At 41.5% G+C, this 57,671-nt stretch carries 53 protein-coding genes (2 of these 53 running past the window's edge); 20 read left to right on the top strand and 33 right to left on the bottom strand.

The genetic code is table 11. The features are described 5' to 3' along the window. The coding region annotated (locus BLQ05_RS09905; protein WP_074460128.1) for a reprolysin-like metallopeptidase crosses the window boundary (this coding region is incomplete at its 3' end): on the bottom strand, positions 1–1,358 show 1,358 of its 2,517 nt. Its footprint begins 1,159 nt before the window's first position. Positions 1,359–1,697: 339 nt separating this feature from the next. On the opposite strand from BLQ05_RS09905, the gene BLQ05_RS09900 reads away from it, so the two are divergent. From BLQ05_RS09900 to BLQ05_RS09875, 6 genes are all read left to right on the top strand, one after another. Beyond that, positions 1,698–2,933 carry a dicarboxylate/amino acid:cation symporter gene (locus tag BLQ05_RS09900; RefSeq protein WP_074460127.1) on the top strand — a complete coding sequence of 412 codons (1,236 nt, stop codon included), beginning with the start codon at positions 1,698–1,700 and terminating at the stop codon, positions 2,931–2,933. Between the two features lie 19 nt (positions 2,934–2,952). Continuing rightward, a complete protein-coding gene (locus BLQ05_RS09895) occupies positions 2,953–3,639 on the top strand; it encodes a DedA family protein (protein ID WP_074460126.1) in 687 nt (228 codons plus the stop codon). 5 nt (positions 3,640–3,644) lie between these two features. Next, the gene (locus BLQ05_RS09890) at positions 3,645–4,757 is read left to right on the top strand and encodes an NAD(P)/FAD-dependent oxidoreductase (RefSeq protein ID WP_074460125.1); all 1,113 of its coding nucleotides are present in this window, start codon (positions 3,645–3,647) and stop codon (positions 4,755–4,757) included. Beyond that, positions 4,758–5,513: a monofunctional biosynthetic peptidoglycan transglycosylase gene (mtgA, locus tag BLQ05_RS09885; RefSeq protein WP_074460124.1), complete on the top strand. Its 756-nt coding sequence runs from the start codon at positions 4,758–4,760 to the stop codon at positions 5,511–5,513. 1 nt (position 5,514) lies between these two features. After that, positions 5,515–6,330 carry an SDR family NAD(P)-dependent oxidoreductase gene (locus BLQ05_RS09880; protein WP_074460123.1) on the top strand — a complete coding sequence of 272 codons (816 nt, stop codon included), beginning with the start codon at positions 5,515–5,517 and terminating at the stop codon, positions 6,328–6,330. 75 nt (positions 6,331–6,405) lie between these two features. Further along, positions 6,406–7,206, top strand: coding sequence for a TIGR00266 family protein (locus tag BLQ05_RS09875; protein ID WP_074460122.1), 801 nt, complete (start codon positions 6,406–6,408; stop codon positions 7,204–7,206). Positions 7,207–7,273: 67 nt separating this feature from the next. Here BLQ05_RS09875 and BLQ05_RS09870 read toward each other — a convergent pair whose 3' ends face one another. The 6 genes from BLQ05_RS09870 to BLQ05_RS09840 all read right to left on the bottom strand — a co-directional run bounded on the left by BLQ05_RS09870 (position 7,274) and on the right by BLQ05_RS09840 (position 16,906). Beyond that, entirely contained in the window at positions 7,274–9,358 is a 2,085-nt protein-coding gene (locus BLQ05_RS09870) for a prolyl oligopeptidase family serine peptidase (protein WP_238321139.1), read from the bottom strand. Positions 9,359–9,489: 131 nt separating this feature from the next. Continuing rightward, positions 9,490–11,694, bottom strand: coding sequence for a TonB-dependent receptor (locus BLQ05_RS09865; RefSeq protein ID WP_023576149.1), 2,205 nt, complete (start codon positions 11,692–11,694; stop codon positions 9,490–9,492). A 491-nt stretch (positions 11,695–12,185) separates the two neighbouring features. After that, positions 12,186–13,175, bottom strand: coding sequence for an aspartate-semialdehyde dehydrogenase (locus BLQ05_RS09855; RefSeq protein WP_023576147.1), 990 nt, complete (start codon positions 13,173–13,175; stop codon positions 12,186–12,188). A gap of 157 nt (positions 13,176–13,332) precedes the next feature. Next, on the bottom strand, positions 13,333–13,758 hold the full coding sequence (mscL, locus tag BLQ05_RS09850) for a large conductance mechanosensitive channel protein MscL (protein WP_023576146.1): 426 nt from the start codon (positions 13,756–13,758) through the stop codon (positions 13,333–13,335). Positions 13,759–13,840: 82 nt separating this feature from the next. Then, entirely contained in the window at positions 13,841–16,276 is a 2,436-nt protein-coding gene (locus BLQ05_RS09845; RefSeq protein WP_023576145.1) for a bifunctional UDP-N-acetylmuramoyl-tripeptide:D-alanyl-D-alanine ligase/alanine racemase, read from the bottom strand. A 3-nt stretch (positions 16,277–16,279) separates the two neighbouring features. Further along, positions 16,280–16,906 carry a thymidine kinase gene (locus BLQ05_RS09840; RefSeq protein WP_023576144.1) on the bottom strand — a complete coding sequence of 209 codons (627 nt, stop codon included), beginning with the start codon at positions 16,904–16,906 and terminating at the stop codon, positions 16,280–16,282. A gap of 100 nt (positions 16,907–17,006) precedes the next feature. Between BLQ05_RS09840 and BLQ05_RS09835 the strand changes: the two genes are divergently transcribed. The 5 genes from BLQ05_RS09835 to BLQ05_RS09815 are packed head-to-tail and all read left to right on the top strand — an operon-like array spanning position 17,007 to position 21,218. Beyond that, entirely contained in the window at positions 17,007–18,014 is a 1,008-nt protein-coding gene (locus BLQ05_RS09835; RefSeq protein ID WP_023576143.1) for a hypothetical protein, read from the top strand. Further along, complete coding sequence (gene rsmI / locus BLQ05_RS09830; RefSeq protein WP_023576142.1) at positions 18,015–18,692, top strand: 16S rRNA (cytidine(1402)-2'-O)-methyltransferase; 678 nt, start codon at positions 18,015–18,017, stop codon at positions 18,690–18,692. It abuts the gene before it with no gap. Positions 18,693–18,724: 32 nt separating this feature from the next. Continuing rightward, on the top strand, positions 18,725–19,150 hold the full coding sequence (locus tag BLQ05_RS09825; protein ID WP_023576141.1) for an OsmC family protein: 426 nt from the start codon (positions 18,725–18,727) through the stop codon (positions 19,148–19,150). Positions 19,151–19,206: 56 nt separating this feature from the next. Then, on the top strand, positions 19,207–20,895 hold the full coding sequence (recJ, locus tag BLQ05_RS09820) for a single-stranded-DNA-specific exonuclease RecJ (protein WP_023576140.1): 1,689 nt from the start codon (positions 19,207–19,209) through the stop codon (positions 20,893–20,895). 53 nt (positions 20,896–20,948) lie between these two features. Beyond that, on the top strand, positions 20,949–21,218 hold the full coding sequence (locus BLQ05_RS09815; protein WP_023576139.1) for a hypothetical protein: 270 nt from the start codon (positions 20,949–20,951) through the stop codon (positions 21,216–21,218). Positions 21,219–21,298: 80 nt separating this feature from the next. On the opposite strand, the gene BLQ05_RS09810 is transcribed toward BLQ05_RS09815, so the two are convergent. From BLQ05_RS09810 to aspS, 18 genes are all read right to left on the bottom strand, one after another. Then, positions 21,299–21,736, bottom strand: coding sequence for a LexA family protein (locus BLQ05_RS09810; RefSeq protein WP_035654294.1), 438 nt, complete (start codon positions 21,734–21,736; stop codon positions 21,299–21,301). Beyond that, complete coding sequence (locus tag BLQ05_RS09805; protein ID WP_035654293.1) at positions 21,727–22,995, bottom strand: Y-family DNA polymerase; 1,269 nt, start codon at positions 22,993–22,995, stop codon at positions 21,727–21,729. The genes BLQ05_RS09810 and BLQ05_RS09805 overlap by 10 nt, the downstream gene beginning before the upstream one ends. A 76-nt stretch (positions 22,996–23,071) precedes the next feature. Continuing rightward, a complete protein-coding gene (locus tag BLQ05_RS09800) occupies positions 23,072–24,439 on the bottom strand; it encodes an NADH-quinone oxidoreductase subunit N (RefSeq protein WP_023576136.1) in 1,368 nt (455 codons plus the stop codon). A gap of 104 nt (positions 24,440–24,543) precedes the next feature. Next, on the bottom strand, positions 24,544–25,980 hold the full coding sequence (locus BLQ05_RS09795; RefSeq protein ID WP_023576135.1) for a complex I subunit 4 family protein: 1,437 nt from the start codon (positions 25,978–25,980) through the stop codon (positions 24,544–24,546). A gap of 12 nt (positions 25,981–25,992) precedes the next feature. Continuing rightward, positions 25,993–27,879, bottom strand: a complete 1,887-nt coding sequence (gene nuoL / locus BLQ05_RS09790) for an NADH-quinone oxidoreductase subunit L (protein ID WP_023576134.1) — start codon at positions 27,877–27,879, stop codon at positions 25,993–25,995. Between the two features lie 6 nt (positions 27,880–27,885). Next, the gene (nuoK, locus tag BLQ05_RS09785; protein WP_023569448.1) at positions 27,886–28,206 is read right to left on the bottom strand and encodes an NADH-quinone oxidoreductase subunit NuoK; all 321 of its coding nucleotides are present in this window, start codon (positions 28,204–28,206) and stop codon (positions 27,886–27,888) included. 4 nt (positions 28,207–28,210) lie between these two features. Then, positions 28,211–28,720, bottom strand: coding sequence for an NADH-quinone oxidoreductase subunit J family protein (locus BLQ05_RS09780; protein ID WP_023576133.1), 510 nt, complete (start codon positions 28,718–28,720; stop codon positions 28,211–28,213). A 2-nt stretch (positions 28,721–28,722) separates the two neighbouring features. Beyond that, the gene (locus BLQ05_RS09775; protein WP_035654292.1) at positions 28,723–29,265 is read right to left on the bottom strand and encodes a NuoI/complex I 23 kDa subunit family protein; all 543 of its coding nucleotides are present in this window, start codon (positions 29,263–29,265) and stop codon (positions 28,723–28,725) included. A gap of 3 nt (positions 29,266–29,268) precedes the next feature. Further along, positions 29,269–30,309, bottom strand: a complete 1,041-nt coding sequence (gene nuoH / locus BLQ05_RS09770; RefSeq protein ID WP_023576131.1) for an NADH-quinone oxidoreductase subunit NuoH — start codon at positions 30,307–30,309, stop codon at positions 29,269–29,271. Positions 30,310–30,312: 3 nt separating this feature from the next. After that, the gene (locus tag BLQ05_RS09765; protein WP_023576130.1) at positions 30,313–31,341 is read right to left on the bottom strand and encodes an NADH-quinone oxidoreductase subunit G; all 1,029 of its coding nucleotides are present in this window, start codon (positions 31,339–31,341) and stop codon (positions 30,313–30,315) included. A 47-nt stretch (positions 31,342–31,388) separates the two neighbouring features. Then, the gene (gene nuoF / locus BLQ05_RS09760) at positions 31,389–32,741 is read right to left on the bottom strand and encodes an NADH-quinone oxidoreductase subunit NuoF (RefSeq protein ID WP_023576129.1); all 1,353 of its coding nucleotides are present in this window, start codon (positions 32,739–32,741) and stop codon (positions 31,389–31,391) included. A 4-nt stretch (positions 32,742–32,745) separates the two neighbouring features. Further along, a complete protein-coding gene (locus BLQ05_RS09755; protein WP_023576128.1) occupies positions 32,746–33,276 on the bottom strand; it encodes an NADH-quinone oxidoreductase subunit NuoE family protein in 531 nt (176 codons plus the stop codon). Positions 33,277–33,281: 5 nt separating this feature from the next. Beyond that, complete coding sequence (locus BLQ05_RS09750) at positions 33,282–34,517, bottom strand: NADH-quinone oxidoreductase subunit D (protein ID WP_023576127.1); 1,236 nt, start codon at positions 34,515–34,517, stop codon at positions 33,282–33,284. A gap of 29 nt (positions 34,518–34,546) precedes the next feature. Further along, a complete protein-coding gene (locus BLQ05_RS09745; RefSeq protein ID WP_023576126.1) occupies positions 34,547–35,068 on the bottom strand; it encodes an NADH-quinone oxidoreductase subunit C in 522 nt (173 codons plus the stop codon). A 1-nt stretch (position 35,069) separates the two neighbouring features. Continuing rightward, positions 35,070–35,621: an NADH-quinone oxidoreductase subunit B gene (locus tag BLQ05_RS09740; RefSeq protein ID WP_023569439.1), complete on the bottom strand. Its 552-nt coding sequence runs from the start codon at positions 35,619–35,621 to the stop codon at positions 35,070–35,072. A gap of 12 nt (positions 35,622–35,633) precedes the next feature. Continuing rightward, entirely contained in the window at positions 35,634–35,999 is a 366-nt protein-coding gene (locus BLQ05_RS09735) for an NADH-quinone oxidoreductase subunit A (RefSeq protein ID WP_023576125.1), read from the bottom strand. A gap of 231 nt (positions 36,000–36,230) precedes the next feature. Further along, positions 36,231–36,431, bottom strand: coding sequence for a cold-shock protein (locus BLQ05_RS09730; protein ID WP_023576124.1), 201 nt, complete (start codon positions 36,429–36,431; stop codon positions 36,231–36,233). Positions 36,432–36,603: 172 nt separating this feature from the next. Continuing rightward, a complete protein-coding gene (gene aspS, locus BLQ05_RS09725) occupies positions 36,604–38,355 on the bottom strand; it encodes an aspartate--tRNA ligase (RefSeq protein WP_035654290.1) in 1,752 nt (583 codons plus the stop codon). A 211-nt stretch (positions 38,356–38,566) separates the two neighbouring features. On the opposite strand from aspS, the gene BLQ05_RS09720 reads away from it, so the two are divergent. The 3 genes from BLQ05_RS09720 (at position 38,567) to BLQ05_RS09710 (ending at position 40,392) form a co-directional block, all read left to right on the top strand. Then, entirely contained in the window at positions 38,567–38,914 is a 348-nt protein-coding gene (locus tag BLQ05_RS09720; RefSeq protein WP_023576122.1) for a toxin-antitoxin system YwqK family antitoxin, read from the top strand. A 202-nt stretch (positions 38,915–39,116) separates the two neighbouring features. Further along, a complete protein-coding gene (locus tag BLQ05_RS09715) occupies positions 39,117–39,752 on the top strand; it encodes a phosphoribosyltransferase (protein ID WP_023576121.1) in 636 nt (211 codons plus the stop codon). 13 nt (positions 39,753–39,765) lie between these two features. Next, positions 39,766–40,392, top strand: a complete 627-nt coding sequence (locus BLQ05_RS09710; RefSeq protein ID WP_023576120.1) for a dienelactone hydrolase family protein — start codon at positions 39,766–39,768, stop codon at positions 40,390–40,392. Between the two features lie 55 nt (positions 40,393–40,447). Here the strand turns inward: BLQ05_RS09710 and BLQ05_RS09705 are convergent, their stop codons facing one another. From BLQ05_RS09705 to BLQ05_RS09690, 4 genes are read right to left on the bottom strand one after another with little or no spacing between them, the layout of a single operon-like run. Then, complete coding sequence (locus BLQ05_RS09705; RefSeq protein WP_035654289.1) at positions 40,448–43,621, bottom strand: efflux RND transporter permease subunit; 3,174 nt, start codon at positions 43,619–43,621, stop codon at positions 40,448–40,450. Positions 43,622–43,652: 31 nt separating this feature from the next. Continuing rightward, positions 43,653–44,720, bottom strand: coding sequence for an efflux RND transporter periplasmic adaptor subunit (locus BLQ05_RS09700; protein WP_023576118.1), 1,068 nt, complete (start codon positions 44,718–44,720; stop codon positions 43,653–43,655). Positions 44,721–44,727: 7 nt separating this feature from the next. Continuing rightward, positions 44,728–46,062, bottom strand: coding sequence for a TolC family protein (locus BLQ05_RS09695; RefSeq protein WP_023576117.1), 1,335 nt, complete (start codon positions 46,060–46,062; stop codon positions 44,728–44,730). 5 nt (positions 46,063–46,067) lie between these two features. Continuing rightward, complete coding sequence (locus BLQ05_RS09690; RefSeq protein WP_316929290.1) at positions 46,068–46,676, bottom strand: TetR/AcrR family transcriptional regulator; 609 nt, start codon at positions 46,674–46,676, stop codon at positions 46,068–46,070. 135 nt (positions 46,677–46,811) lie between these two features. Here BLQ05_RS09690 and BLQ05_RS09685 point away from each other — a divergent pair, with 135 nt between their 5' ends. Beyond that, complete coding sequence (locus BLQ05_RS09685) at positions 46,812–47,786, top strand: polyprenyl synthetase family protein (protein ID WP_023576115.1); 975 nt, start codon at positions 46,812–46,814, stop codon at positions 47,784–47,786. Positions 47,787–47,897: 111 nt separating this feature from the next. Next, positions 47,898–48,248 (top strand): hypothetical protein, encoded by a 351-nt coding sequence (locus BLQ05_RS09680; RefSeq protein WP_023576114.1) that lies wholly within the window; start codon positions 47,898–47,900, stop codon positions 48,246–48,248. Here the strand turns inward: BLQ05_RS09680 and BLQ05_RS09675 are convergent. Beyond that, a complete protein-coding gene (locus tag BLQ05_RS09675) occupies positions 48,232–48,822 on the bottom strand; it encodes a hypothetical protein (RefSeq protein ID WP_238321138.1) in 591 nt (196 codons plus the stop codon). The two genes, BLQ05_RS09680 and BLQ05_RS09675, sit on opposite strands and share 17 nt — an antisense overlap. Before the next feature lie 72 nt (positions 48,823–48,894). Between BLQ05_RS09675 and BLQ05_RS09670 the strand changes: the two genes are divergently transcribed. Both BLQ05_RS09670 and odhB read left to right on the top strand, forming a co-directional pair. Continuing rightward, the gene (locus BLQ05_RS09670; RefSeq protein WP_023576112.1) at positions 48,895–51,666 is read left to right on the top strand and encodes a 2-oxoglutarate dehydrogenase E1 component; all 2,772 of its coding nucleotides are present in this window, start codon (positions 48,895–48,897) and stop codon (positions 51,664–51,666) included. 54 nt (positions 51,667–51,720) lie between these two features. Beyond that, positions 51,721–52,938, top strand: coding sequence for a 2-oxoglutarate dehydrogenase complex dihydrolipoyllysine-residue succinyltransferase (odhB, locus tag BLQ05_RS09665; protein WP_023576111.1), 1,218 nt, complete (start codon positions 51,721–51,723; stop codon positions 52,936–52,938). Between the two features lie 182 nt (positions 52,939–53,120). On the opposite strand, the gene BLQ05_RS09660 is transcribed toward odhB, so the two are convergent. Both BLQ05_RS09660 and BLQ05_RS09655 read right to left on the bottom strand, forming a co-directional pair. Further along, positions 53,121–53,897 carry a hypothetical protein gene (locus BLQ05_RS09660; protein ID WP_023576110.1) on the bottom strand — a complete coding sequence of 259 codons (777 nt, stop codon included), beginning with the start codon at positions 53,895–53,897 and terminating at the stop codon, positions 53,121–53,123. 43 nt (positions 53,898–53,940) lie between these two features. Further along, positions 53,941–54,783, bottom strand: coding sequence for a tetratricopeptide repeat protein (locus BLQ05_RS09655; protein WP_162147778.1), 843 nt, complete (start codon positions 54,781–54,783; stop codon positions 53,941–53,943). A 398-nt stretch (positions 54,784–55,181) separates the two neighbouring features. Between BLQ05_RS09655 and BLQ05_RS09650 the strand changes: the two genes are divergently transcribed. Continuing rightward, positions 55,182–55,712 carry a helix-turn-helix domain-containing protein gene (locus BLQ05_RS09650; protein WP_023576107.1) on the top strand — a complete coding sequence of 177 codons (531 nt, stop codon included), beginning with the start codon at positions 55,182–55,184 and terminating at the stop codon, positions 55,710–55,712. A 17-nt stretch (positions 55,713–55,729) separates the two neighbouring features. Here BLQ05_RS09650 and BLQ05_RS09645 read toward each other — a convergent pair whose 3' ends face one another. Then, entirely contained in the window at positions 55,730–56,575 is an 846-nt protein-coding gene (locus BLQ05_RS09645) for a hypothetical protein (RefSeq protein ID WP_023576106.1), read from the bottom strand. A 144-nt stretch (positions 56,576–56,719) separates the two neighbouring features. On the opposite strand from BLQ05_RS09645, the gene BLQ05_RS09640 reads away from it, so the two are divergent. Beyond that, positions 56,720–57,671, top strand: the 5' portion of a protein-coding gene (locus tag BLQ05_RS09640; protein WP_023576105.1) for a C1 family peptidase. 20 nt of this gene lie beyond the right edge of the window; only the first 952 of its 972 coding nucleotides appear in the window; it begins with the start codon at positions 56,720–56,722; the stop codon falls past the right edge of the window.

Below are 57,671 nucleotides of genomic sequence, written 5' to 3'. Positions count from 1 at the left end.
TACGTAAGTGCATCCCCGTTAGCGTCTGTTCCTGTTCCTGTTAACATAAACGGAGTGCTTTTCGGGATAGTATAGTCTAAACCGGCACTGGCTGTCGGAACGGAATTTCCGGTTGCCGTATTGGTTTGACACGTTTTGTTTTTGATGTTATTGGTGACCTGTTGGATGCTGGCCGCGTGGAAATAAGCCTCCGAATGCGCCTGAACATCCTGATTGGTAATTCCGGCATAACTCATAATGGTTGAACCACTTCCAGGCTCCACATTAACACCTGTACCTTCATTAGTGTGTGAAAAAGTATGGTTAGCGCCAAATTGGTGTCCTAATTCGTGTGCCACATAATCAATGTCGAAGTTATCCCCTGAAGGAATTCCGTCTCCCGGGGAAGTATAACCACTTCCTTTTTGACCGTTTACACAAACGCATCCGATACACCCTGCATTACCCCCGCCTCCGGAAGCCCCGAATAGGTGACCCACATCATAATTGGATTCTCCGATAACCGAGGTTAAAGTCGATTGCAATTGCGAATTCCAGTTGGACATGGAGGCTGCTGCAGAGTAAGGATCTGTTGATGCGTTGGTGTAAATTACAGCGTCATTATTGGCAATTAAGTTCATGCGAACACCGAAATCTTTTTCAAAAACCCCGTTTACTCGCGTCATGGTGTTGTTAATCGCAGCTAAAGCCAACGCTTTTGTACCGCCAAAATAAGCCGTATATTCTCCGGTTACCGACATCGCCAAACGGAATGTTCTCAAGGTACTGTCGTCTGCATTTGGTCTTAAATTAGCTCCTGAAGCAACAGCGCTTTCGTGTGTAGCATCAAGTACGGTACATTCGAAATGCGAAAGCGATTGGATTTTATCCGCCTTTCTGTAAACGCTGTACGTTTTTAAATCCTGTGAATACGGTTCAATGAATACGGCCGACTGGTCCGCATTAAGTTGCATGGTTTGTAATCCCAGCGGCGAAATGCTGAAGTAGATGGTTGCCGTTGGGTTGTCAATTCCCTGTCCGACATACGATTTGATATCCGGGTAACGTTCTGCCAATCCCGGCTCCATGTTGGAAGCTTCAAAAATTCGGAAGCGTTCCAGTTGGCCTTCTGCGCCCGGAAACGAAACGATAATGTTTGATTTTAAGGAATTAACGCCTCTTTTAGGAGAATGCACTACTGCATTTTTTAATCCGTTGAGATCTAAATCAAACAGATTTTTAGTAGGCAGAATAGCTCCTCTTTGGGTAGTAACAACGTTACTTTTTTTTGAAGAAGCCTTCCAGAACGAGTCTCCGCTTTGCGCGAAAGTGCTACTCGTAAATGCCAATAAAGCAATTGAAAGTAATCTGTACTTCATGGTTTTTTGGTTGTTAATTGATTTTTGGTTGTTAGTTTTTCAGCGCAAATATATTTAACATTTTTATCAAATAAGCAAAAAATTATAACACAAAATGAATTTATGTTAACCATAAGTAAAACATATTACAGATATGGCATTTATTTATTGAACTAAATGAGTGTTTAAAGATTTTTTGTTGTGAAATATGTATTGGGGTATTGTTTTTTTTAACAAAATTTGCACATTTCGTAATTCTTTGTTTTCGAAAGATTTAGAACGCTTTCCGGTTTTTATTAAATAAAGAAAAGGCAGTTTCAAAAAATATGACTATTTTCACGGACTAAAATTAATTTTGAAGTGAAAAACAATAACAATAAACTCTTTATAGCGATTATTGTCGCCTTGCTGCTTGGTGTAATCTTAGGAGGAGTCATACATTATCAGTTTCCGGATGTAAAAGAAGCGTTTGCAAAAAACATAAAATTATTAGGGACTATTTTTATCCGAATGGTTCAGATGATTATTGCTCCTTTGGTTTTCACCACTTTAGTGGTGGGGATTGCCAAAATGGGTGATATGAAAATGGTGGGCCGGGTAGGAGCAAAAGCCATGGCTTGGTTTATCACCGCTTCTTTGATTTCCTTGCTTTTAGGAATGGTATTGGTAAATACACTCGCTCCCGGAAAAGGCACAAACATCAAAATGGAGGATACGTCCTCAGCTTCCGAATTGTTGGAAAAAACCCAATCGTTTTCATTGGAGGAATTCGTAAAACACGTGGTTCCGAAAAGTATTTTTGAAGCCTTCGCCACCAACGAGATTCTGCAAATTGTAATTTTCTCCATTCTTTTCGGTATTGCCCTGTCCACGTTAGGAAAAGAGGGAAAGCCGGTTATCAAATTGTTTGACAGGATTTCTCACGTTGTCCTAAAAATGGTTACCTATATAATGTGGTTGGCTCCTTTAGGCGTTTTCGGAGCAGTAGCCGCTGCAGTTGCTAACTACGGTTTTGAAATTTTCAGTCTGTATGCCAATTATCTTCTTGCATTTGCCATCGGAATTGTCATTCTTTGGATTTTATTACTTTTTGTAGGCTACCTTATTTTAGGGAATCGTCTTTGGACCTTATTGCGAAGAATCAAAAGTCCATTACTGATTGCCTTCTCCACAACCAGCAGCGAAGCGGTTTTCCCAAAAATGGTGGAAGAGTTGGAGCGCTTCGGATGTCAGCCCAGAATCGTATCGTTCACCCTGCCGTTGGGTTATTCGTTTAACCTTGATGGAAGCATGATGTACATGACGTTTGCCAGTATTTTCATTGCTCAGGTATACGGAATCGACATGCCGTTGGACAAACAATTAACCATGCTATTGGTGCTGATGCTAACAAGTAAAGGGGTTGCCGGTGTGCCAAGGGCTTCTTTAATCGTAGTAGTGGCCACCTGTGCGATGTTCGGTATCCCGCCGGAAGGTATTGCGCTGATCTTACCTATCGATCATTTTTGTGATATGGCAAGAAGTATGACAAACGTACTTGGAAATGCTTTGGCAACCAGTGCGGTAGACAAATGGGAAACCCAAAAACAGAATTAATTTTTAAAAACATCCTCAAATGAAGGAAGAATTTCACTGGACGCAGTTATTAAACCCAGAATTTTACATTAATCTTGAAATTGCCGGTCACCATATCGGAATCTATATCGTATTGTTTATCGTCTTTGCTGAAACGGGGCTGTTTGCCGGTTTCTTTTTACCGGGCGACAGCTTGTTATTCCTTTCCGGAATTTACAGCGAGGCGCTTATGAAAGAGTTGGTAGTGATTGAAAATGAGTTTGCCAATGTAACACTATTGGCGACTTTGGTTGCCGTTTCCGGAATCATCGGAAATATTGTAGGCTATTGGTTTGGCGCCAAAAGCGGTCACTATTTGTATTCCAAAGAGGACAATTTCTGGTTCAAGAAAAAATATTTAATACAGTCGCGTTTGTTTTTTGAAAAACACGGCGGAAGAGCCATTATTTTCGCAAGATTCTTACCAATCTTAAGAACGTTTGCACCCATTGTAGCCGGAATTGTTCAGATGGAAAAGAAAAAATTCATGTTTTACAATATCGTGAGTTCATTCTTATGGTCGTACGTACTGATTTTCGCGGGTCATTATTTGTATACTTATCTGAAAAACAATTATGGAATCAATCTGAAAGAGTATATAGAATTGATTATAATCGGAATCATAGTGCTATCGACAGCACCATTAGTGATCAATTCAATCAAAAATAAAATGAAAGCCAGAAAATAAACGTCATGAATGTTAGCTTTTGGGAACTGAAAAATTGGTTTACCAACGTTGATCATACCGTTGTTGGTAGCGGAATTGTGGGGCTTCATACCGCATTGCGCCTTCGTGAACGTTTCCCTGAAAGTAAAATTCTGGTGTTGGAAAAAGGGATTTTACCCGAAGGAGCCAGTACAAAAAATGCCGGTTTTGCCTGTTTTGGAAGTCTTTCGGAAATTATTGAAGACCTCAGGAATTACAACGAAGAGGAAGTACTCCAACTTATTCAAAAGCGTTGGAGCGGCTTGCAGTTATTGCGCAAACGGCTGGGCGATGCCACCATCGATTTTAAGCCTTATGGAGGGTATGAACTCTTTCTGAAAGAGGACGAAAGTACCTATGCCGAGTGTTTGCAGAAATTGCCTTTTGTAAACGAAATTCTCAAACCGCTTTTCCGAACTGATGTTTTTGCGAAAGAAGTCGACCGATTCGATTTTAAAGGCATTCACGAATACCTGATATTCAATCCCTTTGAAGGACAGATCGATACCGGTAACATGATGCAGGCTTTGCTGAAGGAAGCGGTGGCAAATAATATCCTGATTTTAAACCAACAAACCGTAACCGATTTCCACGATACCGGTAACGGGGTTCAGCTTCATACCAACGATTTTACATTTACCTCCAGAAAAGTGCTCTTTGCGACCAACGGTTTCGCCGGTACAATTACGGATGGTGCAGTTCGTCCGGCACGCGCACAGGTTTTGATTACCGAACCGATTCCGAATCTCGATATTAAAGGCACGTTTCACATTGATGGCGGCTATTATTATTTCCGAAATATCGGTGACCGGATTTTGTTCGGTGGCGGAAGAAATCTCGATTTTGAAGGCGAAACCACGTCCGAATTCGGCCTGACCGAAAAAATCCAGAACCGCTTGGAACAATTGCTTTCCGAAGTGATTTTACCAAATCGCGAATATAAGATTGAACATCGTTGGAGCGGTATTATGGGCTTAGGCTCTCATAAAAAACCAATTGTGGAACAGTTGTCCCAAAATGTGTATTGCGGCGTTCGTCTCGGCGGAATGGGCGTAGCCATAGGCAGTTTGGTCGGACAGGAATTAGCAGATTTAGTATAAATGGCAGTAAAAAAAACCGTAAAAAAGCAACCGGCTAAAAAAAGCAATACGCCAAAACGCAGTTTAAGAAGAAGGATAGTTGTCTTTTTTCTCAAATTGTTTTTATGGCTTTTCGGGTTGTCAATCCTATCCGTAATTGTTTTTAAATTCGTTCCGGTACCGTTTACACCCCTTATGATGACACGTGCTTTGGAACAAAGAGAAGCGGGTAAAGAAATGACGTGCAGTCACGATTGGGTGCCGTTGGAAGACATTTCCATGAACCTTCAAAAAGCGGTTGTTGCCAGTGAAGACGGTAACTTTTTAAGACATAACGGCTTCGATTTTAAAGCCTTAGCCAACGCCTACGAGAGCAATCAGAAAGGGAAAAAATTAAAGGGCGGTAGTACGATTTCCCAACAAACGGCCAAAAATGTTTTCCTATGGCAGGGCAGAAGTTACCTGCGTAAAGGATTGGAAGCCTATTTCACGGTGCTTATCGAATTGATTTGGGGCAAAGAACGCATTATGGAAGTGTACCTGAACAGTATCGAAATGGGCAACGGAGTTTACGGAGCACAGGCTGCCGCCGAACATTGGTACCGAAAAGACGCTAAGGATTTAACGAAATATGAGGCCGCCGGAATTGCGGCGATTTTGCCGAATCCAAGAAAATACAAAGCGTCCAATTCGTCGTCTTATATTAACAGAAGAAAAGATAAAATTGTGCGCATCATGCGTCACGTTGGTAAAATTGACTACAACAAATCGGAATGACATGAAAACGGTATTGATTACAGGCGCTTCAAGCGGTATCGGTAAAGAAACTGCGAAATATTTTTCCCAAAACGGCTGGCATGTCATTGCAACCATGACCTGTTTCGATCATGGCAAAGAGGTGGTGGCACTTCCCAATGTAAGCAGTTATTTGTTGGACGTAACCTCCACCGAAAGCATTGAAAACGCGAAGGCGAAAATTCTGAAAAACCATAAAACTGTAGATGCGGTCATCAACAATGCCGGAATCGGTTACCGAAGTTTTGTGGAACTTTCCGAAGATGAAAAAATCCAACATATCGTTGATGTCAACTGGTTGGGTGTCGTGAAAATCTGCCGCGCTTTTATTCCGGTTTTTAGAGCACAGCAACACGGACAGTTCATCAATATCTCTTCCATTGCCGGATTGGTGAATTTGCCTTTGGGCAGCTTTTACCATTCGACAAAAAAAGCGGTGGAAAGTTTCTCGGAATGCATGTCGTATGAGTTATTGGAATTCAACATCAGTGTAAGTACGGTTCAGTTCGGAAACGCACCAACGGCTTTCCAGAGTCACGTGGTCAAATCCGAACCTTCAGCCATTCCTTCCTACGACCGAATGATGAAAAAAATCACGGACATTCTTCATAAAAAAACCAAAAAGAATACCAATCTTACCCCTGAAATTACCAAAACCTTATTTGAGATTGCCAACAATCCGTGTAAAAATTTTACCCGTTACACCATAGGTTTCGATGCCAATGCGATGCGATTGCTTCGTTCCAAATTAGGTTACAGATTATTCAATCACGTCATCCGAAAATCGGTTTTGGGGTAATATTTTCGCTTTTTCCCTTTGTAACATCTTGTTGTTTGCTGCGTCTAATGGGTATAATCAAAAAACCAAACAATCATGCAGGCACACGAAATCGATTACCATATTTATGGTGAGGAAATGCAATATGTAGAAATAGAACTGGATCCGCAGGAAGTGGTCATTGCCGAAGCCGGCAGTTTCATGATGATGGACAACGGCATCAAGATGGAAACCATTTTTGGTGATGGTTCCGGACAGCAACAAGGCCTTTTCGGGAAATTACTGACAGCCGGAAAACGTGTTTTGACCGGTGAAAGTTTATTCATGACAGCGTATATGAATCAGGACGCAGGAAAACGTAAAGTTTCCTTTGCTTCCCCTTATCCGGGAAAAATTGTTCCGATTGACTTAACCAAATACCAAGGAAAATTCATCTGTCAGAAAGATTCGTTCTTATGTGCGGCCAAAGGGGTTTCCGTAGGCATCGAGTTCTCCCGTAAATTGGGCCGTGGCTTATTCGGTGGGGAAGGATTCATTATGCAGAAAATCGAAGGTGACGGTATGGCATTTGTACACTCAGGCGGAACTTTGGCGCGTAAAGAATTGCAACCCGGAGAAGTGTTGAAAGTGGATACGGGTTGTATCGTAGGATTCACCAAAGATGTCGATTACGATATCGAATTCATCGGTGGTATCAAAAATTCTGTTTTTGGAGGGGAAGGGTTGTTTTATGCGACCTTACGCGGACCCGGAATCGTGTACATCCAATCATTACCTTTCAGCCGTTTGGCCGACAGAATAATCGCATCTGCACCGAAAGCAGGCGGAAGCGGTAGAGACGAAGGCAGTTTGTTGGGCGGTTTGGGAAGAATGATTGACGGGGATAATCGTTTTTAAGGAATCCTAAATAAATAAAAAAAGCGTTCGCCTAGGCGAACGCTTTTTTTGTTAGAAGTAAATCAGATTATTTTTTAACCTCTGGCAATTTTGTAATCCCCATATTGAATAAGGTAAACGCCTGCATGTCCACATTTTCCTGAATCGTAGCCGCTACCGATTTTCCTGCTCCGTGACCCGCATTAATATCAATACGAATCAAAGTCGGATTGTTTCCGAATTGTTTGTCCTGCAATTCGGCAGCAAATTTAAAGCTGTGTGCCGGCACTACGCGGTCATCGTGATCACCCGTAGTAACCATAGTTGCCGGATACTGCGTTCCTTTCTTAACATTGTGCACCGGAGAATACCCTTTGATGTAGTTAAACATTGCCTCCGATTCTTCCGAAGTGCCGTAATCGTAAGCCCAACCAGCTCCTGCAGTAAATGTGTGGTAACGCAACATGTCCAAAACACCCACCGCCGGTAAAGCCACTTTCATTAAATCGGGACGTTGGGTCATCGTGGCGCCAACCAGTAATCCGCCATTGGAGCCGCCTTTTACCGCTAAATAATCGGAAGAGGTGTATTTCTCTTTGATTAAGTATTCCGCAGCAGCGATGAAATCGTCAAACACATTTTGTTTCTGCATTTTTGTTCCGGCATCATGCCATTTTTTACCGTATTCGCCACCACCACGTAAATTCGGAACCGCGTAAATTCCTCCGTTTTCCATCCAAATCGCATTGGCAATGCTGAAAGCTGGAGTTAAACTCACATTAAACCCTCCGTAACCGTATAACATCGTTGGATTTTTACCATCCAGTTTCAATCCTTTTTTGTGGGTAATGATCATCGGGATTTTGGTCCCGTCTTTCGAAGTATAGAAAACCTGTTTGGAAACATAATTCTCCCCGTTGAAATCCACTTTCGGTTTTTCGTAAACGGCAGAACTTCCCGCTTTCGGTTCAAACGAATAAATGGTTCCCGGGGTGATGTAATTGGTAAACGAATAATACAGTGTTTTTTCGTCTTTTTTTCCACCAAAACCACCTGCAGTGCCAACACCCGGCAACGTGATTTCGCGAACCAGTTTCCCGCTGTAATCGTATTGTTTCACAACGGAAACCGCATCTTTCATGTAATTAGCGAAGAAATAGCCGCTTCCGGTGGAAGGCGATAACACGTTTTCAGTCTCGGGAATAAACGGTTGCCAGTTTTCCGGTTTCGGATTCGAAAAGTCGGTCGTTACTATTTTTTTATTCGGTGCATTGAAATCCGTTACAATGAATAGTTTTTTACCTTCGTTTTCAATGATGTAACTCGATGTATTGAAGTGGTCCAAAATGGTGACAATCGGACTGTTTTCTTTAGTCAGGTCCTTAATGTACAACTCGTTTCCGTAAGTCGAATTCGCCGCCGTAATCACCAGATAATTGTCGTCTTCGGTAACGCTTCCGCCCACGTACCTTCTTTTTTGGTCCACGCCGAAAATAACCTTGTCGTCTTTCTGCGCGGTGCCTAATTTATGGTAATACAACTTATGCTGATCGGTTTTTGCCGATAATTCGCTTCCTTTCGGTTTGTCGTAGCTCGAATAATAGAAACCCTCATTGCCTTTCCAGGAAACGCCGCTGAATTTCACATCGACAATAGTGTCTTCAATCACTTTTTTGGTAACCGCATCCATGATAATCACTTTGCGCCAGTCGCTGCCGCCTTCGGAAATGGCATAGGCTACTTTGGAACCGTCTTTGGAGAAATCCAGTCCACCCAATGAAGTGGTTCCGTCTTTGGAAAACGTATTCGGGTCCAAAAAGATTTCCTCTTTTCCCGAAGCATCTTTTCGGTACAAAACCGACTGGTTCTGCAAGCCGTTGTTTTTATAATAATAGGTATAGTTTCCTTCTTTGAAAGGCGCTGAAATTTTCTCGTAGTTCCACAGTTTTTCCATACGGGCTTTTATGGCATCACGAAACGGAATCTGTTTCAGATAGCCATAAGTGACTTCGTTTTGCGCTTTAACCCAGGCGCCGGTTTCAGCAGAACGGTCGTCTTCGAGCAATCGGTAAGGATCGTTGATTTTAGTACCGAAATAGGTGTCGGTATGTTCGATTTTTTTGGTCTCGGGATATTTGATTTTCCCTACGTTTTTTGGCGCTTGTGCATTCATGGTTAAACTACAGATTACGGCAGTTGTGATTACAATATTTCTCATGCGTTGTTTTTTGATTTCTCAAATATAAGTATTCTGCAACTTCAAATGTGTTAAAAAAAAGCTATCGGTTAGGATAGCTTTTTGTGTTAAAAATTGAAATTCAGACCCAAAATGATGTTTCTTCCGATGTTTGGAATGCCATCGGTTTTTAATCGGGACAAATGCGGAACATAGGTTTTGTTCAACAGGTTGTTGGCATTAAGTGAAAGATCGAACTTGGCTTTTCCAACGTTGATGTTTCCGCCAAAACCTAAATTCAACAGTGTGTAATCGTTCGATGTTGTTTCAAACGCACTGTTGTTGTTCTGCTTCAGAATATAATCCAGATTCACCAAGGCATATCCTTTTTGGAACCATTGCTGAATATTGAATTCCGTGCGAATCGTGTTTGAAAATTTGTTTGCCGGTATCAGCGGTAAATACTCGCCAGTGTCTTTTTTACCGGTCACGTTTTCAAAACTGCTCACAAAATGCAGCCAATCCAAAGGATGTGGATGATAGTGAATGCCGATTTCTCCACCGTAAAGTGCGGCATTGTCCTGAACGTAATCATACACGTTGTTACCGTCTATTTCTGCACCATTAGGGGAGATGAAAATATAATTGTTTACGTGATTGTAAAATCCGTTGACGAAAAATTCGAAATGGGCATTGCCATATTCCAGATTCAGATCGGTTTGAATATTCTGCTCGTTTTTTAAATCGGCGTTCCCGATTTCATACCGGTTGCTGCCTTCGTGGACCCCATTGGAAGTCAGCTCGGCCAAATTTGGCGCACGAAACCCCGAAGCGATATTCAAACGAAGTGTCAGCTTATCACGCAATTTGGTTTTATATCCCAACGATGTATTAAAGCTTTCGAAAGTTCTGTCGATGGCTTTAAAGTAGCCTTCCTCACCCACGATTCCGTGGGTTTCGGTATTTATTTTTCGGGCATCATAACGGATTCCGGCCTGAAAAGTATGCGATTTCCATTCGTAATTGGAAGTCAGCAAAACACCAATATCATTAGTGGAAGCGTCGGGAATCAGCAGTTCTTCGCCATTGTTTTTATTGGTCTGATGTAATCCCTGAACTCCCAATATGGTCTCCAGATTTCCGGATTTTGGAAGATAGTATTTTATGTTATAACTCGCTGTTTTCAGTTTCATGTGCAGCGCGACTTCATCAACGGCTTCCAGTTCTTTTCGGTTGTTGAAAGTGTATCCCAAATCGGCTTCCAGTTTTGAATTTCGGAAGAAAAATTTCTGGTGCAGACTCAGCATGTGATTGTCGATGTCCTGTTTCGGATACAAAGGCGTTCGGAAATTGGTGTTCTCAAGATCTTCTTCGGGTAAACCGATATTCAGATTGTTGTAATTGTATCGGAATTCCGAATTGTAATAGGTGTCCGAATAGCCAATGCCAATTTTATAATCTTTTTCGATAAAACGGGTGTTGATGACTTTTTCGCCGGACGGAATTTCATAATCCGCGTGTGTCGAATAACTGCCCCGCGTCAGGAATTTCCAATGGTCTGACGAAGTTTTAAGACCTAACGACGTGTTGCTTCCCTGCGTGTTGGAGAACAGTTTCTGGTTGAAGTTTCCTGAAAACGTATTGGCTTTGGCAAATTTTTCGGGATTAAAATACAACACACCACCCAAGGCATCGGAACCGTAAAGCAACGAGGCCGGGCCTTTAATTACTTCCACACTTTCCACACCAGCGTCGCTCATACCCAAGCCATGTTCTTCACCAAACTGTTGGTTTTCCATACGAATGCCTTGCGAATACACCAAAACGCGGTTACCGCTCAGTCCGCGAATTACCGGTTTACCGATGGAGGTTCCGGTAGAAATTTGTGACACGCCGGGAATGGTAGCTAAGCCTTCCGCTAAAGTAGCCGCGCCTTTTTGTTGTAAATCCTTAACCGATTGGTGTTCCACTTTCATTACGTTTTGCGATTGCAGTTTGTTGAAAACCGTGGAAATTATCACCTCGTCCATGTGGGTGGACGTTTCTTCCAAAAGGGTATTCAGTCGCGTTTCTTTTTGATTGAGTGTAATGATTAGGGTTTTATTGGCATAACCAATAGACGAAAAAGTGATGCTGAAATTTCCGTTGGGTAAATTGTTGAAAGTGTATGTTCCGTTCGTATCGGTAATGGTTTCCTTGTGCAGTTCCGGAATAGAAACCGTTACACTTTCTATAGGTTTGTTGTGATGGTCTGAAACCGTACCAATGAGGGTGTTTTGCCCGAAAGCAACTATCGAAAACCCTATGAATAGGGTCGTTAAAAATAATTTCATGTGATTATGATTGAATTATTGTATAAGAATTTGTGCCGAATAGTTCGGCAGTAGTACATTATCCAATAAAACTAGGAGGACCCCGGAGCGGGATGAAATGGCCCGAAAAGACAAGAGGTTTTTCGGTAATTGAAAAAGGCAGTTTTTCCGTTATTGTAGTTTTGAAAAAACCGAAGGAAAAAAACTGTACGGGAATGTAATTGCTAAACGAAAAGTCACAGGTAAAACAATCGTCAAATTCATGATGACTGTGGGAGAATTCAGTTTTGGATGAATTGTATTTGTGGTCGCAATGTTTTTCGGTGAACTGCTCTGCCAAATGCTCATAGGAATGCGCTGATTGAAACAATATGGCGAACAATATTGTAATCAGTAACGAAAGGCTGAGATGTTGCAGTTTCTTATTCATCCGATGCAAAGATAGTAAACCCAAAAGAAAATCCGTTTCACTTTTACATCAAACGGATTTCTTAAGTTATTTTTTATTGGAATTATACCAATTTGTTCTCCACAAGATATTCGGCAATCTGTACCGCATTGGTAGCGGCGCCTTTTCTTAAATTGTCGGCCACAATCCACATGTTTAGGGTGTTGGGCTGACTTTCATCACGGCGAATTCTTCCTACGAAAACATCGTCTTTGCCTTGCGCGTAAATCGGCATTGGGTAGGTTTTGGTGTCCAAGTTATCCTGAACCGTAACTCCCGGAGTATGGTGTAAAATGGAACGTACTTCGTTCACGTCGAAATCGTTTTCGAACTGCACGTTTACCGCTTCACTGTGTCCGCCCACAACCGGAATTCGGATGGCTGTTGCCGTAACCGCGATGGTTTTATCTTCAAGAATTTTTTGCGTTTCACGAACCAGTTTCATTTCTTCTTTGGTGTATCCGTTTTCTTCGAACGAATCGCATTGCGGAATCGCGTTACGGTGAATCGGGTAAGGATACGCCATTTCGCCTTTAATTCCGGCATATTCGTTTTCCAATTGCTGTACGGCTTTCACTCCCGTTCCGGTGATGGATTGGTAGGTGGAAACCACGATGCGTTTGATGTCGTATTTTTTATGTAGCGGTGCCAACGCCATCACCATCTGAATAGTCGAACAGTTTGGGTTGGCAATGATTTTGTCGTCTTTGGTTAAAACCGAGGCATTGATTTCCGGAACCACTAATTTTTTAGTCGGATCCATTCGCCAGGCTGAAGAATTATCGATAACTGTCGTACCCGCTGCTGCAAATTTAGGAGCCCATTCTTTGGAAGTGTCACCACCCGCAGAAAATACAGCGATATCGGCTTTCATGTCGACGGCAGTTTGCATGCCTACCACCTTATATTTGTTTCCTTTGAATTCAATTTCTTTTCCAACAGATCTTTCGGAGGCTACGGGAATTAATTCCGTAATGGGGAAATTTCTTTCCGCTAAAACCTGAAGCATTACTTCGCCCACCATTCCGGTGGCTCCAACAACGGCTACTTTCATTTTAATGTGTGTGTTTTTTAGATTTATTTAGTACCACAAAAGTAAATAATAAAGCTGTTAAAAAATGATAAAAAAAAGGATCTCAAGAATTATTTATAAAACAGAAAAACCATTCGCCGCAACGAATGGTTTAAGTTAGAATATGTTGTGTAGCGGATTATTTTTTCAGTAAATCGCGAATTTCACCTAACAATTCCTCTTGTGTCGGACCTGAAGGCGCCGGTTCCGGTTCCGGTTTTTTCATTTTATTCATCGCTTTGATAATCATGAACATAACAAAAGCAACGATAATGAAATCAATCAAAGCGGTAAGGAAAGCGCCCCACTCGATTGCCACTTCAGCAACTGCCGGTGTTACAACGGTGCCTGCGGCATCTTTAACTTCGGCAATACCGTCTTTAACGATTAACTTTTTGTCGTTAAGGTCGATACCTCCCATGATTAATCCGATGATTGGCGCAAACATTTTTTCAACGAAAGCGGTAACTACTTTACCAAATGCTCCCCCCATTACAAATGCAATTGCCATGTCAACCAGGTTGCCTTTCATGGCGAACTCCTTAAATTCTGAAATAAATCCCATAGAATATGATTTTAGTTAAACTCGTTTAACACTAAATTAGTAAAATTTAGGTTACAATTTAACATTGTAATAAAAAAAATGCTTATTCCTTGTAGAAAACACGTTTTACCCTATGGGAAATACTGGTCAGAATCTCATAGGCGATGGTGCCTACCACTTCCGCCAGTTCGGTAACGCGGGGTGATTTTCCGAAAACGATTACGGTATCCCCTTCACGGCAATCAATGTTTGTGACGTCAATCATGAGCATGTCCATGCAAATGTTGCCCACAATGCGCGCTTTCTGGTGGTTCACCACGACATAGCCTTTCTCATTGCCCCAACTTCTCGGAATACCGTCTGCATAGCCTATCGGAATAGTGGCGGTTTGGGTGGGAATAGTGGCTCTAAATTTTCGACTGTAGCCCACGCTTTCTCCCACGGCTACGTCTTTTATCTGAAGAATAATGGTTTTGAGCGTCCCGACATTTTCTAAATGTTTCGTTTCTTCCGGATCGTTGCCAACGCCGTACAACCCAATGCCCAAGCGCACCATGTCAAACTGATGCTCCGCAAAACTATAAATGCCGGAAGTGTTTAAAATATGTCGGATAGGAGCAATGCTTAATTCTTTCAATAGTACTGACGACATCGAATCAAATTTTTGAATCTGTTCCAATGTAAAATCACGGAATTCCGGAACGTCACTCGACGATAAATGCGAGAAAATGCTTTTTACCGCAACAAAGTTGTTGTTTTTCAGTAAGCCGACAAGTTCGTTCAGGTCTTTTTCTTCGAAACCCAAACGGTGCATGCCGGTGTCGAGTTTCAGGTGAATCGGATAATCGGATAAATTTTTCTGTTGTGCCAAAACAATGAATTTCTTCAGTACGGCAGCCGAATAAATTTCCGGTTCCAGATTATATGTCACCATGGCAGAAAACGCCGTGTTTTCCGGATTCATTACAATAATCGGCATTGTGATTCCGGCGTTACGGAGTGCAATACCTTCATCGGCGAAAGCTACACCCAGATAATCCACTTTATGATGCGCCAACAATTTTGCAATTTCGAAACTGCCACTTCCGTAACCGAAGGCTTTGACCATAACCATCATTTTGGTGGTGGGTTTTAGTTTCGATTTGTAAAAATTCAGGTTGTGACTGATGGCGTTCAGATTGATTTCCAAAACTGTTTCATGGGTTTTCTCTTCCAAAACCACCACGATTTCCTCAAACTGAAAACTACGCGCCCCTTTAATCAGAATCGTTTCGTTGGAAAAATGATCGCTGTTGAATTGGAATAAAAATTCCTGGGTAGTGGCAAAGGCTTTGAAATTCGGATAGTCTTTTAAATAGGTTCCGATGCTTTCGCCAATCCCAATTACCGTGTCGATTTTGTTATGGGTCAGCAATCGGAATACTTTTGCATACAATTCTTCCATGGGAAAACCGCTCTGAAAAATATCCGAAAGAATCACCGTTTTCTTTTTATGGGTCTTGTGTTGTTCCAGAAAGTCCAACGCGATTTTCAGCGATTGGTAATCGGAACTGTAACTGTCGTCAATTATGGTGCAGTTGTTGTTGCCGTTTTTCACCTGTAAGCGCATTTCCACCGGGTACAGATTGGCGATGCGTTCCTGTATCGTTTTTTCATCGTAACCGAAATGCAGCATTACCATCAAGCAGGTAATGGTGTTTTCTTCGGAGGCTTTGTCATGAAACGGAATTGCTACCGAAAAACGTTTGTCTTTCTGCTGAATTTCCAGCGTGGAACTTCCTTTTTTCGAAATTAAAACCGCTGCGGTAGCATCGTCATAGCTCCAGGAAAACGTTTTAACAGATGGCGGTAAAAGCGCTTCTATTTTTTCGTTTTTCTGAAGAATCACCACTTCGGCATGCTGAAACAGTTTGAGTTTTTCGATGATTTTTTCTGCTTCGGAAGCAAAACCTTCGTTGTGTGCCGAACCGATATTGGTTAAAACGCCAAGGGTGGGCTGAATGATTTTTTCCAGCTTTTCCATCTCGCCCACCAGGGAAATACCGGCCTCGAAAATACCGAGGTTGTGTCGTTCGTTAATCCCGATGACTGAAAGGGGAACTCCTACCTGCGAATTATAACTTTTCGGACTTCGGATAACATTGTATTCGGGACTTAACAGGAAATTCAGCCATTCTTTTACGATGGTTTTTCCGTTGCTTCCCGTGATTCCTATGACAGGGAAATCAAATTGTTTGCGGTAAAAAGCGGCAAATTGCTGTAGGGCTTCGAGCGTATTTTCCACCAAAAGAAAATTGGCTTTACCGTCCATTTTATAAGGAATGTGGCTGACCACAAAATGCTGTACGCCTTTTTCAAGCAACTCGGCGATGTAGTGATGTCCGTCGTGATGCTGTCCCACCAAGGCGAAAAATAAGGTGCTGTTGTTGTTTTGTAGCGAACGGCTGTCGATGGAAACGTTGTCAATGACACGGGTTTCGTCAATCCCTAACCATTTGGCGTGAATGACCGGGACAATATTTTTTAGGGATAAACTCAAAATTTACTCTTGCTTTTTTTTGTTTTCGGAATCACTTCCTTCTTTTTCCTGCGATTCTCTCACCGCATTATAATAGGCAGCGCGGCTTAAGGGTTCGTATTCTTCGGTTTCACCTAATAAAACCAGGTTGTCGTTATTGGCTTTGCGGAAACTGAAGTGTGCGAGGTTACCGGTGCGGGTGCAAACGGCGTGTACTTTGGTCACATATTCGGCAGTAGCCATAAGGGCCGGCATCGGGCCAAACGGATTGCCTTTGAAATCCATGTCCAGTCCGGCAACAATCACACGGATTCCGGAATTGGCCAAATCATTACAAATGGATACGATCTCGTCGTCAAAAAACTGGGCTTCGTCAATCCCTACCACATCGCAACCCTGCGCCAGAATAGCAATATTGGCGGCAGCGGGAACCGGAGTCGAACGGATTTCATTGGCATCGTGCGACACCACCATTTCGTCGTGGTAACGGGTATCGATGGCCGGCTTGAAAATTTCCACGCGCTGTTTGGCAAATTGGGCTCTTTTCAAACGACGGATCAGTTCTTCGGTTTTACCCGAAAACATCGAGCCACAAATGACTTCAATCCACCCAAATTGTTCTTTATGATTTACTGTATTTTCGAGAAACATTTTGTAATTTTCAGACGTAACAGAAATTTTCTGTTTAGATTTGTAATTGAAACAAATTTATTAAAAAACCATTGCTTTACTCCATATAAATTCAAAAGTTATGAAGAAAAAATTAGAAGCCGAATTAATCAGTATTGCCCACCGAATTTTAAAACTGAAAAACAGGGAAGACATGATTCAGTTGCATCAGGAAGCACAGAAATTATATGAGAAGTTATCGATTTTGCGTTTTTATGAAGAAAATTTCGAAGCACTGAAACCTACCCTGACCCATGAGGAACTGGAGGAAAAAATTGAAGAGGCTTACGAAGAGAAAGCAGCAATTGAGATTGAAATAAAAGCAGAGGAAACCCCGCAAAAAATTGCAATTTTACCTGAAACTGCTGAAGAAATTCCGGTGGAGGAAGAAAAAATATTAGTCGGCCAAGTGGATGTTGACGATAATGAAGTGGAAGATGAAGAAGAAGCTGTGGTTGCCGTTGAAGAAGAACCTGTTATCGAGGAGGAAGAAGAGGCAGTTGTTGTTGAAGAATCGGAGAAAGAAGACGTTTCAAAGCCGCTTTTTGAACCGGTAATGGAGGAAGCAGTTGAGTCTGTAAAAGAAGAGAAAAAACCAGAACCGCAACAAATTTCGTTTGAAGATTTGTTGGGGAATGAATATAAAGAACCCGAGTTTGTAAAAGTGAACGATGTTCCGAAGGAAGTCGAAAAAGTCGCAGACATTACCTTTGAGAAGGTAACCGACGTTAAAAAGGAAGCGGTAAAAGAGGACGTTTTGGTGGAAGAAGTTTCCAGTCAAAGACCGTTGGAAACCATCAGAAAAGAAATCGAAGCGGAGAAAGCCGAATACAAAGCCATGTCGCTGAACGATAAGTTCAATAAAACGATTACCCTTGGGTTAAACGACCGTATTGCTTTCGAAAAACATCTTTTCGGGGGAAGCGGCGAAGATTTAAACCGCGTTTTGTCGCAGTTGAATACGTTTCACACGTTAGCGGAAGCCAAAGATTTCATCGAAGATTTGGTCAAACCGGATTACAATAATTGGGACGGTAAAGACGAATTCAGTACGCGTTTTATGGAATTGGTAGAGAAAAAATTCGCCTAAATGGGAAAATTGTATTTGGTGCCAACACCCATCGGAAACCTTGACGACATGACTTTCAGAGCGATAAAAGTGTTGAAGAAAGTCGACCTGATTCTGGCCGAAGACACCCGCAACAGCGGAAAGCTGCTCAAGCATTTCGAAATTGCCACGCACATGCAGAGCCATCACATGCACAACGAACACAAAACGGTGGAGAATATCGTGAAGCGTTTGCAAACCGGTGAAAACATTGCTTTGATTTCGGATGCGGGAACACCAGCCATTTCCGATCCCGGATTTTTGCTGACGAGAGCCTGCGTGGAAAACGGTGTGGAGGTGGAATGTCTACCCGGAGCTACCGCTTTCGTACCGGCTTTGGTGAACAGCGGCTTGCCGAATGATAAATTCGTTTTCGAAGGTTTTCTTCCCGATAAAAAAGGACGTCAGACGCGTTATTTGGCTTTGGCCGAAGAAACCCGAACGATGATTTTATATGTTTCCCCACACAAATTGGTCAAAACCCTGGCGGAATTCATTCAGTATTTCGGTGCCGACAGACCCGTTTCCGTATCAAGGGAATTGTCGAAATTACACGAAGAAACCGTTCGCGGTACAGCGGAAGAAGTATTGAAACACTTCGAAGCCAAACCGCCGAAAGGGGAGATTGTGGTGGTTGTGGGCGGAAAGCCTGTTAAATGATGTCTTTTCTAATTTCTAACTTCTAAATTTATATGGACACACATAAAGTACTAACTTCCTGGAAAGGAAAAATGAAATTTGAATCGGATAATCCAAGTGGTGATGTTATCATGATGGATGCCGGACCGGATAACGGAGGAGAAGGCAGCGGACTGCGGCCTAAAGCCATGATGCTCTCGTCTTTGGCGGGTTGCAGCGGATTGGATGTGGCTTCCCTAATCGAAAAAATGAAACTGGAAGTGGAAGATTTCCGAATTGATACCGAAGGCGATTTAACCGATGAACATCCGAAAACATACCATACCGTGAGAGTGGATTACCATTTTTACGGCAAAAATCTGGATGAAAAGAAACTCGAAAGAGCAGTAAATTTATCCGTGGACAAATATTGCGGTGTGATGGAAATGTTCCGTCAGTTTGCCAAAGTGGAGACGAAAATCCACTATCATACAACGTAGTTATAATTTATATATAAGCCCAATTTTTAATTTTTTATAATCCAAAATCCTTGACTATGCGCTGGACACTCAAACCTTCCCCCGATTCAGAAAAAACTCATCGGTTACAATCCGAGTTAAACATTGATCCGCTTACTGCCCAACTTCTGGTGCAACGCGGTATCGAAACCTACGAACAGGCCCGACAGTTTTTCCGTCCGTGTCTAACCGATTTGCACGACCCGTACCTGATGAAAGATATGGACAAAGCGGTTGAACGTATCGAAAAGGCGATTGCTAACGAAGAAAACATCTTGGTTTTCGGGGATTATGATGTCGATGGAACTACCGCTGTTTCTCTGATGTCGTCCTATCTGAGAAGTTTTTATCCGAATGTGGCGACTTATATTCCGGATCGTTACGATGAAGGCTACGGCATCTCTTACAAAGGCATCGATTTTGCCGACGATAACGGATTTTCATTGATTATCGCGTTAGACTGCGGCATCAAATCCATCGATCATATTGCGTATGCGAAAGCGAAAAATATCGACTTCATTATTTGTGACCACCACCGTCCGGGTGATGTTTTACCGGATGCTGTGGCTGTTTTAGATCCGAAACGTAATGACTGTTCCTATCCGTATGATGAATTGTGCGGTTGCGGCGTCGGATTCAAACTGATTCAGGCTTTATCCCAAAATCGAAACCAGACTATTGTCGATTTGATTCCGTATTTGGATTTGGTAGCGACGGCTATTGCTGCGGACATAGTTCCCATTACAGGTGAAAACCGTGTGCTGGCGAAATTCGGACTGGAAGTGATTAATTCAAATCCGCGTCCCGGAATCAAAGCACTGATTCAGAACTTAAAACGAAACGTACTCACCATAACCGATGTGGTTTTCATTATCGCTCCGCGTATCAATGCTGCGGGCCGAATCAAACACGGCAATTATGCGGTGGAATTGTTAACGGAATTCAATTTGGAACAGGCTGAGGAATTTGCGTCACAGATTGAACTTTTCAATTCTGACAGGAAAGATCTGGACAAACAAATCACGGTGGAAGCGTTACAGCAAATCATAGAAAATAACGAAGTAAACCGTTTCACCACTGTAGTGTATCAGGAAGACTGGCACAAAGGCGTAATCGGTATCGTAGCTTCACGTTTGACGGAAACTTATTACCGTCCGACGCTTGTTTTCACCAAAAGCGGTGATAAGCTGGCGGCTTCGGCACGTTCGGTGAAGGATTTTGACGTATACAATGCGCTGGAAGCCTGCTCGGAACATTTGGAACAGTTTGGCGGACACATGTACGCCGCCGGAATGACGCTCAAGGAAGAGAATTATGAAAAATTCAAACACGCTTTTGAAAGTGTGGTGTCCGAAACCATTCATCCCGATTTGTTAACGCCTGAAATTTCAATTGATGCCGAAGTACAGTTGGCGGATATCAATGCGAAATTCTTCCGAATTCTGAAACAGTTCGAACCGTTCGGACCAGAAAATATGACACCGGTCTTCTTGGCTAAAAATCTGAAAGATACCGGTTACGGCAAGAAAATCGGTGCAGGAGAAGAACATCTGAAATTATATGTAAAACAAAATACTTCGGCTTCCTTTGGTGCTATCGGATTTGGTTTGGGCAATAAAAAAGAGCTTACGGAGCATCAAAAATCTTTTGATGCGGTATTCTCTGTAGAGGAGAACGAGTGGAATGGGACTGTAGCGTTACAACTTCGTTTACGTGATATTCAATGATTTTATTTAGAACGATTTTAAATAATTTGTATATTTGTTGAAAATCGAGCAAAATGGAACCGATAAAAGAATTGTATCATAATGATTTTGGCGTAGCTTTTTATTGGATTAGAGATGAGGTGGTTTTGAGTGAGAAAGTCCAATTAATTTTTAAGGAAACCGGTTTTTATCTTTCAGCTTCAGAGCTTCTGAAATTCTCCAAAAATATTGAAGCCACCTGCCGAAATATTACCTGTTCGGATTGCGAACTGCGCGGACATTGCCATAAATACATGTTGGAAACCCCTTTTCCGGGTTTGGAATTGGCGGTATCCGAGAGGTAAGCTTTTCAGTTAAACGACTTGGTTTCGGGAACCTTGTTTCAGGTGCAGTTGGACAATTACCTGACCGAGATTTGTAAAAATTAAATGCTTTTTACCACAAAAGTCACAATCCCCCAAACAAGTAACTGATTGTCTTCGGTAATTTTTATGGGTTTGTAGGTATTGTTTTCGGGAACCAGGTATACGCCATCTTTTTCGATTTTGATCCGTTTTACGGTAAAGTCTCCATCGATAAAACACACGGCAATTTTATTGTTAACGGGCTCCAGACTACGGTCAATCACCAAAATATCGCCATCGTCGATTCCGGCGCCGGTCATCGAGTTGCCGCTGGCTCGGGCATAAAAAGTTGCCTCCTTATTTTTGATGAGCATCGCGTCCAGACTGATTTTTGTTCCGTCAAAATCGGCAGCAGGTGAGGGAAAACCGGCTTTGATGCCACTTTCGATATACGGAAGTTCTGTCGGATTGCTGAAGTCCGGTTGGAAAAAAGTTAGTTTTGGTTTGGCTACTGACATTTTGCGGTGATGATGTCGTTAATATTGGTCGTGAAATTCGGAGACAGATGGTTTTGTTTCATGATCCAGGTGTGTTGTAAATCCTGATTGCCCAGACGTATTTTTCGTTCGCCGGTTTTCTTATGAAACTGGTCAATCACATCCATGAGTTTCTGGTGCTTCGGATTTTCTTCCTCAAACAAATGCAGTTGTTTCTGATCCTGCGGAATGAGCTGTGTTACGATTACGCCCGCTTTCATGTAAATTTCATTGGGCTCGTATAGTTTTTCCAACATTTTCACTGCCAACGTACTGATGGTGATGTTCGAATTCGTGGCAAACGGAAGCGTTTCCGTTCGACTGAAATAAGTGCGACTGTCTTTGGTTTTGTGCGGATCTTTTGCCAGAAATACGTTCACGCTGTAACAGCAGGAACTTTGTTTTCGGAGTTTTTCGGCGCAGACCGTTGCAAAAGTCGAAACACGTTCTTTAAGGTCGTCCAACTTTGACAGTTTGGTTTTGAAACTTCTTGTGATGGCGATGCTTTTTTTGGTTTCCAGCGCTTCTTCGAGTTCCAATACGGGTTTGCCTTCCAATTCACTTCGCAATCGGAGTCCGACAACACCCATTTCGCGTTTGATAAAATTTTCATATTGCGGTTGAATGAAATCATACGCCGTATTGATTTGCATCGCTTTCATTTTCTTGGTCAACCGATACCCGATGCCCCAAACATCCCCGATTTTGGTCCACTTGAGTGCTTTGATTCGTTTTTCATCGGTATCAATTACGTGAACGCCGCCGGTTTTCTCCGGAAACTTTTTAGCAATTCGGTTCGCTACTTTTGACAAAGCTTTGGTGGGTGCAATGCCTACGCAAACAGGCAATCCCAACCATTTTAAAAGCCGTTTCCGGATTTGCAAACCGTAATCGTGGTAATCTTCAATAGCAACACCGTCGAAATTCAGAAAGGCTTCGTCGATACTGTAATCTTCCACGTTGGGGGTGAATTGGCGCAAGATGTTCATCACGCGTCCGCTGAGGTCACCATACAGGGTGTAATTTGACGAAAAGACGTTGATGTTGTTTTGCTGCAATTGCTCACGCACCTTGAATTCTGGTGCGCCCATGGGAATGCCCAAAGCTTTTGCTTCTTCACTGCGCGAGATGATGCAACCGTCGTTATTGGATAAAATCACGATTGGTTTGCCCGCGAATTGGGGTTGAAATACCCGTTCGCAGGAAGCGTAAAAATTATTGCAATCGACTAGTGCATACATAACGCAAAGGTACGGAGAAAATGAAAAAAGGCTGCTCAAAAAGAACAGCCTTCATCTATTTTGAAAATTTTATTTCTTAGAACAAATCCATCAAAACCGATGGGAACAAACCGATAGCGATATTCAACCCCATAGCGACTACGGCTACTATATAGAATTCGAAAGGCACTTTTTGCGCTTCTTCGGTAGCTTCTTTGGTGTACATCGCACTGATTACTCGGAAATAGTAGTACACCGCAATCATGGAGTTGATTACTCCGGCAATAACCAAAATTAGCCAACCCGCCTGCAACGTGCTGTTCAGGATGAAGAATTTAGCGAAGAATCCGGAGAAAATCGGGATACCGGCCATCGATAATAAAGAAGCGGTAAGAATCATCGCCATAAGCGGACTTCTTTTTCCTAATCCGTTGAAGTTTTCGATGTCTTCATTATCTTTTCCTTTGCAGGCATATAAAATTACCGTGAAAGCAGCGATACCGGCTAAACCATAAGCTACAGTGTAGTAGAACAAACTTCCGGTGGCGTTTTCTAAATTCAGAAGCGCCATTACCATAAATCCGGCATGGGAAATACCCGAGAAAGCCAACATTCTTTTGATGTTGTTCTGACGCAATGCCATGATGTTACCCACCGTCATCGAAGCGATGGAAACAATTACGATGACCAATTCGTATTCGAATTTCATGTTGCCGTTCATTGCCATGTTCAGTTTGAAGAACGTCGCCATAGCGGTAACTTTTGCTAACGTACTCATGGTAGCGGTTGTCAATGCCGGTGCACCTTCGTAAACATCCGGAGCCCAGAAATGGAACGGAACCGTTGCGATTTTAAATAACATTCCGACAGTAATCATTGAGACCCCGATATAAAACCAATCTACCGTGGTGGCCGAGTTGGAAGCCTGATATATCATCTCCATGTCAAACGAACCAACGGCGCCGTAAATCAACGCGATTCCGAAAAGAATAATTCCCGATGCGAACGATCCCATAAGGAAGTATTTCATACCGGCTTCGTTACTTTTCATGTTCAAACGGTCACTTCCCGCCAAAATGTATAATGCGATGGAAAGGACTTCGATTCCTAAGAAGAACATCGCTAAGTTTCCGAAAGAAACCATGGAAACCGCTCCGGCTAACAGGAACAGTTTGATGGAAATGAAATCCGAAATTTTAGTGGCCTGTTCCTGATAAAAATTATGACTCAGCGTTACCAGAAATATCGTCAGTACAATAAACAAGCTTGAAAAAGTTACCGTAAAGTTGTTTACCACAATCATGTTGTTGTAGTGACTTTCGGTTACACCAAAATCAGTCATCGTCATACCCAAAATGGCCAATAACCCGACAATCATTACAGGGACAATGGCTTTTCTTAAGTTGAAAATTTCAGCTAAAAGGCAAATAACGCCCAATACTGCAATTGCTATAAGTGTATTCATTATTATAGGGGTTAGGAGTTAGCATTTAGGAGTTAGGTATCGGAAATCTGGCGTACCGGATTACCAATTGCTATTCGCCATTACTACTCACTATTTACTAATTACTATTTACTAATTACTGAAATTATTTCTTGTATACTTGGTGTAATCAATTCGATAATTGGTTTCGGGTACAATCCGAAGAACAATAAGAAACCGATAATTGCCACCATTACAATACCTTCCGTGAGGGTAACGTCTGCAAAAGTTTTTGCATTGGTTTCACCCAGCATTACGTGTTGGAACATTCTTAACATGTAGAACGCTCCCAATATGATTGTGGTTCCGCCCAAAATAGCGAAAGCAATATTTTTGGTAAACAAACTGTATAAAACGGTAAACTCACCCACGAAGTTGAATGTTCCCGGTAAGGCTACGGAAGCCAAAACCAAAATCATGAACATCGAAGCGAATTTCGGAGTTTGCTGGCGAATACCGCCCATGTCGCTGATGGTTCTTGTTTCATAACGTCTGTAGATGATTTCGGCTGCGAAGAACAAACCAACGATTACGAATCCGTGTGCAATCATTTGTAAAACAGCGCCACGTAAACCGTCAACGGTTAAGGTATAGCAACCCGCAGCGATTAAACCAACGTGTGCCAAGGACGAATACGCCAATAATTTCTTTAAGTCTTTTTGTTTCAATGCTACGATAGAACCGTAGATTACGCCGGCAATACTCAAACCGATAATCACATACTGTAATTCTTTAGCGGCATTAGGCGCAATAGGTAATTGCCAACGGATTACCGAGTACAATCCCATTTTCAGCATGATACCGGATAAAAGCATGGTTCCGACAGTCGGCGCTTTTTGGTACACAGTTGCCTGCCATGTGTGGAATGGAATAAGCGGAATTTTAATGGCATACGCTAAGAAGAAGGCAAGGAAAATCCAAAATTCTTCTTTAGCCGATAAATTCAAACCATATAAAACATCCAATTGGAAACAACCGGCTTTTTGGTACAAATAGATGAAGGCGGCCAACATGAACAGCGAACCCGCAAAGGTGTAAATAAAGAATTTAATTACGGCTTTTTTGCGTTCTTTCACGTCGTCGTTACCCCAAAGTAAAGCGATGAAATAGATTGGGATTAAGGATAATTCCCAGAAAATGTAGTATAAAAATCCGTCAGAAGCCAAGAAAGTTCCCACCATTGCAAAGGCCATGAATAGAACCAAGGCATAGAAATTCTTTGGATTAATGAAATTGTTTCCGAAAGAGGACAAAATGATTAGCGGCATTAACAGGGTGGTTAAAAGCACCATAGCCAAAGCCAATCCGTCGACTTTTAAGGAAAATAAAACGTTAGGGTTTTTCATCCAAACGGCGGAAAAACCACTGTCGATACCCTGGTTGAACTGATTTAAAATCACAAGAGAAGCACCTAAAGCCGCCACACTGAAAAACAGGGCTACTTTGGAAGCTAATGCATTTCCGGAGAAATACGTTGCTAAGGCTCCGATTAATAATAGAATAAGTACTATAGTTACGTCCATTATATGTATAGATTATCGTAAGAAGAATAAATAAAACACTACCGAACAAAGTCCGAATACGAAGGCAAACAAATAGAAACCGATGTTTCCGTTTTGCAGTTTTTTACCTTGCATGGACAGTTCTTCCGTTACATTTCCGAAACCGAAAACCACGTTGGAAAGTCCTGTTTCGATATAATCACGGGAGAATTTCGCCAAAGCGTAAATCGGTTTCACGATTACAGCCATATACGTTTCGTCCACATAATATTTGTTGTACAATGTTTTTGCGAAGCCGGTAATTTGAGCATCTTCGACAGGAACTTCTCCTTTTTTGATGTATTTGGAGAACGCCATTCCGATACCGATTAAGGCACCCACCACTGCAATTCCCATTAACATATACGCAGTGGTATCCAAATGATGTTCCGCATGCGCTTTGTGAGCGAAAATAGGCTGTAGATAATGGTTTAACCAGCTGTTGCCCGGTAAGCTTAAAGCACCTCCCACTGCAGAAAGAATTCCTAAAACGATAAGCGGGAATGTGATTAACGCCGGACTTTCGTGTAAATGATGTTTTTGTTCTTCCGTGCCTCTGAACTCTTTGAAGAAGGTCAGGTACAACAAACGGAACATATAGAAAGCGGTCATGATGGAAGCGATAGCCGCAATAACCCATAACGCTTTGTTTTCGTGGAAGGCTACCATTAGGATTTCATCTTTGGAGAAGAAACCGGCAAACGGAGGAATACCTGAAATGGCTAAAGTCGCAATTAGGAATGTGAAGAAGGTAATTTTCATTACGCCTTTCAAACCACCCATTCTGCGCATGTCCTGTTCGCCATGTAACGCGTGAATTACGGAACCTGAACCCAAGAACAGACAGGCTTTAAAGAACGCATGCGTGATTACGTGGAATACCGCAATTTCATAAGCACCCAAGCCTAAAGCAAGGAACATTAATCCCAATTGGGAAACGGTTGAGTACGCCAATACTTTTTTGATGTCGTTTTGTACCAATCCGATGGAAGCGGCTACCAACGAAGTAACAGCACCAACGACTGCAATGATATCCTGAACTGTAGGTGTTAAATCAAATAAGAAATTCAAACGGGTAATCATAAAGATACCTGCCGTTACCATCGTAGCGGCGTGGATTAAAGCAGAAACCGGTGTTGGTCCTGCCATCGCATCCGGTAACCAGGTATACAATGGAATCTGAGCCGATTTACCTGCTGCTCCAATGAACAAACATAAAGTGGCAACGCCAAGCAATGCCAAATTAGCTGATGCCTCTCCGGCAATTACCGCTTGTTTGATGGTCATGAAATCCAAGCTGTTGAATACGTAACCGATAATGAAGATGCCGACAAGGAAACCTAAATCCCCAATACGGTTCATGATGAATGCTTTCTTGGCCGCATCGTTATACTCCTGGTTTTTATACCAGAATCCGATTAACAGGTACGAGCACAATCCAACGCCTTCCCATCCGATGAACATGATTAAGAGGTTGCTTCCAACTACTAGTGTAATCATGAAGAAGATGAACAGATTCAGGTAACCGAAGAATTTGTGCATGTTCTCATCGTCGTGCATGTAGCTGATTGAGTAGATGTGAATCAGCGAACCGATTCCTGTTACGAACATCAACCATAATAACGATAATTGGTCTAATAAAATGTCAAAGTTCACGCTGAATTGGTCTAATGCAATCCAGTCGAACAAATGAACCGTAATCGGCTGTTTGGTTTCGCTTACCTGTAAAAAGAACATAGTTGTCACTATGAAAGAGACAATTACCGCCAACGTTCCTAAGTATCCGGAAGCGTTTTTACCAAGCTGTTTTCCTAAAAAAATATTCGTTAGAAACCCTACGAACGGGGCCAATAATAAGAGTAAAACTAATCCTGTCTCCATTAGGGGTTATCCTTTTAAGTTTTTTAAATTGTCAATATCAATCGATCCGTGATTTCTGAAAATAGAAACCAGAATCGCCAAACCTACGGCAACTTCCGCAGCGGCTACCGCCATTGAGAAAAATACGAAAACCTGTCCCGAAGCATCCTGATGGAAGGTGGAAAAGGCTACCAGCATCAGGTTAACGGCGTTCAGCATGATTTCAATCGACATGAACATGATGATGGCGTTTCTTCGCAACAAAATTCCGAACACCCCAATGCTGAACAATAAAGCCGATAAGTATAAGTAGGTTTCTACTCCAATTTCCTTTAAAATAGTTTCCATATAATTATGCTTCTTTTTGTTTGTCTTTTTTCGAAATTAATACCGCTCCGATCATCGCCACCAATAATAAAACGGAAGCGAATTCGAACGGTACCATGTATTCGTTCAATAATACCTGACCCAATACTTTGATGGATTGGAAGTCTTCACCCGAATGGAAATAACTTTCCACCACCGGTTTTGTTTTCAGTAATCCGGCCAACAAAACGATACCTACCAGGCAGAATGCAATGGTGGCGGCGATTTTTGAAGCCACGGATTTATGGGATTCGTCTTCCTTATTGAGGTTCATCAACATGATGGTGAACAACATCAGAATCATGATGGCTCCCGAATACACGATGATATGAACGATTGCTAAAAACTGTGCGTTTAATAACAAATAATGTCCTGCAATGGAAAAGAAACAGATTACCAGATAGATGGCACTGTGAATCGGGTTTCTGCTTAAAATAGTCAGAAAAGCAGTCCCCAAGGTGATTGACGCTAAGATGTAAAATAGAATTTCTGCCATGATTAACTTACTTTGTTTTTGCTGTTACGCAGCGCCATTTCCAAAGGCATTACCAATTTATCTTTTCCGTAAATGAAGTCTTCACGTTTGCTTGCCGAGGCTACCATTACTTTGGATTCTGTAAGGTAGATGGCGTCTTTCGGACACGCTTCTTCACACAATCCGCAGAAAATACAACGCAACATGTTGATTTCGTAGATTTCTGCATATTTTTCTTCTCTGTACAAATGCTCTTCTCCCGGTTTTCTTTCGGCCGCCTTCATGGTGATGGCTTCCGCCGGACAAGCCACGGCACAAAGTCCGCAAGCCGTACAGTTTTCTCTTCCCTGATCATCGCGTTTCAGCATGTGCTGTCCACGATAAACCGGACTTAATTCGCGTGTTTGTTCCGGATATTTAATGGTTACTTTTCGTGTGAATAAGTGACGAATCGTAATCAATAATCCTTTAACTATCGCTACTAAATAAAGGCTTTCCCAAAAAGTCATCTTTTTGTTGGAAACCTCCATTTTTTTTCCTGATAATGAAATTGTATCTAGTGACATTTCTTATAAAAATTTATCGGCTAGTAAAATTACTATTCCTGTGATAACTATGTTGGCAATGGCAATCGGAATCAGCATTTTCCATCCTAAATTCATCAATTGGTCATAACGGAAACGCGGGATTGTCCATCTCACCCACATGTAGAAGAAGATGAAGAAACAGATCTTGATGAATAAAACTGCTATTCCTATACTGTTGGCAATATTTACGCCCCAGTTCTCAACCGCCCATTCTATTCCGGGATAATTGTAAGCTCCGAAATATAAAACGGCTAAAATTGTTGAAGAGATAAACATGGATGCATATTCGGCGAACAGATAGAATCCCATTTTCATGGAAGAATATTCGGTGTGGTATCCTCCGATAAGTTCGGCTTCACATTCCGCTAAATCGAAAGGAGTTCTGTTGGTTTCCGCAAAGGAACATACCAAGAAGATGATGAATCCTACCGGTTGGTAGAACACATTCCAGTTCATTCCGGATTGTTGCGCCGCGATTTCACGTAAGCTCAACGTTCCGGACATCATTACCAAAGCGATAACCGCAAGACCCATGGCAACTTCATACGAAATCATTTGGGAACCGGCACGCATGGCACTCATTAAGGAGAATTTGTTGTTGGAAGCCCAGCCTCCGATCATGATGCCGTAAACCCCTACCGATAATACTCCGAAGATGTACAATAAGGCTACGTCAATATCGGTGGCCTGAAGGATAACGTCTCTTCCTCCAATATGTAATTTGTCTCCCCACGGAATCACCGCACTGGTCATTAACGCCACACTCATGGAGATGGCAGGACCGGCAAGGAATAAAAATTTATTTCGGGTATCGGGGATAAATTCTTCTTTGGAGAATAATTTTAAACCGTCGGCAAGTGGTTGAAGCAATCCAAGGGGTCCTGCTCTGTTCGGACCGATACGATCCTGAAGCCAAGCGGCCACCTTACGTTCTGCCCAAGTGGAATACATGGCCATAACCATGGTAAGGGCAAAAATGATTACGATGAAAATTCCTTTTTCTATGATAACTGTACTCTCCATGTCTTAAGATTTAGAATTACCGTTAGTTTTTAAAGGAACATCCACCATACTGATTTTCTTCATATCCTGCTCACGGCCCAATAAGATTTGATCTTCAGTCTGGATTTCCACTTTTGGAGGGTGGATGGCATATTTATTTCTGTTGATAACCGAGAATTTCTCGAATTTACGAGGGCCTTCGATTACCCAGTCTTTAACGTCTTTTTTGTCGAAACGACACGTGTTACAAATGAAATCTTCCACTTCGTGGTATTCGTCTTTACGAGCCGTAACGCGTTGGATTTCGTCACCAAACATCCAAACGGTTGTTTTTCCGCAGCATTTGTCGCAGTTTCTGTGTGCGTTGTATGGTTTGTTGAACCAAACTCTCGATTTGAATCGGAAGGTCTTGTCGGTTAACGCACCTACCGGACAAACGTCAATCATGTTTCCGGAGAATTCGTTGTCAATCGCTGTGGAAATGCACGTTGAAATCTGAGCATGATCGCCCCGGTTCATTACACCGTGTACACGTCCGTCGGTCAACTGATCGGCAACCTGTACGCAACGTTGGCACAAAATACAACGGTTCATGTGAAGTTGAATCTTATCCCCGATATCTTCCGGTTCAAACGTTCTTTTCTCTTCGATGAAACGCGTTTCCGATTTTCCGTGTTGGAAACTTAAATTTTGTAAATCACATTCCCCAGCCTGATCGCAAACCGGGCAATCCAACGGGTGGTTGATTAACAAAAATTCGGTAACCGACTTTCTGGCTTCTTCCACTCTTGGTGATGCGGTACTGTTTACTTCCATACCGTCCATACAGCCGGTAACACATGACGCCATTAATTTCGGCATGGGTCTTGGGTCGGCATCGCTACCTTTGGATACTTCCACTAAGCAACAACGGCATTTTCCGCCACTGCCTTTCAGTTTCGAGTAGTAGCACATCGCCGGTGGGACTAAATCGCCTCCAATCATTCTAGCAGCCTGCAGGATGGTTGTTCCTGGTTCTACTTCTATTTCTTGACCGTCTATAGTAACTTTCATAACTATTTTGTTTGTTGTTGAAGACTTTGGGGCCTCAACGTATAACTTTAAACTAAGTTTCTTACTTTTTCAAAAGGTTCGTTCACAAAGTGATCTCTGTTTTTAATTCTTTCAGGGAAGCGAATATGATATTCGAATTCTTCTCTGAAGTGACGGATAGCTGCTGCTACCGGCCATGAAGCCGCGTCACCTAACGGACAGATCGTGTTTCCTTCGATTTTACTCTGAATGTCCCAAAGCAAATCAATGTCTTCCATTCTTCCGTGACCGTGTTCGATGCGGTGTAACACTTTTTCCAACCAACCGGTTCCTTCACGGCAAGGCGTACATTGTCCGCACGATTCGTGGTGGTAGAAACGGGAGAAATTCCACGTATTTCTAACGATACAAGCGGTGTCGTTGTATACGATGAAACCTCCTGAACCTAGCATGGATCCGGTTGCAAATCCGCCGTCACTTAGGGATTCATAAGTCATCAAACGGTCTTCTCCGGCTGCAGTTTTGTAAATTAAATTCGCCGGTAAAATCGGCACTGAAGAACCTCCCGGTACTAAGGCTTTTAACGGTCTTTCGTTCATCATTCCGCCCAAATATTCGTCGGAGTTCATGAATTCTTCTACCGATAAACCCAATTCGATTTCATACACCCCAGGATTTTTGATGTGCCCTGATGCGGAAATCAATTTGGTTCCGGTAGAACGTCCGATTCCGATTTTTGCGTATTCTTCCCCTGAATTCATTACAATCCAAGGCACCGCTGAAATCGATTCCACGTTATTTACCACGGTAGGATTCGCCCATAAACCGCTAACCGCCGGGAAAGGTGGTTTGATTCTTGGGTTACCTCTTTTTCCTTCCAATGATTCGATTAAGGCCGTTTCCTCACCGCAGATGTACGCTCCGGCACCACAGTGCACGTGCAGATCAAGGGAGAAATCGGTTCCTAAAATATTTTTTCCTAACCAACCCGCAGCGTAGGCTTCTTTAATCGCTTTTTCAAGGATTTTATACACCCACATGTATTCCCCGCGAATGTAGATGTACGACAAATTAGCGCCTAAGGCATAACTTGAAGTAATCATTCCTTCGATTAATAAATGCGGAATGTATTCCATTAAGAAACGGTCTTTGAACGTTCCCGGCTCGGATTCGTCGGCGTTGCAAACCAAATGTCTTGGCTTGCCTGATTTTTTATCAATAAAACTCCACTTCAGTCCCATCGGGAAACCGGCGCCACCACGACCACGAAGGCCGGATGTTTTCACTTCCTCGGTAACTTCATCCGGAGTTAATGTTTTCAATGCTTTCTCCACAGAAGCATAGCCACCGTTAGCGCGATAGACTTCATAGGTTTTGATCCCCGGAATATTTATCTTGTCTAATAATATCTTTCTTCCCATGGTATTATTTGTCGTGTAAAGTTATTTTACCGGCTTTACAATCGGTAATAATTTCGTCTATCTTTTCTTTAGTCAGGTGTTCTTTGTAGAAATCACCTACCTGCATCATCGGTGCATAGCCACAAGCACCCAAACATTCAACGCCTACTACGGTAAACATGCCGTCTACAGTCGTTTCACCTTCTTTGATGCCCAGTTTCTGACAGGTATAATCCATCATGTCTTCGGCACCGCGAATCATACAACAAGACGTTCTGCAGAATTCAAACATGTATTTTCCGATCGGTTTTTGGTTGAACATGGTATAAAAAGTAACCACTTCAAAAACCTCTACGGGTTGTATGTTTAAAATCTCGGCAACTTTTTGCTGTAACTCATAGCTTAACCAGTTGTCATGCGCATCCTGTACTTCATGCAATACCGGTAATAGAGCCGATTTTCGTTTGTCTTCCGGATAATGACTGATCAACTCGTTGATTCGGGCCATCAGTTCCGGAGTAATGTTTATTTCTTGTTTGTAGGTATATTTTTCCATAATCATTATGCGTCTAATTCACCGGCAATTACGTTCAAACTGGAAAGGGTTGCGATTGCATCGGATAGCATCTGTCCTTTTACCATGTCGTTAAATGCCTGATAATATATAAAACAAGGTCTTCTGAAATGTAGCCTGTATGGTGTACGGCTTCCGTCGGTAATTAAGTAGAAACCTAATTCACCGTTACCGCCTTCTACCGGATGGTATACTTCGGTTAGTGGCACGGGAACTTCGCCCATTACAATTTTAAAGTGATAAATCAACGATTCCATTGTGGTGTACACGTCGTCTTTCGGAGGAAGGTAATAATCCGGAACATCAGCATGGTAAGGTCCTTCCGGCATTTTGGCCAAGGCCTGTTTGATGATGCTTAAACTTTCCCAAACTTCCTGATTACGAACGCAGAAACGGTCGTAGGTATCTCCCGATTTTCCAACCGGAATATTAAAGTCGAAATCTTCATACGAAGAATACGGCTGCATCACACGAATGTCGTAATCCACACCGGCGGCACGAAGATTCGGTCCTGTGAATCCGTAACTGATGGCTTTATCAGCTGAAATCGCACCTACATTAATGGTACGATCCATGAAGATTCGGTTACGGGTCAATAAATTTTCGAATTCCTGCCAGATAGGAGGGAACTCTTCGAGGAATTTGTTTAGTTTTTCCCAAACCGCCGGACTCCATTCTCTTTCGAATCCACCGATACGTCCCATGTTGGTTGTCAAACGGGCACCACAAATTTCTTCGTAGATTTCGTAGATTTTTTCACGGAACTGGAATACGTATAAGAATCCTGTAAGGGCTCCGGTATCCACTCCTAAAACCGAGTTACAGATAATATGATCGGCAATACGTGCCAATTCCATTACAATAACACGAAGGTATTGTACGCGTTTTGGTATTTCAACCCCTAATGCTTTTTCCAGCGTCATCCACCAACCCATGTTGTTAATCGGCGCCGAACAATAGTTCATACGATCCGTTAATACGGTAATTTGGTAAAACGGTCGGTTTTCGGCAATTTTTTCAAAAGCTCTATGGATGTATCCTACTGTTCCTTCACCGTCTACGATACGTTCCCCATCCATTAAAAGGATGTTTTGGAAGATACCGTGAGTGGCAGGATGCGTAGGTCCTAAATTCAGTATAGAAAGTTCGCTTCCATCTTCATTTCTTCTTTGATTGATGATGTTCGCGTAACGTTTTTCCGGTGGTAATAATAGGTCTGACATTGGTTCTTTAAAAGTATTTCAGGGTTCTATTAACAGTTTTGTGTTGTTCTTCCGAAGAAACGATCGTCTTTGTCCGTTCTTCCGCCGTCTTCCAATGGGAATTCTTTACGCATTGGGAAAGAAGTCATTTCATCCATGTTTAAAATACGTTTTAATTGTGGATGTCCTTTGAAGATGATTCCGAAGAAATCATAGGTTTCTCTTTCCTGCCAGTTAGCGCTTAAGAATAAATCGGATACGGTATCGATTTCCGGGTTTTCGGCACTTAAGTAACATTTGATTCGGATACGAACATTGTCCACCCAATTGTGCATGTGGTATACCACAGCGAACTGTCGGTTTATCTCATAATCCGGGTAGTGAATACCGCAAACATCGGTTAGGAAGTTGAAACGAAGTGTTGCGTCGTCTTTTAAAAACTGCATTACTTCTACGATGGCTTCCGGAGTTACTTCGAAAGTAAAAATATCGTGGATTTGAACAAAATCGGATACTTTTAATCCGAAGTTTTCAATAAGTTTATTTTGTATTACTGAGGTCTCTAAAGCCATTTTATTTGATGTTATAAGAACCTAATAAGTCGTTGTATTCGTCGGAACTTCTGCGTCTTACGGATTCATTTTTTACAATTTCCTGTAATTTCATGATGCCGTCAAGGATTTGCTCCGGTCTTGGCGGGCAGCCCGGAACGTAAACGTCAACCGGTATCACCTTGTCTATGCCCTGAAGTACGGAATACGTATCGAAAACACCGCCGGAAGAAGCACAGGCTCCTACGGCAATGACCCATTTCGGTTCCGACATCTGTTCATATACCTCACGTAAAATCGGGGCCATTTTTTTGGCAATGGTTCCCATAACCAGCAACATGTCGGCCTGACGCGGAGAGAAACTCATACGTTCGGATCCGAAACGCGCCACATCATAATGGGACGCCATCGTAGCCATAAATTCAATTCCGCAGCAAGAAGTGGCAAAAGGCAGAGGCCAAAGGGAATTGGCTCTGGCAAGTCCTACCACATCGCTTAGTTTGGTAGCAAAAAAACCTTCTCCGGCATATCCTTCCGGAGCCGCTACCGTGTTGTATTTTGGTGAATCGCTCATTGTCTTATTTTTTTATTCCCACTCTAAACCTTTCTTCTTGATAACGTAGTAAAAACCAATTACCAGAAGTGTCATAAAGATGCCCATTTTGGCTAATCCCTCCCAGCCCATTTCTCTGAAATTTACGGCCCAAGGGTACATGAAAATCACCTCTACGTCGAAAAGAACGAAAAGAATGGCAACCAGAAAGTATTTTACCGAGAAAGGAATACGGGCATTACCTACTGATTCGATACCGCACTCAAAGTTTTTGTCCTTGTTCTTCGAATGTCTTTTCGGTCCTAAAAAGCCGGAAATTATGATGGTTGTTACCACAAATCCCACAGCCAGAAGTAATTGCATTGCAATAGGAATGTAATCGATTTGGTTTGTTTGCATGGCTTAATCTCTTTTTTATGAAAGAATTCACAAATATACATTCCTAAACTTTAAACACAACGTAATTTTTTAATGATTTTGGCGTTACACAGTATATAAATGTAAAACATATTTAGACTAATTACAAATAATTAACGTAGTGTTGTCAGTGTTTTTCTGAAAATTCTGAATAAAAAAACCGCTCCAATTGGAGCGGTTAGACCTTCATAGGTAATCAAAAAATAATGTATATTAGTCTTCGATAACAGCTACATCAGCAGCTACTTTACCTTTTCTTCCTTCTTCTTCTACGTAAGATACTCTTGTTCCTTCGCTTAAACCTTCAGCTTGAAGACCTGTTGCGTGAACGAAGATATCGTTACCTGTTTCGTCGTCTGTAATGAATCCGTATCCTTTAGATTCAATAAAGAATTTTACTTTTCCTGTTCGCATTCTGTAATAAAAAAATAATTAATAATATTTCAAAGATATACTTTTTTCTAAAGCAAACAAGTTTTTGATAAAAAATTTTTAAAAAAAGTGTTTAAGTGTTGAAAACATTAAAGAAAAGTTAATTAAATATTAAATAATTAAAAAAAAGCGACCTAAGGCCGCTTTCTCTGTGTTATTTTAAGTTGAGTTTTATCGAAAGCTCATCCAGTTGGCTGTTGTCTATTACCGATGGTGCATCGATCATCACGTCTCTTCCGGAGTTGTTTTTCGGGAAGGCGATGAAGTCCCGGATGGTTTCCTGTCCGCCCAAAATCGCTACCAATCGGTCCAAACCAAAGGCCAAACCTCCGTGTGGCGGTGCTCCAAATTGGAACGCATCCATCAGGAACCCGAATTGGTTTTTAGCTTCTTCTTCGGTGAATCCTAAATATTTGAACATCAATTGTTGCGTTGCTTTATCGTGAATACGGATGGAGCCTCCACCGATTTCATTTCCGTTCAATACCATGTCATAGGCATTTGCGCGGACTTTTCCCGGATCGGTTGCCAATAAATGCATGTCTTCCGGTTTCGGGGAAGTGAACGGGTGGTGCATCGCGTGGTAGCGGCCACTTTCTTCATCAAATTCCAATAATGGGAAATCCACTACCCAAAGCGGGGCGAATTCTTCCGGTTTACGCAAGCCCAAACGTGTGGCCACTTCCATACGAAGCGCGCTCAATTGCGTTCTGGTTTTGTTTGCCGGTCCGGACAACACGAAAATGATATCGCCTTGTTTTGCTCCGGTAAGTTCTGCCCATTTTTTCAAATCGTCCTGATCGTAGAATTTATCCACCGATGATTTTAAACTTCCGTCGGCTTCCAATTTACAGTATACCATTCCGGAAGCGCCAACTTGAGGGCGTTTTACCCAGTCAATTAAGGCGTCGATTTCTTTTCTGGTGTAAGCTGCTCCGCCGGGAACAGCGATTCCCACTACCAATTCTGCCGAATTGAATACGCCGAAATCTTTATGTTGTGCTACGTCATTCAACTCACCGAATTCCATTCCGAAACGGATGTCCGGTTTGTCGTTACCATACGTTTTCATGGCATAATCGTAGGTCATTCTCGGGAATTTGTCTACTTCAATACCTTTTATTTCTTTTAATAAGTGTCTTGTCAATCCTTCAAAAACATTCAGGATGTCTTCTTGTTCCACAAACGCCATTTCGCAATCGATTTGTGTAAATTCCGGCTGACGGTCGGCACGTAAATCCTCATCACGGAAACATTTTACGATTTGGAAATATTTGTCCATGCCGCCCACCATCAACAATTGTTTGAAGGTTTGTGGAGATTGCGGTAAGGCATAAAACTGACCCGGATTCATACGTGAAGGTACCACGAAATCGCGGGCTCCCTCCGGTGTTGATTTGATTAAGTAAGGCGTTTCCACTTCACAAAAATCCTGAGCCGAAAGATAATTACGTACTTCCTGGGTTACTTTATGACGGAACAGTAAACTGTTTTTAACCGGATTTCTACGGATATCCAGATAACGGTATTTCATACGGATGTCTTCTCCACCGTCGGTTTCGTCTTCAATCGTGAAAGGCGGCGTGATGGCTTCGTTAAGAATGGTCATTTCGGATACCAAAATTTCAATATCACCGGTGGTCATGTTCGGGTTTTTCGATTCACGCTCGATAACCGTTCCCTTAACCTGAATCACGAATTCACGTCCCAATGTTTTGGCCAATTCGAAAACGGCTTTGTCGGTACGGCTTTCGTCGAAAATTAGTTGTGTGATTCCGAAACGGTCACGTAAATCCACCCAAATCATGAATCCTTTATCGCGTGATTTCTGTACCCATCCGGCAAGGGTAACTTCGGTATTGATGTGTGAAGCGTTTAATACGCCACAGTTATGACTTCTGTACATTTCTGATAAAATTTGTTGCAAATTTAAGTTTTATTTTCCGACTATGAAACCCAGCTTTTTAATTAAAATGCAATTTTAAATCTGTAAGAATTTACTTTGTCGTGTTAAGTTTTACTTTCATGTTACCAAATTGTTACCTAAAAGTTTCATTAATGTAAAATATGTCGTAATTTCGATAGTGTTATTGTTAACCTATTAAAACACAAACGCTATGAAAAAGAATTTAATTGCTGGATTGTTATTGTTTACGGGAGTAGTATTCGCACAAAACATCGAACCAAAATATGAGATTGTCGGTAAAATGGTAAAAGCTACCTATTATTATGATAACGGTCAGGTAAAACAGGAAGGCTACTATAAAGACGGGAAACTTCACGGAAAATGGGTTGCCTTTAACGAAGACGGATCAAAACAATCGATTGGAGAATATGCAGACGGAATGAAAACTGGTAAATGGTTTTTCTGGAACAATACAAGTTTAGCCGAAGTGGATTATACGAAAAGTAAAATCACCGATGTTAAAAAATGGTCTAAGGATGCTTTAGTACACAGAAATTAGTCACGGTTTGGTTTTCAAAAAAGATTAATGCTGTGTGCTGATTATAGAATCGGCATCTTTAAAGGGAAATGGCTGTTACAGTGTAGTGACAGCCATTTTTTTATGTTTTTTTTCTGAAATTTCCGTGAGTTTGTTTTAAAATACATCTTTTAAGTACTTGATTTTCAGTAACTTTAGGTGTTTAATTTTTGAACAGCAAGTTATGGAGTCCGACTTATTTGCTAACCGAACCGAAGCAGGAATATTGCTTTCCGAAAAATTGCTCCGGTATAAAGGTACCGATACCCTTGTGCTTGCCATTCCCAGAGGCGGAGTACCGGTAGGCTATGAAATTGCAAAAAGACTACAACTTCCCTTGGGAATTCTGCTTTCCAAGAAAATCGGACACCCGTCCAATAAGGAATATGCTGTAGGCTCGGTTTCTTTGGATTCCGTTATTGTTAACGAGCGTACCCAACTTCCTGAAGAATATATCGAAAACGAAATGATACGCCTTCGGAAACTGCTGTTGGAGAAACAATTGCTTTATATGGGCAATGAAAAATTTCCGGAGGTAGAAGGCAAAAACGTTATTGTGGTAGACGACGGCATCGCAACAGGAAGTACCGTGCTGGTGAGTATTGCCATGCTGCGAAAAAAAAACGCCAAGAAAATTATTGTGGCCGTTCCGGTGGTGCCTTCCGATAATGTGGAATTGTTCCGACAGAAATCCGATGAGTTCGTTTACTTGCTTGCACCTTATTATTTTGAAGCGGTAGGGGCTTTTTATGAAGTTTTCCATCAAGTGGAAGATGAAGAAGTCATTCGGTTGCTCAACGAGGCCAAACATTTACATTAAAAACAGGAAACCGATGGAAACCGACATTCCGTTGTCGTCAGTGACTTTAAAAGGCGATTTGATTATTCCAAACGATGCTTTCGGTATCGTGGTTTTTTCACACGGTAGCGGCAGTAGCCGATTCAGTACGCGAAATACTTTTGTGGCCCAGCTTATCCGAAAGCATCATATGGGAACTCTTTTGTTTGATTTGCTCACGGAAGAAGAAGATCAGGACTATGAAAAACGATTCGATATCGAATTACTGACCCAAAGGCTGATTGAAGTCACGCAATGGCTACAAAGGAATGAAGCCACAGAAACGTTGCCGATGGGTTATTTCGGTGCCAGCACGGGAGCAGCATCGGCATTGGGAGCATCGGCTTATTTCGGTTCGATGATACGGGCTGTCGTTTCCCGGGGAGGACGGCCGGATTTGGCATTTAACGCCTTACCGTCGGTTATTGCGGCTACATTGCTCATTGTGGGCGGACGCGATTCGGAAGTGATCGATCTGAATCGGTTTGCCTATGAAAATTTATCCTGTATCCGGCAATTTGAAATTGTGGACGGTGCCACCCATCTTTTTGAAGAGCCCGGAGCTATGGAACAGGTTGCCGATTTGGCAGTGTCCTGGTTCGAACAGTATCTGAAACCATAAAACATAAAAAAACCGCCACATCACTGCAGCGGTTTTAACAAATTAAATATAAAGATTACATCTCGTGTTTCGGTGTGAAACCGTCATCACTTAATTCATTATGAACATAGTTGGCCACCATTAATTCGGCGTAATCCACTTTTTCGTCTTTGCCAAAACGTCTTTTCAGACTGTCGAAAATCGCATAGACTACCGGAACGACTACCAACGTCAGGAACAAAGACGAAATCAATCCGCCGATGATTACCCAAGCCAATCCGTTGTTCATTTCGGCTGCCGCACCTTTTGCCAATGCAATCGGAACCATCCCGATAACCATCGCAATGGTGGTCATTAAAATCGGGCGCAAACGGGCGTGATTGGCTTGTATTAGAGCGTTAAATGTGTTTTCTCCTTCAGCTTTTCTGTGGTTGGCAAAATCGACCAGTAAAATCGCATTCTTCGTTACCAATCCGATCAACATGATGATACCCAAAATGGTAAAGATGTTTAACGAGTTATTGGTCAGCGCCAAGGCAAATAAAGCCCCAATGAACGATAGCGGAATGGAGAACAATACCACAAACGGCGTGATAAAGTCGTCATATAAAGCCACCATTACCAGGTAAACCAGGATAATGGCCGCTAATAAAGCGATTCCTAAGGTACCGAAACCTTCCGTTTGGTTTTCCATATCCCCACCCCAAACATAGTTAACACCGGTTGGACGCTCCATTTGAGCGAAAGCCGTTTCCCATTCCGTAGCAATGGTACCGGAAGGTCTGCCCACCGATTGTGCTTCGATGGTTACCGCCGTACTTTTATCGCGTCGTTCCAGCATACTTGGTCCGGAACTTTCAATCACTTCAGCAAATTGCGACAATTTCACCTGTTGCCCGGCATTGTTTACAAAAATCAGGTTGTTTACATCGTTAATGTTCGAACGATCGTATTCGTTGAAACGGATGTTGATGTCGTATTCGTATTCTCCGGCTCTGAATTTTCCGTCGGTATTTCCGTTGAAAGCGGTTTGCATGGTTAAACCTACGGTTTGAAGATTTAAGCCTAATGCGGCCATTTTATCACGGTCTACCTGTACTTTAATTTCAGGATTTCCGGCTTCGGAAGTTAATTTCACTTCGGAAGCACCCGGTACCTTTTTCAACTCCACTGCGGCTTTTTGGGCAAACGCCATAACATCATCGAAATTCGGACCGGTAACCGTTAAGGCAATTGGTGCTTTATCGGCTCCTAATAACCCCATCGGTACTGTTTTCACTTTCGCACCAACCAATTCTTTTTCTAATTGCCGTTTTATTTTCGCGGCATAGATAAACGAGTTGTCATCACGTTTAGATTTTTCAACTAAGGAGATCAAAATTTCCGATTTGTAGGCTGTCGATTGCGTAGCGCCCATACCATCACTGGTTTGTCCTACGGTGGTAATCATGTCGACAATATTTTTATCTTTTTTCAGATACTCTTCCGCTTTTTGGGTCATGAAGTTCGTTTGTTCCACCGAAACGTCTTTTGGCATTTCAATCTGAACAAGGAATTCTCCTTTGTCGGTTTTTGCAAAGAATTCCCCACCGATAAATCCGCCACCTAACAATCCGAAAACCGAACCGAAGAAAGCAAACAACATGATTACTAAAGTTGTTTTCTTGTGGTGTAACGACCATTTTAAGATGTCGGTTACTTTGTGGGTGAATCGGTCCAAATAATTTTCAAAGCCTAAAATAATTTTTCCGAAAACGGATGTTTTGTTCAAATGTTCTAATTTTCCGTAACGGGAGAACAACCAAGGCACAATCGTAAACGAAGCCAATAAGGACAACATCGTGGCAATAATTACCGTAACACAGAACTGCGTAATGATGTTAGACACTAATCCCGTACTCATGGCAATTGGTAAGAACACTACCACAATCACTAAGGTAATCGCGGTTACGGTAAATCCGATTTCTGCCGTACCATCATAGGCGGCACGCACTTTGTTTTTACCCATTTCCATATGACGGTGAATGTTTTCCAACACTACAATCGCGTCATCCACCAAAATACCTACTACTAATGAAAGTCCTAATAAACTCATTAAGTTTAAGGTATAACCCATTAATGAAATTCCGATGAAGGTAGCGATTAACGAAGCCGGAATCGAGACCATTACGATGGCTGCATTACGTAAACTGTGCAGGAAGAACAACATTACAAAGGCTACCAAAAAGATGGCGATGAACAAATCGTGCATTACATTATCGGCAGCGGTTAGCGTAAATTCACTACTGTCGTTCGCTACTTTTAATTTTAAGTTCGATTTGCTGTAATCTTTTTCAATTTTAGCAATCGCTTCTTTTACTTTTTTACTTACTTCAACCGCATTCGCATCCGATTGTTTGATTACTTGTAATAAGATGGAACCTTTTTGATTGATTCTTGAAATCTTAGACACGTCTTTTTGTGCGTCTTGTACATCGGCAACATCACCTAAACGAATTTGTACGCCATTGTTAGAAGAAATCACCAGATTACGCAATTCTTCCACCGATTTGTATTTTCCGGACAAACGAATGGTAGTACTGTTTTCTCGGGTTTTAATATTACCCGTTGGGAAATCCAAATTGGAGGATAAAACCGCTTGTTGCACTTGTGGTACAGACAATCCGAAACCTTGTAGTTTTGTGGCATCCAGACTTACCTTAATCTCTCGTTCTTCTCCACCCACTAAGTTTACTTGTGCTACACCCGGTACACGAGAAACGACAGGTTGAATTTTTTTATCCAACAAATCATAGAACGCGATTTCATCCATGCTTGCTGTTGCTCCAATCGTCATAATCGGTAAATCACTCAAAGAGAACTTACTTAAGGACGGCGGATCTACATCATCGGGCAAGTCTTTCAGTACGGCATTGATTTTACGTTGGGCATCGTTTAAGGCATAATCGGCATTCGCGTCTGCGGTTAACGTAATCATTACTACCGATAAACTTTCGTATGATTTTGATTCTAATTTTTTGATGTTTTCCATTGTGGAAACCGCATCTTCAATTTTCTTGGTAACGGTATTTTCCACCTCACTTGGCGAAGCTCCCGGATAGACAGTTGAAACGGTTACCACATTGATTTCAAACTTTGGAATCAATTCATAACTCAACTGTTTGTAACTGTATAGTCCACCTAATAGCAGTATCGTAAATAGTACGATAACCATCGATGGTCTTTTGATAGATATGTCTACAATTTTCATATATTCTGTTTAATTAAGCGTCGTCGTATGATTATTTTACAATAGAAACTTTCGTGTTGTCACTCAAGTTAATCTGACCGCTTGTTACCACTACATCACCCTTATTCAATCCGTTCAGAACTTCCACTTTATTGCCAAAGACTCTGCCCGCAACCACTTTTTTCAGCTTAGCCGTTTCGTTTTCTACCACAAATACCTGGTTGCTGCTCACGCTTCCTACGAAGGCGCTTCTCGGAATGGTCATTAATTCGGCTTGTTTTCCTTCATTGGAACCAAATACCACCGAACCGTACATTCCGGCCTTGATTTCATTGTTGGTATTGTTTGCAATGGCAACTTCAATTGGAAAATTCAATGAGGCATCCGCTTTTGGAGCGATGAAAGTGACTTTACCCGTATATTCTTTATCAGGATAAACACTTACTTTCACTTTTACGCTTGATCCGATTTTAAGTTGGGCAACCTGGCTTTCGCTAACCGCCACTTTCAGTTTTAAGGAACTTGTGTTCACGATTTCGAACATTTGTGTGGGTGGCATGGCACTTAAAATGGAACCCACTTCAATGTATTTTTTATTGATTATTCCGCTAAAAGGCGCTTTCACACGGGTATCGCCAACATTGATATTGGCCTGGGTTAATCTTGATTTTGCGTTAACCATGTTAATTCGGGCCTGATCCAATTGCTGTTTGGTGACACCGCCGGTTTTAAAAGCACTTTCAAAACGATTGTAATCATTCAACGCATTTTGATAGTTGGCATTGGCGGTTTGTGCTTCCACATTTACCACATCACCTCTGATAATTGCTAAAGTTTGACCTTGTGCTACACGGTCACCTTCTTTTACCAGAACGCTGATTACTTTTCCGGAACGTTCTGCTGCAAAGTTCAATTCCTGTGCCGGCGCAAAGTTCCCGTTGGCAATAAAATTATCTTCAATGGGACCGGTTGTAACTGTAGCCACACGAACGGCTACACTGCTGTTTTCCTGTGCAACGATTGCGGTGTCTGCTTCGTTTTGTTTTTTGTTATTCATTAGCGTTACAACGGCACCTCCAATTAACGCAACTCCCAGTCCGATATAAATTATTTTTTTCATTTGATGATTAGTTTACTAAATTTTTTAATTCTCCTTTTGATTTGATGATTTGTATTTCAGCCAGTTTGTATTCCAATTGGGCTGTGGTATAGTTGTTTTGCGATTCGGTTAGTGCGTTTTCGGCATCCAGTAAATCGGTTAACGATGCCAATCCGTTGATGTAATTGTTTTTGGTGTTTTCCAAAACCTCTTTGGCAAGATTTACGTTTTCTTTCTGGGTTTTGATGTTGATGATGCTGTTGTTCATTTGTGTTTTCGCATTTTCAAAACCATAGTTCAGGGCCAATTCCGTTTCTTTGATGTCCTCTTCAATTTTCTTTAGGCTCACATCCGCCTGGCGTACTTTAGAGCGGGTTGAGAATCCGTTAAATACGGGAATTCTCAGGTTTAAGCCAACGGACGCAAAATCGGTCCAATACACATTATCGGACGGTTTGGCACCCCAAGGAAATTCTTTTCCGATGCCCTGATAGCCGTATGTTCCGTTTAAGGAAAGTGTCGGATAGTATTCCGCCGCAAAGGATTTCTTCTGATACCCTAACAGTTCTTCCTGTTTTTTCAAAAGCGTAATTTCGGTTCTTTTGCTCATTTCCGCCTCGGTGGTAAATGCTTCGGCGCTCACATCAAAAGTGGTTTCCGGAAGACTGATTTTTTCACTCATCGGCATTCCGATAAAAAACTTCAATGTGTTTTCCTGAAGCTGTACCGCATTGGCCAGTTGCAAACGATTGGCTTCCAGATTGCTGACTTTCACCGAAATCCGGTCGTAATCGATTTTCTTCGCCAAGCCGTTATCGAACTGTCCTTTGATGATGTCACGAACTTTTTTGGTACTGTTCAGATTGCTTTCGATAATGTTTAGTTTTTGTTTGTAAACATACACCTGATAGTAACTGTTGGAGACCTTTTCGATTAATTGTTCTTCGGTCAGTTGCTGATTGATGGTGTAAAATTCTCTGGTCGTTTTAGCGGCCTTTAATCCGGTAAATACTGATTGGTTGAACAGGTTTTGCGTGATGGTAGCCGTGGCTGTACTGTTCCATTCTTGTCCGAAAGGAACCATGACAATCGTACCCGGTTGTCCGAAGAAATCGCCCGGTAAGGCACTTTCCTGTAAGATGGGGTTGTAGTTCAGTCCTCCGTTAAGCGTAACTTGCGGTAAGGCTTGTGCGCGCACTTCCGCGATCTGATGGTTGCTGTTTTCCACACTCAGTTTCGCTTTTTTGGCATCGGATTTGTTTTCCAAGGCATACTGAAGCGCCTCTTTAAGACTAAGCTCTTTTGTTTGAGCCTGAAGCACGGAAGCTAAAAGGAGCAGGACGATGGTTATTTTGTGTTTCATTTTGGTTATTGATTGTGTTTGGTAATAAATTGTTGTAATACGGATAGTCCTTTTTCGGTAATGATGCCTCTAAGATGGTATTCGAGAAAATTTTCCTGTAGGTTTCTCATCTTGAACATGTTCTCTGGGAATATTTCAATGTCTTTCAGGGAATTGATTCCGGAGTAATAAATACGTCCGATGAATTCCAAATCGATTTCTTTGCGGTACAGTTCCAATGCAATGCCTCTTTTCAGATTTTGGATCACGCAACTGTCCAGCTTGTCGAATTGTTTGCATTTTAAAGTTGCATAAATCTTCGGATAGAATTTTTGTAACTGATAAAAAGGCGAACTGTCTTCGTTTTTTAAATTATGCAGGACATATTCTTTAATTTCGAAAAGTTCTTCTATCGGATTTTTACCAATGGCACAGATTTCATCAATTCCCGAAGAAATGTTTTCGAAAAGGAAAAGTGTCGTGGCCTGAACCAAATCATCTTTAGTGGCGTAATGCTGATAGATTGTTTTTTTTGAAATGCCCAGCTCGTTGGCAATGTCATCCATGGTCACACTTTTGAAACCCAAAGAGAGGAACATATCGGAAGCTTTTTGTAATATATCGTTCTTCATCATTCAATTATTTGCCGCAAAATTACAACGGAAACTTTTAACACCGAAAAAGTTTCCAAAGTATTTACAAAAATTTAACATTTCATTTATTTTTGATAAACTCCGCCATTTAAAGTACTTTAGCAAAAAATTTGTTTCATGCATTCCATTTCACAATACCAGTCGTTTATTGCAACCCATTTTTCAGCTATTTCCATAGAAAGGGAGCCTAAGAATTTATACGAACCCATCGCTTATATTTTGTCTCTTGGGGGAAAACGAATGCGTCCGGTGTTGACCTTGATGACCGCCGAAATTTTCAACGCGGATTACAAAAAGGCATTGGCTGCGGCGACCGCGGTGGAAGTTTTTCATAATTTTTCGCTCATTCACGATGATATTATGGATGATGCCCCGTTGCGACGCGGAAACGAAACGGTACATGAAAAATGGGATGTGAATACCGGAATTTTATCCGGAGATGCGATGCTGATTTTAGCCTACCAATATTTTGAGCAGTACGAACCGAACATTTTTCAGGCGTTAGCGAAACTGTTCAGTAAAACGGCTTTGGAAGTGTGTGAAGGGCAACAATGGGATGTCGATTTCGAACAACGTGACGATGTGACCATTCCGGAATACCTAAAAATGATTGAATACAAAACGGCTGTTTTAGTCGGCGCTGCAATGAAAATGGGTGCGATTGTTGCCGAAACTTCCGATGAAAACGCCAACCTCATTTATGATTTCGGATTGAATCTTGGCATTGCTTTCCAGTTGCAGGATGATTATCTCGACGCTTTTGGGAATCCGGAAACTTTTGGAAAGCAGGTGGGTGGCGACATTATCGAAAATAAAAAAACGTATCTTTATCTGAAAGCCATGGAATTTGCCAAGGCCGCAGAAAAAGAACAGTTACTGCATTTATTCTCCATTCAACCCAATGATAACACCGATAAAGTGGTTTCGGTAAAAGAAATTTTCAATCGAACCGGCGCCAGTGAAGCCACACAAGAGGCAATTAAAAACTACACTTTTAAAGCTTTTGAACGGTTGGAAAAGATGCACATTGAAGCAGAGAAAAAAGCAATATTGAAAGCGTTTGGTCAAAATTTGATGAATAGAAATGTGTAGTATTCAGTAAAAATGGCTAGATTTCTAACTTCTAACTTCTAACTTCTAACTTCTAACTTCTAACTTCTAACTTCTAACTTCTAACTTCTAACTTCTAACTTCTAACTTCAAATGTTCATCGCACCTCAAAATACCGATTTGTTACTTTCTGAAGCGCAGAAGGAGGAGTTGTATGTGAAATTGGTGGAGCAAATCAATAAGGATTTTACGTATGCCAATGAGAGTGTCGAATTTCCGATTTCCATTTCGCCCATCGATTTAAAAATGCAGTTACACGAGAAAATCTACCGACTGATTCAATTCAAATTCGCCGAATACCTTAATTTACTGTACATTATCGATGTGTCGGAAGAGCAAATCAAAAAACTCGACGGTTCCGATTTGGTCGAACTGGCCGAACAGGTTACTTTTCTGGTTCTGAAAAGGGAATGGCAGAAGGTTTGGTTTAGAAATAGACTCTGACAAACGGCATCCACGCCTGGCTGTAAACATAATTGGATTCCCTATACAGGATGTTGTAGCGGAGTCCTATAGTGACGTTCTGATTCCGGTATCCGGCGCCTAAAAACAAAGCGGTATTCCAGAAATTATCCTTTATTTCCGGGGTGAATTCCGTAAACGTATTGTTCACGCGCAGTTGCTCCAATTCGGCAGACACCTGCATTTCCGGAATCGGATTAAAAAGGCTGATAAGACTGCCACCGTAAATGTGCGAATCAAACAAATTGGATTGTTTTACATAGCTGTATTGCGTTCCCAAACCTGCTGATACGTATGGGTTTATGTTGTAAATTCCGCTGGGCGCCACCATGATATTGGTGTAACCGCTTCCAACGCCCAAACCCAATCCGCCACCGAATTGTACGTTTCTCCAAAAATCATTTTTTTGATGAGAAATAAGGGTATCCTGTGCTTTTAATGAAAGACATCCTGTTAAAAAAAGCACAGAACTCAAAACGAATGTTAAAAAATTGAGTATGTTTCTTTTGAAGGCCATCATTAAGAAGAATTTATGATATAAAAGTATGAAAAACATTAGAAGATTATTATAAAGTATTGTACTTTTGCGTAAAATTTTTTTAACCCAAAATCGTCATTCGACAGAATTATGGATAGGTTTTCCTTTTTAAACGCAGCACATACGGCTTTTTTTGCCGATTTATACGAACAATATTTACAAAATCCCGATAGCGTAGAACCAAGTTGGAGGAGTTTCTTTCAAGGGTTTGATTTCGCTAATGAATTTGGTGGCGGTCCGGTTGAAGAACTGGAAAATATGGCTTCCGGAGGCGGTGATTGTTCGGCGGTTTCCGAAAAATTGCAAAAAGAATTTAATGTTTTAAAGCTGATTGACGGTTACAGAACCCGTGGTCACCTTTTCACAAAAACAAACCCGGTTCGCGAAAGAAGAACGTATTCTCCGGATTTATCCATAGAAAACTTCGGATTGTCGTCTGCCGATTTAAATACGGTTTTCGATGCGGCACGTATCGTAAACTTAAACCCTTGTTCGCTTCAGGATATTTTAAACCACCTGAATAAGGTGTATTGCGAGTCTATCGGAATCGAATACATGTACATCCGTGATCCGCAAGTAATCGAATGGATTCAGAAAAAACTGGATATCAACGATAACCTGCCTAATTTCAATGCCGATCAGAAGAAACGCATCCTTAAGAAATTAAACGAAGCGGTGTCTTTCGAGAACTTTCTGCATACCAAATACGTAGGGCAAAAACGTTTCTCGTTGGAGGGAATCGAGTCGGCTATTCCGGCGTTGGATTTCTTAATTGAAGCGGCAGCCGATAAAGGCGTGGAGCAATTCGTAATGGGAATGGCACACCGTGGTCGTTTGAACGTATTGGCGAATGTTTTCGGGAAACCGACTCAGGATATTTTCTCCGAATTTGACGGAAAAGATTACGACGACGACGCGTTGTTTGATGGTGACGTAAAATACCACTTGGGATTGACGGCCGACAGACAAACGCAGAACGGTAAAAAAATCAACGTGAATTTAGCGCCAAACCCTTCCCACCTGGAAACAGTAGGAGCGGTTATCGAAGGGATTGCCCGTGCGAAACAAGATAAATACTATGCTGAAAACCCATCAAAAGTATTACCGATTGCGGTACACGGAGATGCGGCAGTGGCAGGTCAGGGAATCGTATATGAAATCATTCAGATGGCAAAACTGGACGGTTACAAAACCAACGGAACCATCCATATCGTACTGAACAATCAGGTTGGATTTACAACGAATTATTTAGATGCCCGTTCGTCGATTTATTGTACAGATGTGGCTAAAGTGACCCTGTCTCCGGTATTGCACGTAAATGCAGATGATGCGGAAGCAGTGGTTCACGCAATGTTGTTCGCGTTGGAATACCGAATGGAGTTCGGAACCGACGTATTCATCGACTTGTTAGGATACAGAAAATACGGGCACAACGAAGGGGATGAACCTCGTTTTACCCAACCTAAATTATACAAAGCAATTTCGAGACAGAAAAATCCAAGAGATATTTATGCGGAGAAATTAAAAGCGGAAGGTTCGATTGACGGCAATTATGTGGCGCAACTGGAAGCCGAATACAAATCCAATCTGGAGCAAAGTCTGGAAGAATCCCGTAAAAGAGATTTGACCGTAATCACACCGTTCATGCAAAACGAATGGAAAGGTTTCGAACAGGCCGAAGCCGATGTAATGCTTCAGAAATTTGAAACGAAAGTAGACAAAGCAACCTTAACGGAAATCGCTAAAACCGTAACCGAATTACCATCGGATAAAAAATTCATCAGCAAAATCACCAAATTGATTGGCGACCGAAAAGCGATGTTCTTCGAATCCGACAAATTGGATTGGGCAATGGGTGAAATGTTGGCCTACGGTTCGTTGTTAACAGAAGGGTACGATGTTCGTATTTCCGGTCAGGACGTGGAACGTGGCACCTTCTCGCACCGTCACGCGGTAATCAAAGTGGAAGAGTCGGAAGAAGAAGTAGTTTTACTGAATCATCTTCCCAACAAAAAAGGAAACTTCTCGATTTATAACTCGCATTTGTCAGAATACGGTGTTTTAGGATTCGAATACGGTTATGCTTTGGCGAACCCGAATGCCTTAACCATCTGGGAAGCACAGTTTGGAGATTTCGGAAACGGAGCCCAAATTATGATTGACCAATACATTTCGGCAGCGGAAGACAAATGGAACAACCAAAACGGAATCGTAATGTTGTTGCCTCACGGGTATGAAAACCAGGGAGCGGAACACTCTTCGGCCCGTATGGAACGTTTCTTGCAATTGTGTGCAAATCACAATATGTATGTTGCGGATTGTACCACACCGGCGAACTTCTTCCACTTGTTGAGAAGACAGTTGGTAACGAAATTCCGTAAGCCTTTGGTAGTGTTTACGCCGAAGAGTTTATTGCGTCACCCGGAAGCCGTTTCTTCGGTAGAAGAATTCGCAAACGGACAATTCCAGGAAGTAATCGACGATGCTAATGTGAATGCGGCTCAGGTGAAAACCTTGGTATTCTGTACTGGTAAATTCTACTACGACGTAAAAGCGGAACGAGAAGCGAACGGAAGAAACGATGTCGCTTTGGTGCGTATCGAACAATTGTTTCCGTTACCAATCGAACAAATGAAAGCAATTATTGCCAAATATCCGAACGTGGACGATTACGTTTGGGCACAGGAAGAGCCAAGAAACATGGGAGCGTATGGTTTCATGCTGATGAACTTCAATGAAGTGAAATTCAGAGTGGCATCACCAAAAGCCTACAGTGCGCCGGCAGCGGGAAGTTATGTGCGTTCCAAAAAACGTCATGCGGCCGCTATCGCGATGGTTTTTGACAAGAATTTATTCCAATAAAATTGTATTTTTGATAAAATAAGATAATAACAACACCTATAAAATTATATACCGATGATTTTAGAAATGAAAGTCCCTTCACCGGGAGAGTCAATCAAAGAAGTGGAAATTGCTACATGGTTAGTAAAAGATGGAGATTATGTGGAAAAAGACCAAGCCATTGCTGAGGTTGATTCTGATAAAGCTACCTTAGAGTTACCGGCGGAAGCAAGCGGAATCATTACGCTTAAAGCGGAAGAAGGGGATGCAGTAGCAGTAGGTCAGGTAGTGTGTTTAATTGATACCAGTGCAGCGAAACCGGAAGGTGGAGCAGCGGCTCCTGCAGCAGAGAAAGCAGCGGAAGCTCCAAAGGCTGAAGCGCCTAAAGCAGCTCCTGCTCCAGCAGCAGCAACGTATGCCACCAATGCGCCATCCCCGGCAGCAAGAAAAATATTAGACGAGAAAAACATTCAGCCAACGGATATCGTGGGTACTGGAAAAGGTGGAAGAGTTACCAAAGATGACGCTGTAAACGCAGTGCCTTCAATGGGAACGCCTACCGGAGGTTCTCGTGGTTCGGAAAGAACAAAATTATCGATGTTGCGTCGTAAAGTGGCTGAACGTTTGGTAGCGGCTAAAAACGAAACGGCGATGTTGACTACTTTTAACGAGGTAGACATGAGTGCAATTTACGCGTTACGTGACCAATATAAAGAGGAGTTCAAAGCGAAACACCAAATGGGATTAGGCTTTATGTCGTTCTTCACGAAAGCGGTAACAAGAGCATTGCAATTGTATCCGGATGTAAACTCGATGATCGACGGTCAGGAGAAAATCTCTTACGATTTCTGTGATATCTCGGTAGCGGTTTCCGGTCCGAAAGGATTAATGGTACCAGTTGTTCGTAATGCAGAAAACCTAACGTTCCGTGGTGTTGAAGCGGAAATCAAACGTTTGGCGATTCGTGCACGTGACGGACAAATCACGGTAGATGAAATGACAGGAGGAACCTTCACAATTTCAAATGGTGGTGTTTTCGGTTCGATGTTATCCACACCAATCATCAACCCTCCGCAATCCGGAATTTTAGGAATGCACAATGTGGTGGAAAGAGCGGTGGTTAAAAACGGTCAAATCGTTATCGCTCCGGTAATGTTTGTGGCACTTTCTTACGATCACCGAATCATTGACGGACGGGAGTCGGTTGGATTCTTAGTGGCGGTGAAAGAGGCATTGGAAAATCCGGTGGAAATCCTAATGGACAACAATCCTAAGAAAGCGTTGGAGCTTTAGTAGGTTAGCGTTTATATAAATGAAAATCCCGTCTTTTAGGCGGGATTTTTTTGTTGTTGGTGTTTATGAATATTCTTATAAGTTGAAAGAATAACTGGATAGTTTATGCAAGAAGTGCAAACACAGAGACTTTCTGAAACACACTAAAGCTCTAATTTCTTATAACCGCTGTTAGCAGAAGTTTATTTTTTATAAAAGAAATATCCTTCTTCAACTATTGGCTGCCAATTTTCGTTTTTCAAATTTTTAAGTTTAAGCTCAGTGAACAACTTTTTAGATCCTGAAATTGTCATTGTATATTGTTCCCTGTTTTTCATGTTTTTTTCATTTACAATATATCCAAGGCTGTATTCATCCTCATTAGCTATTTTTTCTATATAGGGTTTAAGATATTCGCTAATTCCCTTTGGATGTGGGAATTTTTCAGATTTTTTGAATTCGATTTCAAAACTGCCCTCATACCTAAATTGTGGACTATAGTCAAATAAAAAATTTGGATTGTTTTTTTGTTGTGCTAAATATTTTCCATACTCACTTTTAGAGCTAAAACTTTTGATTTCAAAGGAATACTTGAAAGGGTGAGTTTCATTTAATTTACTGATTTGATTGAGGTCAAACTTGTAAGTATGTCCATCGTGAGTCATTGCGCTTTTTAGGTTTGGATTTATTGTCCAAGAACCGATTTCATCATAATTTTTAACAACAGTTAGTTTAAAACAAGGGTCTTCAAGTGAGTTCTTCACTTCATCGCCTAATTTCAAAGTTTTTATAAATTCAACTATTGATGTAGAATCTTCAATTATGAAATTGTACTTCTCAAATGACTTATTTTTATCATATTGAGGATAACGACCAATTATCTTAGTTTTAGAATTTACTGTCAGAGTATCAAATAAGGTTTTTTGACTAAAAGTTTGATTTGATATTAAAAGTGTCATTAAGATTATGAATTTTCTCATTTCGTCAATTTAAATTTCATGAAACCCCGGTTGTCAGCAGTTTTTATTTTTTATCTAATTCTTTCTTCAGTCTTTCGACATAATGGCCAAATCTCTTGTCTTTGTCAATTTGTGTTTTTTTTATCCACTCGTTGAATTTTTCTAAATTTTTCTGACTAAAGTATCCTGCTAAAATATTATAAGCATTTTCAGCATTATAGGTTTTATCAGCAATCTCTGCTACTATTTTATCATAAGTAGTTATTGCATCATTGAGTTGATTATTATGTATTTGTGAATAAAGTAATTCTTTATAAATATAAGCATCTTTTGGTTCGATTTTGAGTGCTGCTTTTAGAATATTGATAGCATTTTGAGATTGACCTAAACAATTATATGAAAAGCCTAATTCAACTCTAAGTCCTTTATAGTCAGGATTAATTTTATTTGCTTTTTCCAAAAACTCCAATGCTTTAGCACATTCTCCCCAACCATTATACATATATCCCCATTTATATAAACGTTCAATAGTATTTTCATCTTCTTTGTAATATTTGAGCCACTCAGGAAATTTGGAAACTTCCAATTCTGTAAAATGTGATTCTGGAATAATTGCTACTAATGTATTGTTGGGTTGTAATCTATGTTTAATGGAACCTTCCATTTCCTTTTTTTTGAGAATGAACTTTCCGTTACTGTTAATTTTGAAAGAGCCCGAATAGTCAAATGTTAATCCTGCTTGCGAATCAATATAAATAAACCCAAAAATATGTGAACCAAGAGAATCAGCTGGAAAAGCCACCCACTTGTCTTCACTTTGAGTAAATTTTGTATTGAAATTTAATTTATCCTGAGCGACACAATAAATTGTTGAGAATAATAAAATAATTAAAATGAGTTTTTTCATATACTGTTTGGTTAAAATTGCCGCCAACACATAAATAAACGAGTCCAGCAAACTTCTTCCCACAAACCTAACCATAAAAAAACACCTACACAATCACCAAATTCAGTGATATTTCAAAAGGCGGTTGTTTTGTCCTTCTGAGGAACGAAGAATCCCATAAGACTTCCATAACGAGATTTAGCTGCGCTGAACTTACGTTTCTACCTTGTCGGAATGACAACAGAACGCTAATGCGATTCCTCCTTCGTCGGAATGACAAAAACGATACGTAGTAATAAAAGCTGTTGCAACTAAAATTTTTTTAAAAATTTGCAACAAAATATGTTTCAAATTTTTTATTTTTGAATCATTGCAACCAATTTCGTTTCAAATTCTATTTTTTTAAAAAAACGCAACCAATGAAAAAAAACGCCACGCTAAAAACCCTATTGGGATTATCACAAGAGGAAACAGCTCATATGTTAGGCATAGAGCGAGGCCAATGGTCGATGTTTGTTTCCGGAAAACGCGATTTGCCTTTAGCCGCCACGCAACAATTGGCAGTAGTGCTGAAACATTTACAGGAGACAAAAACCTTTTCCAAAGAAAGTGAATTACTTACCAAAACCGAACAGCAACAGGCACAGGAAAAATTACAACAGGACTATCGCAAGGTGCAAATCAAACAGTACAAGATGACCAAACAAATCAGCACGATGGAAAACATACGAACCGAATGTTTCGCTGCCCTGGAAGTGGCCGCGTTTTTAGAGCAACAAAAAGAATCTCAAACCAAGAGCGCGCTGATAAGAAGCATCCGGGTAAGAGCCACGAACACCCTCAAGAAACACAATCGCTATGCGTTAACGGCCTTGCAGCTGAAAAAAGAAACCCTGGAATCGTTACAAATCCGTTTGGAACAAAAGATGAAACAAAACCCTTCGTCTTAAAATTTCGGATCGGGGAATTAAGAAACGGAGGACTTTTTGCTTTGCTTCAGGTTCTCCGACATTTCATTGATAATGGTTTTGTAATCCGGATTGTGATTGTCCCAAATTTTCCAAACCCCGTTTTGCTTCTTTATAAAATAGGTTTGCTTGTTCGCATGGTTGTAGGCATTGCATAAATTCCCGTCGTCATCCCGGAATTCCAGATTCCAGAATTCTTCCACCTTAATCACGGCAAGGTTGTCATCCAAAGAGCACAATTTAAAATCGTACAGTTCGAAATTGGAGCGGTTGTTCACATTGTTCAACTGGTGGCCCAATTGCGCAATATTGCTTATCAGGTCGTGGATTCTTTGTGTGAGCGGACCGTCGTCAAATATATAATGGGATAAATTCCCCAAATCCACTTCGGGCAATTTTAAAAGGCTGTTGAATTCTTCCTGACAATAACGGGTTATCAGTTTTTCAAAAACAGTGAGCAATTTTTCCTTTTCGGTAATTTCACAAGCCGCCGCTTCTTCAGGGACATTGTGATCGGCCGAATTTGACAGAAAGTGATTTAAGGAAGGATAACCAATGAAAATCGCCAATTTGTCAAGGGTTTTCAGAAATCGTAAATCCGAATTTTCGGAATCCGAATAATCGTTGGTGAAAATTCTTTGAAGGGTCGTACTGGATATGGTGGTTCCCAGTTCGTTTTTTCTGCAACCTTGCAGGTGTTCTGACTTCGATAACTGATCGGCAATAATTTCAGACAAAATAAGATACTGCGCCCTTTTCCACTTTTTCACACTCGTCAAAGAACTATTGAGAACGGAAGGAGTGGATAGAATACCCTGTTTTAATTGTTCAATAATAATTTTCATATGGCATTATGTCGGTTAGTTGTGTTAGGTAGATTCAATTATGGCTGAGATAAGTTGACTTTGTGGTTGACTTTTGGTTAATTTTTTAACAAATTTTAACAATAAATTTGAATTATTAAAATTATTTAACAATTAAAAGAAGTTATGAAAAAACATTTTTTAACATCATGGCCTAAAAAAATAGGGTTATTGCTTTTTGGAGCCCTTGTTTTGGGTTCCTGCGAAAATGAAAAAACGGATGATACTGCGGTACAGGAAAAATTAATGGATGGCGAAGTGAACCTTCTCGATCAGGGAAGATACGGTTGCGCTCCTTTTTCTGAAGCGTATTTGAAAAGCATTAAATTCCTGTCTCCGGAAGAGTACGTGTCAAAATTATCGGAGCTACGTCCGGATCTTGCTACTGCCGAGCAAAGGGTTGTCGCTACCACGGCATTGCCTTATTCGAAATATTTGCCGTCGCCTCCGGTTGGAAATCAGGGTAGTGAAGGTTCTTGTGTGGGCTGGGGTGTTGGGTATGCGGCACACGGAATTACACGATACATTAATAATTCGGTACATCAAAATTCATGGTCGGGAGCGGTTAGAAGTGCGGCTTATGTTTATAACCAGATTAAATTGGGGAATTGTGGGGCAGGATCGTATCCGAACGACGCAATGAACCTGATTAAAAACCAAGGACAATGCAGTAATAGCCAAATGCCTTACGTGGCAGGCGGATGTTATACACAGCCTACAACACAGCAAAGAACGTGGGCAGCGGGAAGAAAATCAAACGGATGGTTCTATGTTAATCCGACGAGCGTTGCGGATTTGAAATACTACTTGAGCCAGAATTATCCTATTGCGGCTTGTTTTGACGTAAACCAAAGTTTTTACGACATGCGACTGAACAATCACGTATGGTCGAATTTGTACGGAACCAGACAAGGCGGACACTGTGTTTGTATTGTGGGGTATGATGATACGACGCGTCAGTTTAAGGTTTTGAATTCCTGGGGTTCCGGCTGGGGACGAAGTGGTTATTTTTATGTGACGTATGATAATATGGCAAGAGGCGCTTTCGGTTGGACGGGATGCATACTTCCCAATGCCG

Origin of the sequence: Flavobacterium saliperosum (genome assembly GCF_900100625.1) — a bacterium.
Lineage (GTDB): Bacteria > Bacteroidota > Bacteroidia > Flavobacteriales > Flavobacteriaceae > Flavobacterium > Flavobacterium saliperosum.
Note: the sequence above shows the minus strand (reverse complement) of the source record. Positions and strands in the feature narration are given on the sequence as shown.

Excerpts from the sequence above, each read along its gene's own strand:
- BLQ05_RS09895 (WP_074460126.1), top strand. The coding sequence starts at position 2,953 with ATGAAGGAAGAATTTCACTGGACGCAGTTATTAAACCCAGAATTTTAC.
- BLQ05_RS09890 (WP_074460125.1), top strand. The coding sequence starts at position 3,645 with ATGAATGTTAGCTTTTGGGAACTGAAAAATTGGTTTACCAACGTTGAT.
- mtgA (WP_074460124.1), top strand. The coding sequence starts at position 4,758 with ATGGCAGTAAAAAAAACCGTAAAAAAGCAACCGGCTAAAAAAAGCAAT.
- BLQ05_RS09880 (WP_074460123.1), top strand. The coding sequence starts at position 5,515 with ATGAAAACGGTATTGATTACAGGCGCTTCAAGCGGTATCGGTAAAGAA.
- BLQ05_RS09875 (WP_074460122.1), top strand. The coding sequence starts at position 6,406 with ATGCAGGCACACGAAATCGATTACCATATTTATGGTGAGGAAATGCAA.
- BLQ05_RS09870 (WP_238321139.1), bottom strand. The coding sequence starts at position 9,358 with ATGAATGCACAAGCGCCAAAAAACGTAGGGAAAATCAAATATCCCGAG.
- BLQ05_RS09865 (WP_023576149.1), bottom strand. The coding sequence starts at position 11,694 with ATGAAATTATTTTTAACGACCCTATTCATAGGGTTTTCGATAGTTGCT.
- BLQ05_RS09855 (WP_023576147.1), bottom strand. The coding sequence starts at position 13,175 with ATGAAAGTAGCCGTTGTTGGAGCCACCGGAATGGTGGGCGAAGTAATG.
- mscL (WP_023576146.1), bottom strand. The coding sequence starts at position 13,758 with ATGGGATTTATTTCAGAATTTAAGGAGTTCGCCATGAAAGGCAACCTG.
- BLQ05_RS09840 (WP_023576144.1), bottom strand. The coding sequence starts at position 16,906 with ATGTTTCTCGAAAATACAGTAAATCATAAAGAACAATTTGGGTGGATT.
- BLQ05_RS09835 (WP_023576143.1), top strand. The coding sequence starts at position 17,007 with ATGAAGAAAAAATTAGAAGCCGAATTAATCAGTATTGCCCACCGAATT.
- rsmI (WP_023576142.1), top strand. The coding sequence starts at position 18,015 with ATGGGAAAATTGTATTTGGTGCCAACACCCATCGGAAACCTTGACGAC.
- BLQ05_RS09825 (WP_023576141.1), top strand. The coding sequence starts at position 18,725 with ATGGACACACATAAAGTACTAACTTCCTGGAAAGGAAAAATGAAATTT.
- recJ (WP_023576140.1), top strand. The coding sequence starts at position 19,207 with ATGCGCTGGACACTCAAACCTTCCCCCGATTCAGAAAAAACTCATCGG.
- BLQ05_RS09815 (WP_023576139.1), top strand. The coding sequence starts at position 20,949 with ATGGAACCGATAAAAGAATTGTATCATAATGATTTTGGCGTAGCTTTT.
- BLQ05_RS09810 (WP_035654294.1), bottom strand. The coding sequence starts at position 21,736 with ATGTCAGTAGCCAAACCAAAACTAACTTTTTTCCAACCGGACTTCAGC.
- BLQ05_RS09805 (WP_035654293.1), bottom strand. The coding sequence starts at position 22,995 with ATGTATGCACTAGTCGATTGCAATAATTTTTACGCTTCCTGCGAACGG.
- BLQ05_RS09800 (WP_023576136.1), bottom strand. The coding sequence starts at position 24,439 with ATGAATACACTTATAGCAATTGCAGTATTGGGCGTTATTTGCCTTTTA.
- BLQ05_RS09795 (WP_023576135.1), bottom strand. The coding sequence starts at position 25,980 with ATGGACGTAACTATAGTACTTATTCTATTATTAATCGGAGCCTTAGCA.
- nuoL (WP_023576134.1), bottom strand. The coding sequence starts at position 27,879 with ATGGAGACAGGATTAGTTTTACTCTTATTATTGGCCCCGTTCGTAGGG.
- nuoK (WP_023569448.1), bottom strand. The coding sequence starts at position 28,206 with ATGGAAACTATTTTAAAGGAAATTGGAGTAGAAACCTACTTATACTTA.
- BLQ05_RS09780 (WP_023576133.1), bottom strand. The coding sequence starts at position 28,720 with ATGGCAGAAATTCTATTTTACATCTTAGCGTCAATCACCTTGGGGACT.
- BLQ05_RS09775 (WP_035654292.1), bottom strand. The coding sequence starts at position 29,265 with ATGTCACTAGATACAATTTCATTATCAGGAAAAAAAATGGAGGTTTCC.
- nuoH (WP_023576131.1), bottom strand. The coding sequence starts at position 30,309 with ATGGAGAGTACAGTTATCATAGAAAAAGGAATTTTCATCGTAATCATT.
- BLQ05_RS09765 (WP_023576130.1), bottom strand. The coding sequence starts at position 31,341 with ATGAAAGTTACTATAGACGGTCAAGAAATAGAAGTAGAACCAGGAACA.
- nuoF (WP_023576129.1), bottom strand. The coding sequence starts at position 32,741 with ATGGGAAGAAAGATATTATTAGACAAGATAAATATTCCGGGGATCAAA.
- BLQ05_RS09755 (WP_023576128.1), bottom strand. The coding sequence starts at position 33,276 with ATGGAAAAATATACCTACAAACAAGAAATAAACATTACTCCGGAACTG.
- BLQ05_RS09750 (WP_023576127.1), bottom strand. The coding sequence starts at position 34,517 with ATGTCAGACCTATTATTACCACCGGAAAAACGTTACGCGAACATCATC.
- BLQ05_RS09745 (WP_023576126.1), bottom strand. The coding sequence starts at position 35,068 with ATGGCTTTAGAGACCTCAGTAATACAAAATAAACTTATTGAAAACTTC.
- BLQ05_RS09740 (WP_023569439.1), bottom strand. The coding sequence starts at position 35,621 with ATGAGCGATTCACCAAAATACAACACGGTAGCGGCTCCGGAAGGATAT.
- BLQ05_RS09735 (WP_023576125.1), bottom strand. The coding sequence starts at position 35,999 with ATGCAAACAAACCAAATCGATTACATTCCTATTGCAATGCAATTACTT.
- BLQ05_RS09730 (WP_023576124.1), bottom strand. The coding sequence starts at position 36,431 with ATGCGAACAGGAAAAGTAAAATTCTTTATTGAATCTAAAGGATACGGA.
- aspS (WP_035654290.1), bottom strand. The coding sequence starts at position 38,355 with ATGTACAGAAGTCATAACTGTGGCGTATTAAACGCTTCACACATCAAT.
- BLQ05_RS09720 (WP_023576122.1), top strand. The coding sequence starts at position 38,567 with ATGAAAAAGAATTTAATTGCTGGATTGTTATTGTTTACGGGAGTAGTA.
- BLQ05_RS09715 (WP_023576121.1), top strand. The coding sequence starts at position 39,117 with ATGGAGTCCGACTTATTTGCTAACCGAACCGAAGCAGGAATATTGCTT.
- BLQ05_RS09710 (WP_023576120.1), top strand. The coding sequence starts at position 39,766 with ATGGAAACCGACATTCCGTTGTCGTCAGTGACTTTAAAAGGCGATTTG.
- BLQ05_RS09705 (WP_035654289.1), bottom strand. The coding sequence starts at position 43,621 with ATGAAAATTGTAGACATATCTATCAAAAGACCATCGATGGTTATCGTA.
- BLQ05_RS09700 (WP_023576118.1), bottom strand. The coding sequence starts at position 44,720 with ATGAAAAAAATAATTTATATCGGACTGGGAGTTGCGTTAATTGGAGGT.
- BLQ05_RS09695 (WP_023576117.1), bottom strand. The coding sequence starts at position 46,062 with ATGAAACACAAAATAACCATCGTCCTGCTCCTTTTAGCTTCCGTGCTT.
- BLQ05_RS09690 (WP_316929290.1), bottom strand. The coding sequence starts at position 46,676 with ATGATGAAGAACGATATATTACAAAAAGCTTCCGATATGTTCCTCTCT.
- BLQ05_RS09685 (WP_023576115.1), top strand. The coding sequence starts at position 46,812 with ATGCATTCCATTTCACAATACCAGTCGTTTATTGCAACCCATTTTTCA.
- BLQ05_RS09680 (WP_023576114.1), top strand. The coding sequence starts at position 47,898 with ATGTTCATCGCACCTCAAAATACCGATTTGTTACTTTCTGAAGCGCAG.
- BLQ05_RS09675 (WP_238321138.1), bottom strand. The coding sequence starts at position 48,822 with ATGTTTTTCATACTTTTATATCATAAATTCTTCTTAATGATGGCCTTC.
- BLQ05_RS09670 (WP_023576112.1), top strand. The coding sequence starts at position 48,895 with ATGGATAGGTTTTCCTTTTTAAACGCAGCACATACGGCTTTTTTTGCC.
- odhB (WP_023576111.1), top strand. The coding sequence starts at position 51,721 with ATGATTTTAGAAATGAAAGTCCCTTCACCGGGAGAGTCAATCAAAGAA.
- BLQ05_RS09660 (WP_023576110.1), bottom strand. The coding sequence starts at position 53,897 with ATGAGAAAATTCATAATCTTAATGACACTTTTAATATCAAATCAAACT.
- BLQ05_RS09655 (WP_162147778.1), bottom strand. The coding sequence starts at position 54,783 with ATGAAAAAACTCATTTTAATTATTTTATTATTCTCAACAATTTATTGT.
- BLQ05_RS09650 (WP_023576107.1), top strand. The coding sequence starts at position 55,182 with ATGAAAAAAAACGCCACGCTAAAAACCCTATTGGGATTATCACAAGAG.
- BLQ05_RS09645 (WP_023576106.1), bottom strand. The coding sequence starts at position 56,575 with ATGAAAATTATTATTGAACAATTAAAACAGGGTATTCTATCCACTCCT.